Raw genomic sequence first — 57671 nt, 5'->3', positions numbered from 1 at the left:
CGTCAATGTAGCGGAAGTCGCAGTTATAAAGCGTGCAGTCGACCGTGCTCTGAAATCGCGTCGGGCTTGGCGGCGCGGTGCTCCCGAGCACCCGCTTGGAAAAACTCGGATAGCGGAAGTTGCAGTTTTTGACGGTGATGCCTTCCGAATTCACAAAACTGAAGGTGGTGCCGAAAAAATCGAACCCATCGATCACAATATGTTTCGATGTGCCCGTGCCGGAAAAGAAATAGTCCTGGTTGCGCGCGCGCACCACGCGGCCGGACGGCGACAGGCCGTCCTCCGTTTTTAAATAGAGCACCCCGCTCGTTTCATCGAAGGCCCATTCATTCGGCTGGTCGAGCATCACCAGCTCGGCATCCCCCACACCGCCTTCCATAAAATAGGCCGCGCGTGTGCTTTTGTAGGCGGGGGCCGGAACATAGGTGAAGGTGTTTGAGCCGGCGACATGGTTTTCGACCAACCGGGCATAGGTGTTCCAGTTGCGCAAATTCATGACCGCCACGCAGTCGTTGAACGACACACCGGCTTCCGCAAGCGAAACATCCGCGCCGACATCCGGATCATCCACCATGGTTCCGTTGACTCCGGTTGCTCCTTCGTAACGCCGGGCGGCATACCGGTCCCACATGTGCTCCGACCAGACCTCCGTGTTCGGAAAACGCGCCACGGTCATCGGGGCATCATCCACCCACAGCTGCCAGACCTCCTCGCCCATCGTCGTTTTATAGATGCCGTTGGTATGCAGGTCCCAGGCATTGGAAACCGCGACCGAGCCGTCAAGCGTGACCGCCTCGTTCGACCAGGCCGCAATCGTAATGCTTTCAATGTCGGACAGACTGACCTCTTCATGGTAGATGCCGGCCCGCACAAAGCAGGTATCGCCGGTTGCCGCGGTCGACACCGCATGCTGGATCGTTGCAAACGGAGCGCCGATCGTCCCGGCGGCGGCATCGCTGCCGTTTGTTGCCACAAACCAGTCGGCCCCAAGCACCGTGGAAGCGGCTAGAACTCCCACCGAAAATAGAATGCAATGTTTATTCATATCATCCTCTTTAAAAAGCCCCGTCTCCGAAAATCAGAGCGGGGCTTCTTTATATACGATGAGCTGGTCTGACGATCTACTCTACAATCACCCTGTAAAAAAGTTTTGGAGCTGCTGTATCGTTTGTAACGGACATCTGTCCATCCTCACCCGGAATCACATTGGTCGTCCACAGCCCTTCCACCAGGTCGTCCGTCTTCAGCATAAGATAGTCCGTGCCGGCCTCACCCGTCCACCCCATCACGATGTTCGTGCCATCGATCTCGACCGAGATGTTGCCGATGTCCGGGATTGAGGTGCCCGCCGAATTGGCCAGCGCAAAATGCAGATCCGCGTTTTCCACCCGATTGCTGCTCATGCTCATCGGGAAGGCTGCATCCATAGAGGTCACATCGACCTCTTCATGCAATCCACCGGCAATGATATTGGTTGCTCCGCACCAGAACTGGATTACGTTGTCCGGATCGTCGGTCGTAAACCACAGTTGGATAGCATAGGCTTCATTACTTGCCAGGTTGGTCGGTTCAAAATCGACCGCATCGCTGAATGAGAACTGATAATATCTATTTTTCGTGAATGACTTTCCAACGCAGTCAAACGTTTCAATGGCCAGCGTTTCATTCGTTCCGCCGGTGGTTTCATTAATCTTTCCAAACCACATCTGCAACTGGTTGGCACCGGATGCATTTTCAAAACTCTGTCCCTGCCGCATTTTGAGGTAAATGCTGTCAAATTCCGAGTTCCCTGCAGACAGAGCCGACCCCTTGATTTCCTGTCCGACCTTAGAGTAGCCACTGGCATCATAGACGCCATGACGACGCACCGTAATACCTTTATTTCCCAGCGGAGGTCTGGATTCGAAAACAATATTGTTGGTCGGGAAAGTGGTTCCTTTATTGGCAATGGCACCGGATCCCGGAGTCAGATCATAATAGGCGGCATGAATCGGAAGCAGGCTTTGATACTGCGTTGCATCCCCTACTTCATTCCAAGTCACCACCACGTTTCCTGTAGCGGTATCGCCGCTAACCATGCCACTGACATCGAATGCAATGCTGATCGTGTCTGTCTCAGGAGATGGATTCATAATCGTCAACGGCAGATTGGTTGAAGCCCCGGAAAAGACCGAAGCGGTCGTATTGGTAAACGAGATTCCGGTGATGACGACATTGGTTTTCAGTGCCGTACTTTCGGTATACGCCACCGTTACCGTTCCCGTGGCCGCCGTGTTCGGCGCAGCCGCCACCAGACTAACAGTCGTCTGGCCAAAAACAAAGGTTGCAGGCGTATCGTTGTAGGTCGCCGCCACGGAAAGTGCGGTTGAATTGGTAACACCACTGCCGATTTCCGTCCAATGAACATCGATGGTTCCGGTAGCTGTTTCTGCGTGAGAAAGCCCGGCCACCGCGTTATCAAACTGAATACCCAACGACTCGAAGGCCGGTGATGGGCTGGTCAGGGAGACCGGAAATCCGTTCGTGCAGGCAAACGATCCAGCACCGTGAGAAAGCGCACTGAATGAAACTGAAGTGATATCAACATCATTGGATCCCGGCCCATAAAAGAAGGATGCATCGACGGTTTCAACAGCTGTGCTGTTCGGCGCGTCCAGTGAAATATTGAGTTGAGTAGAAGGATCGAGCACCACACTGGCCGAGGCAGCAGGCACGCTCTCTACCTGAATATTATCAATCCACATCCCGCCCTGGCTGTAGGATCGGTTGGAAAGGCTTTTAAAGCGCAGCGCAGCCACCTCATTAAAGGTTCCGGCCAGGTTGGTCTGTACCGTACCGCCAACCGACACTTGCAGACCATCCGCAGCCATCACCAGCTCCATGGCTAACGGATTCCAGTTATTGGTACTCAAAACCGTGGACGGCGTACCAAGCAACTCTCTCTTGAAGACACCAAGATTGACTCCGTCCACCGTTAATGCGCCGCCGTCCTGCCACACCACCGCGGTCACAACAGCATCAGCAGCGTCAAGCAATTGAATGATAGCCTGGCCACTGCCTCCGCCCCCTTCATCCGTATGCATCCAGTCCCAGCCAACAACCAACTCATTTCCGGCAAGACTGACGCTGGATGAAAAATCGGCATCGGCCACATTGGGAGTATTATCAACGGAAGAAAACACCATCACTTTATTGGTCGTTTCATCTGCCGCAATTTCATAGAGCATGTTTACGCTCGAATCGTTGTCGTCCCACGAACCCACGGAGGTTCCGTTGTCGAGGATAGCATTCCGATCCACCACCGTCGCGTTGAGCAGGTTCGATGCCCCTGCTGCCGAACCTTGGAAATCCGCCTCAAAAACCACGGTTGCATTCGCCACGAGGGCGCTTCCGACTAGCATTACCGCCAACGCGGCCATTAACTTCATTTGTTTCATCATTGTCCGTTCTCCCGTTGTTGTTTTATTTCCTACAAACTCATGATTCGCCGCACCCAAAACATACCCGCGCCCATGGCGCAAAACAGACCCAGTGTGGCCGGTTCGGGGATGACCGAGACATCCGCATGGATATCGTCGATCCACATGCCGCCCTGCGAATAAGTTCGATTTGATGAGCTTCTGAAGCGGAGGCCTGCCACTTCCGTAAACGATCCCGCCAGCGTCGTCTGAACGGTTCCATCCGTTACGACTTCAAGACTGGTGCTGGTCATCGTCAGTTGCAGCGCCAGCGGATCCCAATTGGCCGTGCTCAAATCGGTGGAGGACTTGCCGAGTAGCTCCTTTTTAAAATTGCCAATCGATGTTCCGGCCACCGTGAGCGCTCCTCCATCCTCCCAAAGCACCGTTGCCACGACCGCATCGGCAGAATCCAACAGATCTATGAATGCCCGCCCGCTGCCCCCGCCGCCTTCATCGGTATGCATCCAGTCCCAACTTAAGGTAAGAGCATTACCTGCAAGACTGGCCACCGAACTAAAATTTGCATTGGCCACGGTCGGGGAATTATTCACCGAAGAAAACACCATCACGTTGTTTCCTGCCTCATCATCCGCAATTTCATACAGGGTGTTTACATTGGAATCGTTATCAGCCCACGAACCAACGGAGGTGCCATTATCCAAAATAGCATTCCGCCCGAGCACCGTTGCATTGAACAGATTCGAAGAACCAGCCGAAGAGCCTTGAAAATCGGCGTCGAACACCACCGTTGCCCCCGCCAAACAGGCGCTTCCGGCCAAAAGTATCATTATCGCTAAAAATCGCATCCCGGTCCTATCTCCTTTTTTGTATACGCATGAAAACCAATGAATAATCCAACCTTCATAGACTACATACAGAGGGAAAATCGGAATCCTGCACGAAATTGGAAAAAAATTGCGGGGCGGAATCGAAATTCCATCCCACGCCTATTCCGGAAGCGGAAGCTCGGTCACGGAAACATGGGCGGAGAGCTTGGCTTTTTCTGCAGGAGTTAAACGCCCCGGCTCGACAATGAGTTCATGCAACATACCCATTTTCTGCGTCAGCTTGATGTCGTTCACGGTGGTTCCGCGGATATCAAGGGTGGATACGGAGAGGCCTGCCAGCTGGAGCAGATCGAATTCGTCGGCAAATCGTAATTCCAGGGTAATGGGTCGAACCAGGCGCAAAATACACTCGCCGGAAGTCTGGGTCTGCGGCGGTTTAATGATCAAGCGGTTCAATCCCCGCCCGCCCAGAACCAGATGGCGTTTTTTCCCGTCAAATCGAAAATTGCGGTCTTCCCAATCGGGATTCCATGTTTGCAACATGGCCTCCATGGGCGTTCCAAGTTGCCGCAGGTTTGCCCGACGGCCCGCATTATGCGACATCAGTTTTTCAATCAGCGACAGGCGGGTTTCCCCTTTAAGGCTCTTGATATCGAAAAGTAACTGCGCCATTTCAGCAGGCGGGAGCATATCGGCATCTGCTTTATTCCCATATGTCCGGCACAGCTCAATCATGTAACGGTGGCTTCCCGGCGAAACCTCGAGGCAGGCCTGCGCTTCGTTGAAGCGCTGCATAATAAACAGCAGGAATCCTTTGTGCGCCAAGGCCGTTTCGTTGCCCGGATAGCGCTCCAGCACCTTGTCGAGATGGGCAATCGCCTGGCCGTGCCCATAAACGGTACGTGGCTCGAAATAGAGCCCGCGGCGGATAAACTCGAACGTGCTGTCGATCACGTTTTCGGTATACACCCGATCCAGCTCGTTGCGGCGTTCACGCTCTTCCAGATAGAGTTGCAGTTTTTCCTCGGCATCTAGCCGCGCGTCGTCGGCCAGCAGCTTTTGCGAAACCGCCCTACCCTCACTTTGCTGGAGCTGACGAACAAAAACCGTTGTCCCCGAAACCACCACGGCCAAGCCAGTGCCTATGCTCCAGCTTGCCGTGCGATTACGGCGATAGAGCAGGCGCAGCAGCTTTCGGAAACCGGCATTTTCCGCACTGGTGGCATAACCCGCCAGATAACGCTGCACCTCTTGCTGCAATTCCTCTACCGAAGCATATCGACCGGCCGGATACTGCGCCATCGCCTTCATCACGACCGCATCCAGACTCTCGGGTACGTGGAGCTTAGGAAAGGCATGCATCGGCGAACGAACCTCTCCCTCCTGGGTTTTTTGCATGACCTCTTCAACCGAACCGGTAAGTGGTTCCTGGAAAGTCAGTAGCGAAAAAAGAATGCACCCGAGCGAATAGATATCCGTTTGTCGCGTGGGCTGCTGCTGAAGCACCTGCTCGGGTGCCATGAACCCCGGCGTACCTTTGATCCGGCCATCCATGGTGTCGTTGGGCTGAAGCTCGGAAGGTTCGGATATGCGCGATTCCATTTCGGGCGGCGTGCCCAGCACCTTGGCCAGCCCCCAATCGCACAGCTGCACCCCGCCGAAGCGGCCGATCTGCACATTCGCGGGTTTGAGATCGAGATGAAGCACCTTTTCGGAATGGGCATAGGCCACGGCATCGCACAGGCGCACGAAAATCCCCAGCAACGTTTCGCGACTGTAGCGAATGCGGTAGTCGGGATCGCCCTCCCCCAGCTTGCGAATGATCGTCGAGAGCGAATCGCCCCGTTTCAACTCCATCGTGAAATAGGGGCGCTGCTTTTCATCGATCCCTATATCATGGACGGTGATGATGTTCGGATGGTTCAGCATGGCCGTCAACCGGGCTTCACGCAGGAAGGTTTCGAAAACCCTTTCCGGCTGGTCATCCCGCGGCCGCGCCATGACCACATGGGCGTTCGTTTTGCGATCCAGCACACGATCGATTTTCTTCACGCCGCCCACCGCGATCTCTTCATTGAACTCGTAGCGCTCCGACAGTGTGCGCAACTGGGACTGAATGGAGCTTTCTGCTTCGTGGTCCTCGCTGGTCAGCAATGCATCGTAGAACTGGTTTAACCGGTAATCCACGGAATCGACCCTCAAGCCCTCTGTTTCGCGGGGTTCCATTCTACAATTCCAGCTCTTCGCGCAAATTGCGGACTTCAAGAATCAGTCGGTCTCGCACACGGTTTTTCAGGCGGGTCACGGTGGCTGTATGCAAATCAAGCTGTTCGGCAATTTCGGCGGTCGAACTATTATTCAGCGCCATTTCGAACACCTGCATGGCGTTGTCCTTGAACTCGCCTCGGACATTCTTCATCGCGAGATTGGTGATATAGGCTTCCCACTCCTTCTGGTAGATCACATCGAATTCGGGAGACGACGGCAAGCCCGGCGGCGGTTCGGTCTGCACCTCGCCATATTTTTCCTCGCGCCGCCAGCGGCGCGTCTGCACATCCCAGTGATTAATGACCGTATTACGAATCAGGGTTGAAAGCCAGGTGCGGAATTTGGCCCGCTCCCGATCGAACATGGCCAGCTTTTTCCAGACTTTCACCAGCACCGCTTGCGTCAGGTCGTCGCAATCCTGCTGAGGAACATTCATCTGGCGCAGAAGGATAAAAATAAACGTTTCATAATACGAAACAAACTCCGACCAGGCACGTTCATCCTTAGGATCCTTCGCCCTTTGTAAAAGTGTATTCCGGGTTAAAAATTCTTCGCCCATAACCTCTCCATAAAGTGGTTTACCGCAAACGGCCGACCTGAAAACCAACCAGCCGACTCCTTCTGTATACCACGTTGCAGTCCCGTGCGCCGCCCATGCTTTACGATTTTTTCAGGCTTTGACTAAAAAAACAGGGAGGCGTGAAAGTTAAAGCCGCTGAATGGTCTAACCATCATGGGTTTTAAGGAACCGAATTCTCAAACGGTCCGGTCCACAGTGAACACGCTGTTCTCTTCACAGGACGCATCACGGAACTATTAATTCTCTTTTTGCAGGATTGGATAGCGCAACCTGTATAAAGAATAGAACCGTGTATTTGCAATAAAGAGGATATGGATGAATTCGTTTACGCGCTTGACCTTCTATCTGCTGATCGGAACGGCATTGCCGCTCCGGGCCGCGAAATATTACACATCCACCAACGGAAACGATGGTGCGTTTGGTAGTATGGAATATCCTTTCCGAACCATACAGCGCGGCATTGATGAACTGTCTGCCGGCGATACCCTCCTCATCCGCGGCGGAACTTATCACGAATATGTCTCCATCACTGGGTTGAATGCCGCGTCCAATGCCCCGACCCTCATCGCCGCCTACAGCAATGAAGCCGTGACGCTTGCGGCCACCGAACCCATTTCATCCACTGGCTGGACCTCCTGGAACCAGCATTCCAATGTCTGGAAAACGACCCTTTCGACAAATATCTGGCAGTTGTTTGTTAATGGCGAGGCGATGATTGAAGCGCGCTGGCCGAATATTACTTCGAATCATTATAATGATCCTGACGACAGCAGCGGTTTTGCACCGACCCCGGGAAGCTATTGGGATAAAAAAACGGAACAGAGCCCTACATTCAAAATCGCAGCGGGAGGAATCTACGGAGGACAACTCACAGCCGATGCCACCTGGAGCAACGCGCCCGCCGCAACCGGTCTGAGTTTCGAAGGCGCCATTCTTTCCATGTATGATTCGACCCTGGGAAAAACTCCAAAGGGCGAAGTGATCACGAACCATACGGCCGGAAGTAATGTCTTTAGAACAACCGCCCAGGTGCTGCCCGACAGCGTTGGAAAAGATCTCGGTACAAACGGCCGCTTCTGGATAAGCTGCCACACGAATTGCCTGGATGCCCCCAGGGAATGGCACTTCGATCCTGACACCAAAGAATTACTGGTCTATTTTCCAGACGGCGGAACACCGGATGGACGCTACATTGAAGGCAAAACAGGTGATCAGGTTTTACATATCGGGACTTCGTCCCACCTGACCATTCACGGCATCAACATGAGGGGTGGTATTTTTCAGTCCTGGAATTCGGATCATGTGGAAATCGACGACTGTCGCATACTGTATCCCGCCTGGCCCAAATATATGCTCGGCGACACCTCCAAAAACTTCGGCATCTGTAAATCCGACGGCAGCGGATCACTTACAGTAAGAAATTGTGAATTTGCCTATTCGCCCACCAGCCTGCTTTGGATCGGCACCGACGGCCCCAACACCGTTGAAAACAACTGGTTCCACAACTGCCAGTTTTTGGCCAATGCTAAAGCGGTTATAACCGACTACTGGGGCAGCAACACCGATTACCGCCGAAACACGATCCACACGGTGGACTGGGCCAGCGGAACGAGAAATGGATCCAATGCGCTGATTGAATACAATCACACCTATAACTTTTTCGGTTCCGCCGATTTTTCCGGACACCAGGCTCCGGCCTATACCCAGAAATCAACCGTTTTGCGCTACAACTGGATGCGGCATCTACCCAACCGAAACGGCATCCGTTTCGATGGCGACCCAGCCGGCATTCAGGCGCAGGTTAACCATTGCGTCTCCATGCATACCCAGCGCGGATTTCGCCTGAAGGGCGATCAGCATAAAATCTTTAATAATACCGGGCTGGATAATACACCCAAAACCGACCTCAACGTGCCCCACCACAAGTTCTATGGCTATGTGCATCCCGACCATAAAGACGACGAACCGATCGACCCGCAATATGTCACGAACAACCCCTCGCTGGGCTGGCCGATTGCCTATGGTCGGCGCGGCAATCTGCCCTACCATGGAAACGAGAACTCGGTTGTTAAAAACAATGCCGGCCAGCGTGTTGATGCCTGGCCCTTTCCCATACTCAATCCGGCCGACGCCCTCGCAAACCTGAACGCCTCCGATGCCGGCATGACGCTCCAAACCATGTTGCGCGATCCAGACAATCTGGATTTCCGTCCTGAGGCTGGAAGTTTATTGGAGGATGGCGGCGTCACTGTCCCCAACATAACCGATGGATTTTCAGGTTCTGCACCGGATATGGGCGCCTACGAATCCGATGCCGACTATTACTGGATTCCCGGTTGCCGATTCAGGGAAGCCTCCACCCCGATCCCCCCGGACAGATCAACCACAGTCAAGACTGACGCTGATCTAATGTGGCTGGAAGGCCGAGACTGGCTTTCGCACAACGTTTACCTTGGCTCCACTCCATCCAACCTTCTGAGTCAAGGCAACTTTACCAATAACATCTGTACTCCAGGCACTCTCGAAACCGGAAGCAACTATTTCTGGCGTGTAGACGTGGTGAAAGAAGGCGGAATCGTGGTAACGGGTAACGTCTGGACATTCACTCCCGCCGCGACCGTCATTCCTACCGCCACCATCCAAATCCCCGTGCTCGAAGATGCATGGACGGATGCCAGCACCAACAACCATGGCGCAGAACAGGAGCTCAAGTTCAGCGCAGGCAATACCACCTGGCTAAAGTTCGATGTCGATGTCCATACGCAAGTCGAGATCCTGAGTGCGCAGCTCGAATTCAAAACCGCGAACCCGCCCAACCGCATGCCCGACCAAATCCTGCTCTATTCCGTTGCCGACTCCAACTGGAATGAATGGACCATCCATGGTCAAAACGCCCCGTCCCTGGATCCGGCAGATATCATCGGAACCAACAATGGCCCGTTTGCCATCTGGAGCTCCTATTTTATTGATGTATCCGCCCATGTTACCAACCGGGGCATCCATGCCTTCGCCATCAACGATCCGGTCAATGGCGGAAACTCCTACATCAAGGCAAAAGAATTGGGTGTGGGTACGGTACTGCACCTCACCACTACCGCGCCACCGCCCAACTTACCGCCCTACTTCCAGCAGGTCACTTTCGATATCCCATCCGCAACGACAGACATTCCCTACACCTATTCAATCATCGACCAAGCCATCGACCCGGAGGACGACCATTTGACCATCACCAAGATTGAAGGCCCCGCCTGGATCTCCGTCTCGGACTTCGGCATCGTATCCGGAACTCCGAGCATAACCGATTTGGGACACCATACCGTTTCACTATTGGTCACCGATGACATAGGGCGTGCGGACACGTCGACCATGGCGATCCACGTAAATGAGAATTCGGACGCGAGCTTCACCATTGCGAATGGAACAACCATCAACACCAATGCCATTGACCTTGATCGCCTTGGAAATATCGACTGGGTTTTATTCAATATTCCTTCTGACACCAACAGCATTGAGGCAACCGCACAGTTTTTCGGGAGCGGTGTGATCCAGTCCAACGTACTCAAATCGACCATCAACTTAAGCGAACCGTCGAACAACCGGAACTTTCTCTCAGCGGCAACCGAAAGCGCAACCAATGCGGTTGGAATTTCCTGTGTCAAGAATACCGGCATGCTGAAGGACACCGACTACCATTTCGAGTTTTCGCTTGCACTGCCGGCTTCCTCGGAGGATTACCGGCTAACCATCGCCGGAAAGGATTTAAAATCGACAGCCACCCTCGAATACTATAGCGGCGGCGACTGGATGGCCGTTCCCGGCGCAACGGATCCGGCGACCTCCAGCAGTTGGCTGTTGCAAGCCGATATCCAAGGTGTGGCATCCGGTGTTGTAGTTCCCTTCCGCCTGAAGATGGTCAGTTCTTCGAACAATCGCTGGATCGGTATCGGAGCCATTACGGTTGGAACCCTTGGTTCCGCCCCCTTCGCTGCCTGGCTTGATTCATATGAATTGACGGGGACGGATGCTGCGTGGAACGCGGATCCCGACGCCGACGGTCTCGACAACCTGACGGAATACGGGCTGGGGGGAATCCCAAACGTGAGCAACGATGCGGTGGAACCAACCCTGAGCAACACCGGGGTTTCGATGGAATATGTCTATCGACGCAGAACCGACGCCGCTATCCGAGGCCTGACCTATTGGTTGGAATCGAACACCAACCTGCTCACCGGAAACTGGAACAGCAACAGCTATTTTACCTCCGGCACAGGATCATCCGCTCCCGGGTTCGAAACCGTCACCAATGAAATACCCACCACGGAAACCAACCGGTTCATCCGGCTCCGCATAGAGCTGAAGGAATAGCAGGCCTACTTCTTTTTCTTCCCGGCCTTCTTTTCTTTTTTCTTACCCGATGCGGGAATTTCCCAGGACATATTTTTCATAGCTTTCCATTTTCCGGGGTTGTAGCCGAAATCTCGCAGATAATCCTTGCCGGCGTAGCTTTGTTCGCACGAGGCAATAAATTCCAGCGCCGCCTTCCGCATTGCCGTAGCTTTTTCGCCTGAACCGCGGCCGTAACCGCGGCCGACGTTCCGCCATAGACCACCACATCGGCCTTCATCGCGCTCGCCGAAAGCGCGGTCAGCGCCATCACCGAGAGCAACCCGTTGATCTTTTTAATGCAATTCACCGTCGCTCCTGTTCCGCGAACCACGCGTCCGCTGTCTGCTCGCCTTCGAGATAATCCAACGAGACGAGGAACCGGTCCGTCGCGATAATCGTTTTGATAAAATAGTCCTTCCCGCCTTTGCCGAGGTTGAAGAAACCGTGCTTCTGGCCCTCGTAAATGATGGTATCGCAGCGATTCCCGTTGGCCTTCATCCGGCGATCATACTCTTCAGTGATTTTGACCGGCGTATGTTTATCGCGGCTGCCCATCAGGACCAGGGTCGGCGGTTGAGTTCCATCCAGATTATGCAGGGGTGAGAAATCCTGCCAATATTCAGAAACCCGCCTGTCCTTTGCATTATTCCCATACCCACCCGGCCCGTTATTGAAAACCGGATTAAAAAGAATCAGGGCATTCGCCACTGCCGAGACCGTCCTATCATCTTCAGGATGATCCCACCGTTTAACCGTGGCGGTAGCCGCGGCAATATGCCCGCCCGCTGAGCCGCCGCCAGCCGCCAGTTTATTCGGATCAACACCCAGTTCCACCGAGTGTTTACGCACATATTGAATGGCCGACTTCGCGTCCGCGACGCAGTCGTAGGGTTCCGTTTTATATTTACTGGTCGTGCGATACGTCGCGCAAATCGTCACCATGCCGCGTGATGCAAAATATGCTGACTGCGGATAAAACTGCTTCGGATTACTGCCCGACCAACCGCCGCCGAAAAAGAACACGATGACGGGCCGACGATCCGTAGACTTAAATCCGGACGGATGAAAAATGTGCAGTTGAAGGGGTTGCTTCGGATGATCCCTGTAGTCCACCACCCGGTCAGGATCAAATCCGCCGCCTTCCGAATAAATCGCTGATTTATCTTTTGCGGACGCCGTACAGATAGTCGCCACCACGAGGAAAACAGGTAGGGCGTGCTGTCCCAGCGCGCCGCACGCACGAAAAGCACCCCGGCCGAGCATCCAAACCATTCCACCGTGCGGACGGCTCGGAGAGCCTTCCCTACCTGGTAACCCTTTCTCCCTGCAACCCTTCATCTCTAAAGCTCCTTCATCCATCCAATCTGTTTCCATCCCTTTTTCGCGGGGGCATTGAGCTGAGGCGCGCCCGGTGTGCTACGCCCGTCGTTGATGTTTTTCGCGAGCACGACTTTCATGGACTGGACGGTTTCGGGATGATCGGCTTGGATATTAACGGTTTCCGTTGGATCGGCATCGAGGTCGAACAATTGAATATCCGCGGGATTTTTGACGGGCGGCATATCACCGGTGTCCTTCGTTTTTTTCATGCCGTTTCCGGGATGAAGAACGAGTTTCCACTTTCCACGACGAATCGCAAAATGACCATCCGATGAATGATGAACCACACCCTCGCGCAGGGACGCATCGACTGGCTTCCCGCGAAAGGCGGAATAAAACGAAACGCTGTCCTCACCTTCGGTATCGGCCAACGTCTTCCCATGCATCTCGGCCACGGTCGCGAGCAGATCGGTGGTGCAGATGGTGTCGTCGCTGACGGATCCCGCTTGAATGGTCGCGGGCCATTTCGCGAGATGCGCAACGCGGTGCCCGCCTTCATAGAGCGTGCCCTTTAATCCCCTGTAAATGCCTCCCGGGCGGTGCCCTGCTTCTGCCAGCGTGTCGAATCCCGCGGTCTGCGAGCAACCATTATCCGCCGTAAAAATCACCAGTGTATTTTCCGCGATCCCGGCTTTTTCCAGCGCCGCGTAGATTTCTCCGACGCTCCAGTCGGTTTCCATCATGAAGTCGGCGTAGGGACTGATACCGCTCTTTCCCATCCATTCGGTGCCGGGCGCCACGGGCGAATGCGGCGAGTTGAGCGAAAAGTAGAGAAAGAAGGGTTCCTGCTTTTTCGCGGCTTCGGCGACGTAGCCCACCGCGCGTTCCGTGATTCGGCGCAAAACCTCGTGAACGCTAAAGCCCTTCACGCTTTGGCCGGGACGGCACTGGAACAAGGGACTTTCCCGATCCTTGCCTTTGCCTTTCGCGAATTCTCCGAGCTCGCCCGTCAGACGGCGATTTTCGATGAAGCCGTGCGGCGGCATGCCGAGCGACCCCGCGAGTCCGTACCAATAGTCGAATCCGACATCCAGCGGGCCGCCGGTAATTTCCTTGGAGTAGTCGACATTGGGCCCCGTGGCGCGGCTTTTCACGGGTTTGCCATCGGTCGTCGGCCAATCGACGCCCATATGCCACTTGCCGATGCAGGCGGTTTGATATCCCTGTTCCTTCAGAAACGACGCAACCGTGGTCCGCTCCGTATCAATCATCAATTCACTGTATCCACTCAACACGCCGCTCTTCAGCGGTGTACGCCACGCGTAGCGCCCGGTCAGGATCCCATAGCGCGTCGGCGTGCAGCACGAGGAGCTCGTATGCGCATCGGTAAAGATCATGCCCTCGCCCGCCATGCGGTCGAGGTTTGGTGTTGGAAATTTGCACTCCGGGTTCAGCGCACCCACATCGCCATAACCCATATCATCGGCAAGGATATAAACGATATTCGGCTTCGCTCCATACGCGGCACCGACGAGCAAAATCAGAGTAATGGTTCTTCTAATCATTATTATCTTTATCCACTGTGGTGTAGCGAACGTTTACCTGACCAACGGGACGGAAACGTTGCCTGATCCGCCCGGCACCGCTTCCTTCGTTTCACTTCAGGTAAGCGGTCTCTACACATTCAACACTTGATCAATGTGGTTTACCTATCTCTCGTTTTCTCGAATGAGTGCGATACTTTTCTCAGCATATCGCTTTGCCAGCACATCATATCCTTCCACCGAATAATGCAGGGCGTTGGGACGAATGCGGCCTTTTCCATCCGCACCATCATTCAGATCATCAGTATCCACCCAGGTATAACGCGGGTGTGCTTCGGCCATCCTCACCTGTGCATCACGGATCATGGTCCAGTGCGGACATTTTTTATTGTCCATGCCGAAATCGCTGAGTCTTCCGATAATCACATTAATATGTTGAAAACCGAGGTCTGTGCGAAGTTGATCAACAACGCCTTCGAGGCTGGCGGCATAGATTTCGCCATTACTGGCCTTTGCATCCGCTTCGCCCTGCATCCATATAAACGTCACAGAGGTAAGTTTATCGTCTTGAACTGCAGCCAGAACCTTTTTCATCATCGAATCATAAAGATCACCGGTGGATTCCGACTTTTCATCCACGGCGGATTTCCAATCCTTGTACCAGCGACTGATCGGCTGCCCGCCCTGGGCTTCCTTTACGACAATGATATTGTCCTTTCCGAACTCCGCCTCCACCGCAGGCTGAAAAACCTTTTCAGGCTTCAGGCGTGCCATATTCGACTGCCCGGACAGGATAAATAGATTTTTCGCTGTGGCCGCTGAGTTCAGCAGCATGCTGAACCCCAGCAGGATAACTATAAAATTGCGCATTTCGCTCCTTTCTACCAACTACTCTAAGAAGGAGACGAAATCCGGATGCGCAATTTACTATTCTTCGTCGTAAAACTTGTAGTCTTTATGATTGAAGAGGTGTTTTTCGACCGCCTGCGGGTTGGTGTAGGCCTTGTGGAATTTCCGGCCGGACTTCGTTTCCCAGAAGGGGTCTGTTTCGGTAACCACCGGATAGTGTTCCAGGAATTGGAAAAACTGTTTTTTTGCCTGGGCATGTTCCGGGTTTTTATCCACCCGTTTGTAGCCTTTCCAGAATCGATTCTCCCCGGTGTAGAAAAATCGGCCTTCGGGCATACCCAGCATTGGATTATAAACTTCCAGCAAATGATCCTTGGAACGCACGATCTGGGAGGTGGAGATATAACCTAGAATCAGCGGTTTAGTGGAATCGGTCTTCCCTTCGAAAAACGGCTTGAGGCTTTTGCCGTCAAACGGCACGTCCTGCTGCGGATTAACACCGGCATAATCGGCCAAGGTCGGCGCTATATCCGTAAAATCCATCAACTCGTCGGTCAGTCCTCGTTGCTTGATTCCGCCGCCTGCCGCCATGAAGACCACGTGGCATCCGCGTTCAACTCCGCGTGTTTTTGCGGTGACGGCAGTGCCGTTATCGGAACAGAACATGATGATGGTTTCGTCCTCAATTCCGAGTTCGGTCACTTTATCCATGATTCGTCCAATGGTTGAATCGAGGTGCTCATTCAATGAGCGGAAGCGATCGCGATCATCCTTCTGCCCTTTGGTGCCTAGATCGCCGGGTTTTCCATAGTTTGGATTAGACGGCTGTCCGGTACGGGTGCCGTGCGGCGAAACCGTCGGCCAGTAGGCCAGAAACGGTTTCCCCGCTTTGGTCTGACGCTCCATAAAATCGAGCAGAAAGTCACAACAGAGATCTGGACCGAAATCGTCGTCTTTTACATCCAGGAGCTCCCCATTCTGAACCAGGCAGGGTTTCCAATATCTGGAAGGCGTGGTCGGATCTTCCCACAGGCAGTCTTCCTTCTGAAGCTCCTTGCCGGTGGCGTGCAGCACTTCTTTCGCCCCTTCCCAGAGACAGTATTCCTGAAAACCAACTTCCGGTTCATAGGGCATCTGGGAACCGGCGTGCCATTTTCCGGCAATGGCCGTGGCATAGCCGGCCTCGGACAGCATTTTTCCGAAGGCCAAATGATCCATGTATACCGTATCGCGGCAGTTATTCAGCCACATGGCATTCTGCAGCGCCCCGGTAGTGGCGCCATATTTTCCGGTCATGATCAGCGCCCGACTCGGCCCGCACATGGCCGAGGCATAGGCGGTTTTAAACGCCACGCCGGTTTCGGCCAGCTTATCGATGTTCGGTGTTGTGGCCGAAAGCTTCATGCCATGCGGCGTCAGCGGTGCATAGCAGGAAAACATATCCGGACTCACATCGTCCGCCATCACCAACACAATGTTTTTCCCCGCAGTTACGCGAAGACCCATGGTCAGTAAGATAAAGAACAGCAGTGTCTTACCATATTTCATTATTCAGGAATCCTTGTTTTTGGTGAGTATGAACAAACAGTAAACACTGCTGAAGCATCCTTTTTGACGAACTTTATTCATTTAACCCTGATTATTCACTCTAACGCCCTGAGCGAATACGGAAAAAACCAACTGGCGAGGCCGCCTCATTAGTGACGACCCATGAATTATCAGGATCTGTCGGAGGATTGAGCGTATGCAGCACCGTCCAGTCGTTGGACCACAGGTTCGAGGCATGTTCCAAATGCTGAACCGCCTCCCGCCCCCCCTGCCACTGGATATTAAAATTCCCGTTGATCACCTGCACAGCGGAAATCATCAGGCAGGAGCCGGCGTTCGTCGGGTTCGTATCCGCCTGGAATTCCTCGAGGTTTGTCAAGCCGTCGCCATCTGCATTACCGTCTGCATCCAACGGATCGGAAGGAGAAAGACCGTGCGCCAACTCCCAGGCATCCGGGATGCCGTCGCCGTCTGAATCAGGATTGGAATTGACCACGATTTCGTAAGCACCGATATCAATACTGCTCCCCTGCTCTCGACCGTTTCCATTGCTGTCCGTGGCGGGCGTAACGCGGGTATGAGCTCCCGAACCATCATGATTATAATAGTCGCCACCATCCGTATAAGCAACGGCTCCGACATCGGTCCCACTGTTTGCAACAGAACCGTCAAACACTTCAGAAGCATAGGCCGCACCGGTCAGGTTTCCGCCTCCATCAACAATATCACCGCCAAAGCCCACGTCGTCGGAGATCAGGCAGTTGTAGAGCGTTGCCGGGCCCATCACATTGGTTGCGCCAACCGTGCTGCTTCCCACCAGATTGCCGGCAATCACAGAGCTGATCACCTTTGCCGAAGCATTGACCGAAACAAACAGCCCGGGGGTATCGGTCACTTCAACGGTTGAATTGCCGTATACACTGGAGTTCAGCATAACCAGAGAAGAGCTGTCGTCCATCCAGACGCCCGGTTTGTCGCTGCGCGTCCCGCCTGCAGTGGTGTTATTGGCCACCACCGAATTGATGATGCGTACGGTTCCGCTGTCGTAGGAATAGACCCCTATACCCACCGAACGGTTGAGCATACTGAAGTTGTCAACCACCTGACAGTGCTCCAGCTGCAACACACCGTCTTCGTTGCTGATTCCGATCCCTTTGGCCCAGTTTGCAGCCGCACCGATGGTCGAATTTCCACGCACGATACAGTGACTCATCGTCAGTTTTTCCTTATTGAAAACACCGGCGCCATCAATACGTCCCGTTGCCTTGTCGATCCGCCCGTTCTGGATCGTCAGTTTTTTAAGCAGCACGTCCAGATCAGCACCGGCCGCCCCCCCATCCACTTCAAATACGCGGAAGGTCTGAGCACCGGCATCCACCGTCACGCCACTACCGCCATCAATCTCAAGGCTCGAAGAAATCAGGAGCTGCGTCGAAAGCAGGATCGTATCGCTCTGCCAGGTCGCCGCCTGCTGATCAAACTTAATCGTATCCGGCCCAGCAACGGCTTCGGCCAGCCAGATGGCCTCTCGCAGCGAAAATCCGTCTGCATCTTCCAGCGCAGCGATGGCCCCGGGCATACCGCCGGCACCGTCAAGCTCGGCCTGAGCTGCCGCCGTATCATCGTCATCCATGTTCGTATCAACCATCAGCACGCCGTCCATGGCGACCGATATGGTCAATGCAAGCACGTGCTGAACCAACCCGCCCGACGAAAGCAGGATGTAAAAACGGTTACTGCCGATATCCTGATCCAACGGCGTACCGGACAGGCTGCCGTCTGTGCCCACCGTCAGCCAGGCAGGCCCATCGCCCAGCGCATAGTCAAAGGTGCCGGTTACATACGTTGAGAGATCATCCGAAAAGGACACATCCACCGTGGCCGAAAGATCGACCGGATCCGTAAAATACGGAACCACGTCAATTTCCAGATCCACCTCTACGAATAGGCCACCGGGATCCGTCGCTTTTATCATGAAACTATTTACTCCAGCGTTGGTGTAGCCCGGCGTCCCGTGGAGCAGCCCATTCGTCGCCACCGTCAACCAGGCGGGCCCTTCGAGTTTCAAGAACGTCAGTTCTTCATTCGTTGGATCGGTAATCTCAGTAATCAGATTACTGTAAGCCACCGTCGCATTCACCGGACCACGCAGGATCGGATCGGCGCTGGTCGCAGGCACGCCCGTGACCTCAACGGTTCCCGAATGAATCATCGAAAGATTCTGAATGGTTGCGGTACCGGGGTCGCCAACACCTGAAGCGGCCTGCGAGGCAAAGGTCAGAACCGCCTGATTCTTTTGGAACCAGTCCGACGGGGAAAGCATCAGGGTATGAAACACATCGTTTGTTGCATTGTGATGATCGTCAGCATTAAAGCGCAAACGAATGGTTCGTTCATCGTCCAGACGGTCTACATATTCCAGATTCTTGTCATTCTCTACGGTGAGATGCTTCCCGAAGACCAGGTCGACTTCGTCTTCCCACGCATTGATACGGATATCCAAACTGCTGGTGTTGATGGACTGATTGACTTTACTGTTCCACCCTCCGCTGTCCCAGAGCGCGGACTGATTGGGCCAGTCAGTAAACTCACCGGTACAGACCGTAATATCACGCATCGTCGGATCCGAATGATTCGGCTGCACTAGACGCAGACTATACGTCTCTGAGCTTCCATCATGCGAGAGCGACAATATCAGTCCTGCGCGGTCATTGGCCGCATAGCCGCTTGTCGGCAATGCATCCGTCGGAGCGAAAGGTTTACTCCAGATACCGATGTCGATCTTCTGATTCAGCACACCACCCGCATTATTATTCGGCTTATACTGCAAGCGGATTTCCGCACCATATGGATCGCACCAGTTAAACTGGTTGGCAGTTTGCGCGGCGGCCGTGGCCGAAGCGTTCGGTGTCAGCGTTAGCGTCTGTCCGGACTCAACGGCTGAAGCCCCGGAAGCACTCAAATCAGCGGTAGACGCATCGAACGCCGCCCGCGGATGCTCCAGGAAATCAATCCCGGCCTTAAAGTCCATCGTGGTGCGACCGTTGGCATGTCCCCCTTCGGCGGTATAGAGTCGGTTAATAAAGCCATTGCGTTCCAACCCAAAGTGATAGACGTTCATGTTATCGCCCTGACGCCAGTCGCCATACCCCGTATTACAGAAATAGCGAAAGCCGACGTCGCGCGGATAATATTTCTGGGCCGAGTTACTGAAATGGCTGATATAGCCCACTTCATAATGACTGTTATCCGATGAAGTTTCATAGCAGTTGGGCAAATATTCCGGGTAGCCCGAACCCACGACACCGAAGGCCCCGGTAAAGAGCTCCGGATGGTAGAAGCTCAATGAATGCAAGGTGCGCGATCCGCCGGAATTACCGGTCAGATAGATACGATCCGTATCAATATTAAACAGCTCCATGGCCCGCAGCAGCCCCATCAGCCCCATGCCGATTCGCTGGGAAGTGCCGGTTCCATTTCCATTAGACAGCGCGCCGATATGAATCAGCTTCCTTTCTTCCAGCAACGGTATGAGTGTGCTTGAAGGACTGCCGGAGTCATTGGATGAATAAAAGAGGATGATACCATGCGGGTCACTATGGTCGGTGCCATAACTCTCCGGCACGTAGATGGTGTACTCGGTATCATCATGATCCAGATCAATCCCGTAATTGATATTTCCTGACCACTTTTCCGTGAATGTGATGGGATCCCCCGCATTGTGCGTCTGGCCGTTCTTGGGATCGGTCACCGTCGTGGCATAGGTTCCGAAAGTGATCGGCTGCCCGCTATGCGCATTAATCCCCGTTCGATCGCCCAGCGTAACCTTTTTATATACCCCCGGAATCGAATAACTGAAATCGCCGCCGCCCTGCACAGCCCCGTATCCGTCCATTATGCCGAAACCAACGAGAAAGACTGAAATTCCCCATCCTGCATTCAATCGTTTCATTTACCGCTCCTTTTTTCGTCTTATTTAATCGATTGACAAGCTAATAGACGAAATCCACCCTGCGACTTTCTCTTCTGCCAAACTGAACCGGAATTTTTCCACATTTTTTAGTGAATTTCGAGGAAATCCCCGCCTTGCCATCGTCAAATACAGGTAGGACATTGAACGGATTTACCAAGGAGCACATGTGCGGAACAAACCACATTTTTTAAAAGGACTCGCGGGGGGGCTCATCCTCATCGCTTTTCAGAGCGTGACCGCGGCCCGGCAGCCCAACGTGGTGCTGATTTTGACCGACGACCAGGGCTACGGCGAAATCGGCGCACACGGCAACCAACGGATCAAGACACCGGAACTAGATCGGCTGCATGATGAAAGTGCTCGGTTGGTGAATTTCCATGTAAACAATGTCTGCTCGCCGTCGCGGGCGGCGATTATGACCGGAAAATATTCCACACACGTGGGTGTCTGGCACACGCTGGGCGGGCGCGACATGGTCTATCCCGACGAAACGATGATGCCGCAGCTATTTGCTGATAACGGCTACGCAACACAGATGGTCGGAAAATGGCATATCGGCGACTCCTTCCCCTACCGCCCGGAAGACCGCGGCTTTCAAGAAGTCTACCGCATTGGCGGTGGCAGCCCCGGCCAGGTGGCCGACTATTGGGAAAACAGCCTGTTCGACATGCACTACTGGAACGGAAAAACCTGGGAGCAGTCCAAAGGCTTCTGCACCGACACGCAGTTTGACGCCGCCATCGACTTTATCGGCCGCAATAAGAACCAACCGTTTTTCACCTACATCTCCTGCACCGCCGTGCATTCTCCCATCGGTGCGCCGGATGAATATCTGGCGATGTATGAAGGACAGTCTAAAGAAATCCAAACCTTCTACGGTATGGTCAGCAACCTCGACTGGAATGTCGGCCGCCTCCGCACTTTCCTGAAGGAAAACGGACTGGATGAAAATACGATCCTTGTTTTCATGACCGATAACGGTTCAGCCTGCGACAAAAAGAATGCATACGATTCCTTCAACGGCGGTATGCGGGGCAAAAAAGGCTCCGACTATGACGGTGGCCACCGCGTGCCCTGCTTCATCTACTGGCCGAAGGGCGGCTTTCCGAAGGGCGCCGATATAGAGCCGGTCACGGCGCACATCGACCTGTTGCCCACCTTTGTGGATGCCTGCAACCTGAAATCTGACGTGGATTCCGATGGTACCAGCCTGTTGCCGCTGCTGAAGAAACCCACGGCGAAGCTCGACCGCATGCTGGTGACCGAGGGCAAGGTGGGCGACCGATCCGAAATGTATGCCTCCTCCTGCGTGATACAGGGTGACTGGCGATTGGTGAAGGGAAAAGAACTGTTCAACATCTCGGCCGATCCGGGCCAGGAAAACGACGTGGCCCAGGCCAACCCGGAAATCGTTGAGCGCCTGCGCGGTGGTTATGAAACGTGGTACGCTGAAATGGCCAAAGGATTCCAAAAAGAGTCCCGCAGTGTGATTGGCGATCCACGCTGCAACCCGGCCCGGCTCTACTGCATGGACCTGCATCCTTTTCCAAAGGTTGGAAAACAAAAGCAAAAAGGTAAAACCGTCTGGAACCAGAAAGCGGTCAAAAAAGGCGAACCGTATCACGGACTCTGGAAACTCAACGTCGCGCAGGCCGGCACCTATGAAATCGCTCTGCGCCGTTTCCCCGAAGAGTCCGGCCTGAAATTCAGCAATACCCCTCCAAAAGGCGGATCGGTCGAATATATTTCTGCAGAACTGAATATCGGAAAAATCCACGAGAAAAAACAGGTCGATATGGAATCCGGTAAAGTGACCTTTACCGTTGATCTCAAAGCCGGCCCTGTCGAAATGGATGCAACTTTAATGGATAGCAAAGGCAAAAAGACCTCTGCCTATTATGTATATGTATTGAAAAGGTAGGGCCCGCTCTCCGAGCGCGCCGCCCAGCGGAATGGCTCGACAGACGGGCCGTACGACAGAGTGGACGGCTCGGAGAGCCTTCCCTACCACAAGGAAAATTGATGAACAGAAGAAATCTACTCCGATCCGGCGCGTTGCTCGCCACCGCAGCAGCGCTCCCCGCTGCCCGGGCCGCTAAGCCCAGGCAGCCCAATATTGTGCTGATTATGCTCGATGACGTCAGCCCCGAAATGTACGGGTGCTATGGAAGCAAGGATGCCAAAACGCCGAATATCGACCGCTGGTCGAAAGAAGGGGTCATGTTCCGCACCGCGTGGGGATCGGCCGTCTGCACACCATCGCGCGCACTGATCATGACGGGACGCTATGCCACCACCACCGGCTTCTGGTACAACGGCTTTGCCGTCCCGCAAAAAGATGGAACCAACGACCTGTTTAAACACCATCACAGCTTTGGAAAACTGATGCAGCAGGAGGGCTATGCCACCGCCGTCGTCGGAAAATGGCACGTGGGTTCCGCCGAAGCCCCGCACCACAAACACGTCGGTTTCGATGAATACTGCCTATGGGAAGGCCCGAAAGAACTCGGCCAACTACCGGATAAACCCGAACACACCGGACTGTGGGAAGACGAAAAAACGCCCTCGCGCTATTGGGATCCGTGTTTCGTCATCAACGGTAACTACCGCCCGCCGAACAAGGGTGACTTCGGCCCCGATATTTCCGTCGATTTCCTCAACGGTTTCATGGAGCGCAAGGTGAAGGAAGATAAACCCTTCCTGGCCTACTGGGCATGCGTCGCCCCGCACGGAACACGTAAGGGTTCGCCCACCTGTCCAATCTATGGAAAACCCGGCACCATGGACAAAGACAAAGCGGATGACCGCAACCGCTTCCGCGCCCTGAACGACTATATCGATATTCTTGTCGGCAAAGTGGAACAGAAGGTCAATGAACTCGGCATTGCCGACAACACGGTCTTCATTATCTGCTCCGACAACGGAACCGCGAGCATCGCAAAATCGCGCGGTGTCGAGCGCGGATGCCATGTCCTGTTCATTGCCAAAGGCGCCGGCGTCAAACAACGCGGAACCACCGATGAGCTGACTGACTTTTCCGACATTCTTCCAACGTTGCTCGACTATGCAGGTGGAACACCGCCGGAAAATTATGAACTGCACGGACAGAGCCTGAAACCCTTCCTGTCGGGTGCGAGCGATGCCCATCGCGATTATATCTTCGCGTGCACTGGAACCTCACAGCTGATGCGAACCAAAACCCACATGCTCGAAGTGGTCAACCCCATCCTCGATGTACCGGACGGCCGCTTTTACTATTGCGGCAATCACCGCTTCGGCAAGGGATACAAACGCGTCGACAACGATCCTGAACACGCCAGCCAGCGCGCCTACTTTGAAAAGACCATGGCAAAATATCCGAACATTACCAACGAACACCCGTATTTCCAGGATCAGAGGGCCGCAGATTGGCTGACCGGATGGAAAGATCCGCGAGCGGCCGGCAAACATTTACATAACCACAAGGACTTTCAGTTCTACGACGAAGCTCTGGACCGGGATTAAGGATCATCATTATGAAACAACAGTACATTCTTGCATTCGCTCTGATTGCGGGCGCGGTATGCATCAATACCCAGGCCCGACAACCCAACATCCTGTTCATCATGTCCGACGACCACGATGCCAACACCATCGGTTGCTACAACAGTTTTATAAAAGACCATTGCCCCACACCGCGCCTCGACCAGATGGCAAAGGACGGCGCTTTGTTTAAAAACTGCTTTGCCATCAACTCGCTCTGTGCGCCCAGCCGCTCGACCATCATCACGGGACAGTACAGTCATGAACACGGAGTCTATACCCTCCGTGAGCACCTGAACGTAGCAGACTTCCCTTCACTGCCGAAGGTCCTGCAACAGGGCGGCTACCAGACCTGCGTCTACGGCAAGTGGCATCTGCATGGCAACAACCTGCTTGGTTTTGATGATTATGCGGTATCGCTCTCGCAGGGATCCTACTTCAATCCCGGCTACGGAGCGCCCGAAGGCAAACGTTCGTTCAAAGGCTACGCCGTCGATGTTGCCGCCGATGAGACCATTAAGTTTATCGATAAGCGCGATCCTTCCCGTCCGTTTTTTGCGATGTGCCACTTTAAGGCGGCTCACGGCCCCTGGCAGTATGCTGAACGGCACAAGGATCTGTTCAAGGGTATAACCCTGCCGGAACCGCCCACCCTGCACGATGACTATCAAAACCGTTTTGCCGAAGGCGTCGCGAAAAACCGGGCCAAGATCCATAACCCCGAAGACCTCGCCATGAGCCAATCCCTTTGGCAGCAAAAAGGCAAGAAGGGTAAAGGCGGCAACCCAAATGGAAATAAAGATTATTCCCACCTTTCTGATCCAAAGGAAATCCGCTCAGCGGCCTATCAGGATCTCGCCAAAGATTACCTGCGCTGTATCGCGGCCGTGGATGAAAATGTCGGAAAACTGATCGATCATCTGGCCAAAATCGGGGAACTGGAAAATACCGTAATCATCTATACCGGCGATCAGGGTTTCTTTATGGGAGAGCACGGCTTTTTCGACAAACGCCTCGGCCTGGATGAAGCCATGCGCATGCCGCTGATCATCCAATATCCGAAAGAGATTAAACCCGGAACCGTGGTCGACGAAGTCGTCAACAACGTCGATTTTGCGGAAAGCATGATCGATTACGCAAACCTTCCAATCCCTGAAGAAATGTCCGGATACAGCTTCCGCAAACTGCTGCAGGACGATAAAGCCTCCTGGAAACGGGAAGCCACCATCTATTATTTCTACAGTTCCTCCACACCGCGGCATTACGGCGTCCGCACCAAGGACTACAAGCTGTTGCACTATGTCGGAAAGAAAGCCTCCGATGTCATCGGCTCCGACCTGTTCGACCTGAAAAAAGCCCCGAACGAAATGGTCAGCGTTTTCGACGACCCCGAATATGCCGAGGTTCGTAAACAGATGGAAAAGAAACTGGTCGACGAAATGAAATCGATCAAACTCTCCTCCAACCAACTGCCCGGCGGCTCCGCCGTCAAGACGGGTGCGCCGCCCCCAGCCGAGGGCGAAAGGAAAAAGAAAAAATCGGAGGAAAAGAAAAGGTAGGGCCCGCTCTCCGAGCGCGCCACCCGCTGGAACAGTCCGGCGGGCAGGCTCGGCAACAGAGCGGACGGCTCGAGAGCCATCCCTACCCTAAAACCCAGGAACCATATTATGAAAAAGACACTGCTAGCATCCATCCTCCTGTCCGGCTTCGTTACAATCTCGATGGCGACCCAACCGAATATCGTACTCATCTTGGCCGACGATGTCAGCGCCGATATGTTTTCGTGCTATGGTCAGCCCGGAACGGCACAGACCCCGAACATCGATCGCATCGCGAAGGAAGGCGTGCAGTTTAAGACCGCCTTTGCTCCGGCCATTTGCGGACCTTCGCGCGCCCTGCTGATGACCGGCGTTTATGCCAACCACAGCGGAGCCTACCGCAATAACATCTGGCTGGACGGTTCGAAGCGCAACCTGTTTGAAAAGTTTCCCAGCTGGGCCAAACTGATGCAGGGAGGCGGCTACAAAACCGCTGTGGCCGGGAAATGGCATGTCTCCAGCGAACCCTGGGAGGAAGTCTCCGGCTTCGATGAATACTGCATGTATTACGGGCCCTCCAAAATCAAGGATCATTTCGGAATCGACGTGATTGCCGACGGGCGGCGCGAGGATATCAAGCTCGACGATGAACGCTACTGGTATTCATCGATGATCCAGAACGGGGACTATGTCGACGTCACCAAAAATGACTTCGGCCCGGATCAGCGCTGTGACTTCCTGATCGACTTTATGGAGCGCAACGCGAAGGCAGGAAATCCGTTTGTGGCCTATTGGCCCACCGCCATTCCGCATGGGCCCTATTCCACCACACCGGACGCCGGCGCGCCGATGGACATCGAACTGAAGAAGCCCAACATTAAAGGGATGTCCAAAGAAGAAAAAAACCAGGTCATTGGTGCGTATGAAAAAGCGCAGGCCGAGCGTTTCATCAACCTGATCGAATATATGGATAAACTCATCGGCAAGATGGTGGCCACAACCAAAGAACTGGGCATCTATGATAACACCTACTTTATCTTCTGCGCTGACAACGGAACCGCATCCACCGCCAAGGACCGCGGCGTGGAGCGCGGCGTGCATGTGCCTTTTGTCGTCTGTGGCCCCGGCGTTAAAAAAATCGGCATCACCGCCGAACTGACGGACTTTTCCGATATCGCGCCGACCCTGCTCGACATGGGCGGCGTGAAAAGCGATGTAGAATTTGATGGACAAAGCCAGCTGCCCTTCCTGACGGGGAAGAGCAAAACGCACCGGGACTGGATCTATGCCTACACCGGCCCCGTTCAGGTGCTGCGCACCAAACACCACCTGCTCGAAGCACGTGCGCCGTTCTACGATAAACCCGACGGGCGCTTCTACTATTGCGGCGAAGGGCGATTCCGCGAAAACTATGTCCGCGCCGACAAGGATCCGGAACACGCAGCAGCAAAAAAGAAACTGTTCGATGTGATCGACAGCCTGCCGCCGCATCTGCCGAAAGACCATCCATTCTGGAGTTCCAAGGATGGAAAAAAGTGGATCGAAATCGAGCTGAACAAATTCAACATCAAAGAAAAGCAACTCTACAACCACGCCGACTACAAGGTGTACGACGAAACCGATTAGGTAGGGCCCGCTCTCCGAGCGCGCCGCCCGGCGGAATGGCTCGGCGGGCGGGCAATGCGACAGGGCGGACGGCTCGGAGAGCCTTCCCTACCACCTGAAACTGCCCTGATTTAACCTTGCGCTAACAAGTCCACAAACACATCATCCTATCCATGCTTCCCGAACGAAAAATCCTGCCGCACGGAATTCCTTCGTGGGTTACGGACGGTTCGGAATACTTCATTACCATCTGCACCACGCCCCGGGGAACCAACCAACTCTGCCAACCGGAAACTGCCACCGTTCTCAAAGATTCGCTGCTGTTCTACCAAACACGCGGGGATCTATGGGTTCACCTCTTAGTTTTAATGCCCGACCACCTACATGCAATCCTTTCCTTTTCCCCAACCATTGGAATGCAAAAATCCATCTCAACATGGAAGCGGTATAATGCCCGGATGAAAGGAATCCAGTGGCAGCGCGATTTCTTTGACCACCGATTACGGAAAGACGAAAGTTTCGTGGAAAAAGCACACTACATCCGCATGAATCCCGTTCGGGCCAGCTTGGTTGATGCTCCCGAAAAGTGGCCGTACGCATGGACATTTCGCGACGAGTAAAAATGGAAATATCGGTAGGGCCCGCTCTCCGAGCGCGCCGCCCGGCGGAATGGCTCGGCGGGCGGGCAATGCGACAGGGCGGACGGCTCGGAGAGCCTTCCCTACCCCATGCCTTTTTTTCGGGCTTTCTTCTGCGCCTTCTTCTCGTTCACTTTTTTGCCGGCACCGTTCCGCGCAGCTTCATCAATGGCCCCCATGGTTTCAACGAGTTCGGGGTCGGCGGATGACCAGTCAAAAGTACGGTCAGCGAGTCTAATGTATTTCCGGTAGCCGTTGTTCGGCACGCCTTCCTGGGCCCAGACACCGAGCCAGGCATCGTATTGCTTTCTCAGCGCATCGAGTGTGCGGCGTTGCTCGGGGCTGGTGGCGAGGTTGCGATTTTCCAGGCGGTCGTGCTGCATGGAATACAGCTCTTCGGTCGGCGCATACCCATCGGCGCCGTAGAACCAGTTCACATATTTCCAATCCCTGGAAACGACGGCGAGCGAATGCGCTGGCCGCGCCCCCCAGACATTGATCAACGGAAGCGTCTGGTGGTTGACATGCCCTGGATTTCCAAGCATGGGAAGCATGCTCTTGCCTTGCATACCGAATGGGACCTTGACGCCTGCCAGATCCAGCAGCGTCGGGGCGATGTCGATATTCCCGGTTAACTGATCCACCCGCTGCTTTTTCCCTGCACTCGGATGGCGCGGATCAAAAACAACCAGCGGTGCACGGGAGGCCTCTTCATACGCATAAATCTTTCCGGCAAATCCCTTCGATCCGTTGAAATAGCCGTTGTCCGACGTAAAGATAATGACCGTATTATCGGCCACGCCCTGTTTTTCCAATTCGTCCATCACCATCCCGACGGCCTGATCCATGCCATAGACCATCTGGTGATACTGGCGCGACGTCCCGTCAAAATCCTTCACCCAGCCCTTGCCCTTGGTCGGCGGTCGTCCCGCGAAGGGTTGCTTCGGCAGATGCGCGGCGGCCTCCGGGCCAAAGTTTTCCGGTTTGGCAAAGGTAGCCCCGTTATAGACCTCGTCATAGCGCGGATCGGTCGCATAGGGCGTGTGCGGAGCCTTAAAACTGATGGAGAGACAGAAGGGTTTCCCCGAATCGTTGGCTTGCTGAATAAAATCCTGCCCGAGCACACCGAGCGCCCGCGTGGTATGTTCTTTTTCACCGGCGTGTTTTTCGTGCCAGGCCACAGCATCCTTATTGGCACTCACCTCATAGCTGCCCTGGCCCATCCAGCCGCCCCACCAGTCAAAACACGGCCGCACCACATGGGCCCCCTTGGCCTTGCCCTGCGGTTCAACATCGAAACCGAATTTTCCGGCAAAGCCCGTGAAGTAGCCGCTCTTACGCAGCAGCATGGGATAGGACTCCTCCCAGATCGGCATCGACATATGGCCATGTTCAAAATTGCATCCCGTGCTGAACTCAAGTTTCCCGGTCATCAGCTGGGCGCGGCTCGCCATGCAGATGGCGGTGGTGTCGTAGGCCCGATCAAAGACCACGCCCCGATCGGCAAGCCGGTCAAGGTTCGGTGTTTTCACATCCTTATTTCCCATGAAGCCGCAGGCATCAAACCGCATGTCGTCGGCCAGCAGAAAAACCAGATTCGGGCGCTTGGCCGAACCACGAGCAAAAGCCATCGCTCCGCTGCCCACCGTAACCGTACTCAGGAAATCTCTTCGTTTCATTTATTCACTCAATTCATTGTCATCCCATAGATATTGAAAAAAAAGGCTGGCATGTGCCGTTGAAATCCTCCACTCGGAGGGTATGAAAAAACAACATAAACACAAGCCAGCCGGACATAGGTATACAACCTTGAAACAATTGTGCAATCTGATTCCCGGACACATGGTGTCGAGCCTTGCGCAGAAGCATGGCGTGGACATTCAAAGCCGGACGTACACGCCGTGGAGCCATGTGGTTTCTTTGCTGTACGCCCACTTCTCCCATGCACTCGGACTCAACGATGTGTGCGACGCGCTCCAGATGAACGCGGCGGCGCTCTCTACCATCCGCGGCGCGGTTCCTCCGTCGCGTAACAACCTGAGCCACGCGAACAAGATCCGCAACGCGGACATGGCCGAAGAGCTCTACTGGTGCATGATGAAGCATCTGATGGATACAGTCCCGGGCTTCGCGAAGGGCAAGGTTCGGCGCGGATACCTCCGGCGCTTCAGCAAGACGATCCATGCGCTGGACTCGACCACGATCCAGCTCGTCGCCAACTGCATGGACTGGGCGAAGCATCGCCGCCGCAAGGCTGCGGCCAAGTGCCACCTGCGCCTCGACCTGCAAAGCTTCCTGCCCCGGTGCGCCATCATCGACACGGCGAAGCACCATGACAGCACGATGACCCAAAGCCTGTGCGCCGAGCTCAAACCCGGTGAAATCGCCGTGTTCGACAAGGCCTACAACAAGTTCAAGCATCTTTTCGAGCTGACGGTGCGCGGTGTCTGGTGGGTTGGCCGGGCGAAGGACAACATGCAGTACAAGGTGGTGCGCACCCTCGAAACCACCGGGCACAAGCGCATCCTGCGCGACGAGGTCATCGAGATGGTGGTCGAAGCATCGAAGAAAGCCTATCCGTGCGAGTTGCGCCGGGTCGTGGCGCTGGTCGAGATTAACGGCAAGGATGTCGAAATCGCCTTCATCACCAATCACCTGGAGTGGAGCGCGTGGACGGTCGCCGAACTCTACCGTTGCCGCTGGGACATCGAGGTGTTCTTCAAGGAGATCAAGCAGACGCTCCAACTCTCCGACTTCCTGGGCTACAGCGCCAACGCCGTGCGCTGGCAGATCTGGATGGGGCTGCTGGTCCACCTGCTGATGCGCTGCCTCGCGTTCATGCACGGATGGGAGCACAGCTTCAAGCGGCAGTTCACTGTTGTGCGCGCGGTGCTTTGGCGCCGGTGGAACCTGCCCGCCTTGCTGGATTCCTATGGGACAGCCAAACCGCCCGGCCGCATACGGGGTGCGCCGGAACAGGCGTATCTGCCGGGGTTTGTCTAAGAGCTGTGGGACAGCCATATGCACAAAGCGCGGAACCATGGTTAACCTTCAACAAAAAATCGGAATTGACTAAATGAATCGGACATCAGAAACCTTAACAAAAACGGGGTTTTACTCTCCGTCAGCACCACCTATGGGATGAATGTGCACTCAATTCTATTTTCAACCGCACAAAGCGATTCGTTGTTCCAATCATTGGAATCGCGTTCGTGACCATGATAAAGCCCGGTTCCGCAGGCCCGCTTGCCACCTCGCTGATTCCATGGGTCGTCCAACGATTGGAAACCAGATTATCGCACCGTTCCAGTTCGTAGGTAAGACCGCGCGAGGCTGCATCGGTTCGCCGACGGTAGGCGTAGAGGTAGACTTCACCTTGGAATTGTTGGTCTGGCCTTTCGGCCACCGCATATTCAAACAGGTTATCCAGCCCATTCGCATCGGGATCATCCTTCGGGTTCCACTCCAACGCGTTGGACACCGTGCCGGACACCCATTCCAGATAGGAGTTTGCCGGAATGGCCTCCAGCTCCAAAGCGAGATAGGCCGACGTTCCGTTTTCTTTGCTTTTGACACTGCGATTGGAAATCTTCGGCCCGCGCACCAGCCCGAACGTATAGGTCCCGTTCGAAACAACATGGCTGGTGACATCGGTCCAGAACCAGTTCCCGTCCAGTACCGCGCTTCCCAATAGATTTGATGTCAGCGCCGGGCGATTACTCCAGGTGATTGAATCCTCGGACCACGCATGGTTCTCGACCTCATAAATATTCAATCCGCCACTGAGCACGTTGGTCCCTTTATAAATCCACAGCTTGGCGGAAATGAGCGGAGTCGGCACGGCCACCTCGAATTTCATATAGCCCACCCGCGTCGCGCCATTGGTTTCCAGGTTCGGCGTGCGGAGCTCAATCTCCGCGCTGGCCCCATAGTTAGCGGTTGGATACGCATCGTCCACATAGGCGTCATCCATCACATCAAAGTTCAGGATGAGCCGTTGGATGACACCGATCGACAGGAAGCCCGTATCCGTCGCGCCGTTGCCATCGGACACTTCCACCGTCCAGGTGTTAACGCCGGCATCCATCGCACCGGGGGTTCCGGAGAGCACGCCGTTGGTTTCAATGTTCAGCCAATCGGGGCCCGCTGATTTAGTGTAGGTGATGGCGTCTCCGTCGGGATCGACCGCCTGCCCCGCGATGGAATCCGCGTAGGGCGCATCCGCAATGGCGGCGGGGGCACCGAAAGTTACCGAGGTAAAATAGGGTGCATGGTTGATCGGGGTCGGGTTGGCGGGATCGGCCACTGTAAAGTGCCACACCTCGCCGGTTGTGGTGCCGGTGCCTGTAACGGTATCGATGCGCCAATAGTAGGTCTGGTTGGTTTGCAGTGCCCCGGGAATAAAGATGTTGTTCACCTGATTGGTCTGAAACACAAGCAGATCGGCTTCCGTTCCAAAATAGACCTCGTGCGACAGCGCCTCCTGCCCCGGTTGCCAGATCAGGTCGGCATCGGGACGGGCGTTCAGCGTTTCATCCAGCGGAATCGGCACGGAAGCCTGCGGAAAAATGCGGCCGGGAATCCAATAGTTGGTGCAGCCCGTTTCGTAGGCACCCAGATCGGGCGCGGTGCCGGCATAACCTTCGGTGAACCCCGGAACATCGATGCCCGCATCTTCCAAGTCGGAACCGGCCTTGGGGCGGAAGTCCCAATTGAGCGGATCGCGCAGTTCTTCGAACAGGGTTTTGCCGAGCAGATTGCCGTGCCAGACGCCGACAACATTGGTGGGGATGAGCGGCCAGTTGTCAATCACATCGCCGGCAATGTTGCGAACGATGGAGTTTTCGTTGCCGTGGTAAGGGAAGTCGCCGCGGCGGCCTTCGATGATATTGCCGTCTTCGTCGTAGCCGTAAAATTTTTCAAGGGCAATATTGATGTCGCTCTTGGGACCATTACCGAGGCCGGTAATGTTGTAGACGCGGTGCTGGTCACCCTTGATGCGGAAACCACGGTTATTGTTCATGGAAACGGTGTGGTGGACCAGGCAGTTGGTATTGGCATAATCACCATCGAACCGGACGCCGTTGCGCCCTGCCCCATTCAACGCCCAGTTATACCGGACTTCGGTTGTCGGCTGTGTCGGCATAGGAATCTGATAAACGGAAAAGTCGCCCTCAAACATAAAGTTGTAGGCCAGATTATATTCAATGACTCCATGCGGACCGTTCTTGGTGGCGTTGCCGAGGCCGAGCGTATGAAAAGTATTTCGGCGAAGCGTAGTGCCGGCTCCCTTCTTATCGGAGACCGCACCGAAGAGTGTGCGGCCGAACTGGCCGTTATGGAACCAGCAATTTTCAACCAGGTTACTTCCAAAGGTGCGGATATAGAGACCGATGCCCTCGTAGCCAAAAAACGCACAGTTGCGCCAGATCAGGTTTGCCGGTTCGCGTCCGCCCAGCGTGTGATTGAACGGTGCGGAGTAACTATCCTGTACGCCGCCGCCCTGATAGATGCCGAGCATTTTCTTGAGATAGGAACTATAGCGAAAGTTGCAGTTTTCAAACGTGGTGTCGTAGGTTTCGTCGAGCTTGAACGCCGCGCCGAATAGGTTGATGCCGTTGAATTCCAGAAATTCGCAATTGGTGAGCGTTAGCGCAAAGTTCTGGTTCTTGGCTTCGATATAGCGGCCGACCGGTGATCCGCTGTCACGGAACCAAACATAGAGTTCGCCGGTACCTTTATCGAAGAACCATTCGCCCGGTGCATCCAGGCAGTTGATGTGCCCCTCAATGAAATAACGCGCGCCGTCGGCCGGTTGCGATTCATTAGGCGATTCCCCATACGGATCTTTGGTGTGATGCAGATCTGCAGTGCCTGCCACATGATTCGTGATGAGGGCATTGAAAATATCGTTCCCGGTCGCGAGGCAGCGGAAGCCGACAAAAATGCCGCCTTCATAACTTTTGTTCTGGCCGCTGAGATCAAATTTCAGATCATCGTTCACCATATGTCCCCACGATGAATCGTCTGTGATTTTCGCCCAGGTGGTTTCCTGATCCCAATAGCTGAACGGAGTTGGGTTGTGGCCGTCGCCGCTGTCCGGCTCCATCCAGTCCTTCTGCACGTTCGGCCAGCGCGCACCGGTCATGGCCTTGCCGTCCACGAATAGCTGCCACACATCTTCGGAAACCGTTGTTTTCCAGACCTTGGAATTCTGGCTCCACTGCGTCCAACCGTTCGTGACGGGAAGGGTTCCGGCAATGACGACCTCTTCTTCAGCGTGGTTCTGGAAAACAATGCGGTTGGTTGAATTGCCTACGAGACCGTCCAGGGTGATAGATTCATGGTATTTTCCGCCGCAAATAGAAACCGCATCCCCCGGATTCGCAGCATCGGCTGCTTCCTGGATGCTGTCGAAAGGATCGGTAAGCGATCCGGTCGCTCCGGCATTCCCATTGGTCGCCACGTAGATATTGGAAGCGAATGCCTGCGCAATGCATCCAAACCATATACATAAGGATAGTGTGTATTTAATCATCAATGCTTCCTCATTTACTCATAAGACGAGAATTGAAGTTGCCGATTCTCTTCTACGGGTAAAAGCTTTGCTTTCGGAATCTCGGTGCGACGGGCGCAGCGGTAGGGCTCGCCGTCCCGGCGCGCCGCTCGGCGGCATGGCTCGGCGGGCGGAGCGGTAGGGCTTGCCGTCCCGGCGCGCCGCTCGGCGGAATGGCTCGGCGGGCGAGCTCGGCGGGCGGGCGGTGCGACAGGGCGGACGGCTCGGCGCGCCGCTCGGCGGCATGGCTCGGCGGGCGAGCTCGGCGGGCGGGCGGTGCGACAGGGCGGACGGCTCGGAGAGCCTTCCCTACCATTTAAAGATCATCAATATCATTCTGCACATCGGCCGCCCAGGCAGTCCAGTCGGCGATCATGGAATTGAGCAGGGTTGGATCGGTTGTAGAGAGATCGGTTTCCTCGAACTCGTCGTTGACCATGTTGTATAGTTCCCACTGATAGGCACCACCGGGAAGATCCGTCCAGTCGGTGCGAACGAGCTTGTGAGTGTGTGTCATCCAAGCGTCGTCCTTGGAATCCTTAAACCCCATCGGCTTGCGCTCATCGGCGGGATTGACCAGTGTACCATTGGGATTTTCGGCAATTTGGTTGCGCAAGAGCTTGAGCAGCTTGGTGCCGTCGCCATCCATCGGCATCTCGGGTTCGATGCCGAGCAGCTCCAGCATGGCCGGAACAAAATCGTAGGTAACGACGGGGTATTTGGTACTACGCGGTGTGGTGATGACAGCAGGCCATTCAATGATGCCGGGAACGCGCAGGCCGCCTTCGTGTTCGTCACGCTTGTAGCCTCGGTAGCCGCCGGGCGAACCAATGTGAGTGTAGTAGAATCGACCGCCCTGAAGACCGGGCACATAGGTTTTCGGCGCGTCCTTTTTATTGGGTCCGTTATCGCTTGAAAAAACGACGATGGTGTTGTCGGCAATGCCCAACGTTCGAAGCTCGTCACGAATTCGACCAATCTCAAAATCCATGGCGGTGAGGCTGGTAAAATATTTTTTACAGGCCTCATAGATCGTCTGATCGATATCAGCGTAATCGTCTTTATATTCCAGGATTTCAGAGAGCGGCGTATGGACGCTGTGGAAACAGGAATAGATAAAGAACGGCTTGTTTTGCCGGTTTGCCTCGCGAATGAAGTCGATGGTTTTCTGCCCCGTCGTGGCCGCATCGTTTCCACTGCGTAAAAACGCATCGTCCTTGGCAATTTCTATAGGTATGTTCCACGCGCCGCCAAGAGCCTCTGCCTCTTTTCCTGCGGGCGGCGGATAGACCCAGTAGAGGTCATGCCGGACCGTGTCCTCGATATAGTCCATATCATGCACGATATTGTTCTTATCGACATTCGGCGTTCCAGCCTGCGCGGCGTTGTAGTCATCAACCAGTGCGGCATAGGGATCACCGGTGTTAACCACGTTGTAGGTGGAGTGGCAATGATCGAATCCACACGTCCATGGAGGGCGATAATACGCCCCCGCAGTGGCCTGTTCAAATCCCCCAATATGCCATTTGCCGACGTGTGCAGTGTAGTAGTTTAGCGGCTGAAGATATTCCGCCAGCGTCTTGTTACTGTACGGGATGGCGGCCTCGCCGGGATTGAGGGGCGAGGTAATGTTCATGCGCCAGTTGCTGCGCCCGGTCAGCACCGTTGCGCGCGTGGGACTGCAAACCGAAGCAGCGGCATAGAAGCGGTCGCAACGCAGCGACTCTGCCGCCATGTCATCCAGTTCGGGCGTCTTGAGTGTCGGGTGGCCATAGTAGGCAACATCGCCCCACCCCTGGTCATCAGAAATGATGTAGATTATATTCGGCCGTTCCGGCGGCTTTTTGCCCACCACGGTCAGCTTATAGGCGCTGGCCACCCCGGCCGCGCCTACTGCAGCCGATACGCATTTCATGAAATTACGACGCTTCATACGAATCCCTCTAGGTTTCCAATCGCTGAAAGTTATCGAATAGACGATTCCAAAGCCCGGAAATTCCCACCGAACGTCCAATCATTGAAAATGAAAAAGGCCACCTGCGGCTGCCTTTTCAACATTGTATCTCCGTGGGGGCTAGATCGTGAACCTGCGCCGAACCCAAAGTATGCCAATGCCCATCGAAGTAATCATACCGAGTGTCGCCGGTTCCGGGATGACATCCAAGGTGATCGACGTTATACCGGTTCTGGTAGCACTCCCCGTATCCCGCCATCCCCAACCAAAACGGTCGCCGTTTTCCAAGGAATAGGCCGTGGCATAATTGGTGGATACCATGCCGACATGCTGCAATACAATCGTGCTGCTATCCCCCACATAGAAATCCACGCGGTTGGCATTATTATCCAACTGGGTAAACCCAGACAGCTCCATGGTTTGCCCGTCACCCAACCCGCTGACTTCGAACCATAAGATTTCATTCAGATTAAATTTTTCGCTGTCACCACGAGGATTCAGGCCCTGGATCGTCCCTTTGTTCTGCGACATGACCAGCGTATTGTTCCCGCCTAGCGTCCCATAGTCGGTATTATCCCAGCTCGCATTGGTCGATGTAAAACCGAATCCCGCTGTTGCAGTCAGCACAACCGAACCGGCACCGGTGGAGGAACCGGTAATACCCAACGCATTGGTGAACGACAGGTTATCGGGTATGACACTCGGCGAGCCCATACTGAGGTTGAATGCCAAGGTACGGTCATTGGAGTCGCCATAGTAGTCGGACGCATCGTTATCGAACGACAAAGTTACACCCGCCATCGCTACAGCCCCCATTCCCAACGCCACGAAAACAACTAATGTTCCAGCATGCTTTTTCATTTCTCTTCCTTTTTTACGGATTCCCCCTGCTCTTCATCATAAACGGCCTATTTTGTGCAGGTTTTTATACTATGCAGACGAAACAAAATTCATCGTTTTCTCACCCGTTTCTTTTTTTAACCAATAAATTATTCGTCCTACCCAATGCAAAAAAGCCCCGGCAAACCGGGGCTTTTCATATTTCCCATACAGGCGGGATCTATAGTTCTTCGAGCTCAAGGCGGAGGAACTTAACACTGCCCTCTGCCGGGATCAGGTTGGTGACCGTTTCGTAGCTCTCGTCGTAGTCGCCCATGTATTGCGCGGCGATTTCCGTTTCGTTCGTGATCGGGATATAAACAAGGTTGTAGGTATCCTTGATCGAGTAATCAACGCCTAGATTATCGCCAATCCGCTGGAGATGGACATACTGCATATAGTTTGTTCCCCCCACGTTCACAACATCCAACTCTGGATCAACACCGGTGTCGGCAGGGTTATTCGGATCACCGTTCAACCCGAACTCCAGCAGATTAAGCGCGCCATCGCCATCCGGGTCGGAAGCCATGTCGTCATCGAGCAGCAGGTGTTCAGCTCCCCACCATTTATATTCCGAGATAGCCGAAGCATTCTGAGCGGAAACACTTAGCGTGAGCACCTGCACCACCTTACCGTTTTCAATGTACCAGCCGATGGCGTCGACATGATCCAGAGTCGGGTTCACGACCGGCTGGCCCAGCGCAGTCCAGAATGTGTCGACCGGGGTGATATCCAGCGTCAGCCAGTTTGTGGCGGCATTTCCAATATCCGCGATCGACAGCACGGAAGCATCTTCCATGTAGGCTTCGCTGACGTACCAGGTCGAATCCTGACGAACCAAGGCGCGGGCGTATTTGCCGGTGGTCGCGTTGTCCATCAAACTGAAGTTATTCATGGAGAGCGCGTATTCGTATGCGGCCGCCGTCAGATCCACCTCGCCTGCGGCAACGACGTCCGGGTCGTCCATTTCCGACGCGAGAACGTAGGTCAAAATCGCGCTGTTGGTGGCGGTTCCACCACTCAGTTCATATTTGACTAACTGCGGATCGATTCGGTTGAACACGCGGGAACGATTATAATCCGTTTCATGCGTCTGGATATAGCCCCGAAGGGTGTTGTCCAAGGTGCCCATACTTTGCAGGGTCGCCGGATTTCCGTTTTCGATGAATATTCCCGACCGAACCGTAATGTTGCTTAGGGTTGTCCCCGAGTCCGTATTATCCAGCTTCGGCTTGTTCTGGGTTTCCAAATTAGCATAGGTGCTTCCGGTTCCTCCCAGTTTCAAGATACTGGAAACCGGGATGATGGTTCCGCTTTCCTGCGACGAGTTGGCACTGTGGAATGCACCTTGGTAGGAACGGAGCACATAGTAATAGGTCCAAACATCGTTGACGTCTGTATCCACATACGAGGTTGCATTGGAAACCACCGCATTCGTTGCATAGGGGCCTCCATCGTAGAGCGAGCGGAGAACGACATAGCCTTCGGTCGCCGACATACCGCTTTGCCAAGTCAGTTCGTTGGCGGTTGACGAAGATGCAACCGGTGTGGCTTCCGACCAGCTCGGCGGAAACAGCAGCGGTGCCGCGCCGTTGGAATGGGTCAGGCTGACGGAATCGATCTTGACGTCCAGCTCGCTGCTGACTGCAACATCCCCGGGATTTTGCGTTCCGTCCGCGAGCTTGGATTTTCCCATGGCAAAACGAAGCAACGGAGCAGCATAGGCTCCGGGCTTTTCATATTCCCACCAATCAGCAACTTTTGAAGGGTTCGTACCGTCGTTAGAAGATACTGCACCGGTCACCAGATTCGACAACGTAGCGAATGCCACGTAAAAGTCCTGCCCCGCTGTTTTCTGGATGGTATAGGTCAAACGGATCCTATCGGATTCAAAATCCGGACCGTCGGCCAGCAGATTGGTCGGATTGCTCCAAGCGGGATCCCATCCAAGCTTTTCAGGCTCCATGGCCGTGTTCAGCGCACGATTGTTGCCCGCGGAGTTGAAGGCCGTCCTTAACCCAAAAGCAGAACGGGACTGTACACAAAGGTTGACCTGATTCGTGTCGTTTACGTCCAGAGGATCCGCATCCGACAGGGTCAGTGCCAGATCAAGAGCAATAAAGTTCTGATTCTGTGCCGTTCCGATATTACGAACCACTTCATTGGTAGCAATGCTGTTCGTGATGCCTTCCACGATATCGTACTCGTACCACGCGTTGGTTTTATAGGCTCCCGGAAAGGCAACGGCTGAGAGCTGGAAGTCCACCGTGCCGCTCCAGGTGGCATTCACCCCGTTCGACATGGCCGAAGACCAGTATACCGTGTTTCCATTGGTCGTGTTCCAGGTTGCACCGTTGGGCGCGGTATCGGCATAGCCGTCGCCTGCGGCATCCACCTCGAATGCATTTGCGCCGGTTCCAGACAGTGCAACCCAATTTTTCTGGTTCGCCAAGTCACCACCGACATACCCTTCGGACGCTTTAAACGAAGTTGCAAATATGGGGCCGGTAACCACGGAAAGCGGTTTAGCGATCACAACCTCGGAAAGCGCCTCCGCGGCCCCATAAAATGCCGTGACTCTATAATAGTAGACCTGATTGTTTACGAGATCGGTGTCGGTATACTCAGCAACCGTATTTGACAGGCCATTGGTTGCTTCAGCCCAGGGCCCGGTCGAAAAATCGGATACCTCAACCTTGTAGCTGTCCACATCGTATAGGAATCCCCAGGAGAGGGTTGCCTGCTGATCCCCCGAAAGAACGGAAACCGCCGGCGGCACCGGCATCGGTGCAACATTCGATACCTTTTCGAAACTCAGCTTATCGACAATTACGCTATGAACATTGGTGCCGCCATTAAAGTCGGCATTTTCAACACGACCCATGAGAAAGTACGGAGCCGTATTGGTGTACACATCGATACGCGAATGGTGGAGCGTCGCAGCGCTGGTATAATTCGATCCTGTACCAAGGTTCTCGATGGATGCCCATGCACCATAAACCCCTTCATTTGCGGTTTTACGCATCGTCCAGGAAAGGCGCAGATCGTCCGTGACAAAGTCGGCACCTCCGCCAAGGCCGTCTTCGGGATCCCATCCGGTATCTTCAACCGGCAGAACCACCATATTATCACTTCCGTTAAACTGGAACTGCAAGGATCCATCATTGTCGGTTTTTACCGTCACAAATGCATCTTCCAGATGAACATCCCGCAGGTTATTGCTATTCACCGTCGATAAACCGATGTTGAAGATTTTCGTACGGGTCAGCGTGACCGGAGCCCCGGCAAAAGCATCATTCAGCTCAAGCTTAAAATCCATAATGCCCGACCACTCATCATCCACCTCGTTACCGGCCGATGTGGCATCGAGATAGACATATTGCCCGAGGTTATTGGTACCAAAATCATCAATCGTCAAGGTTTGATCAGCATATCCATCGCCTGCCGAATCAGTAATTTCAAATGCATTCGGTGCCGTATTCTCAACATGCTCCCATTTCGGAGAGGCTGTAGGTTTTCCGACAATGGTTCCATCGGAATATCCTTCAATCGCCTTAAAGTCGGTATTGATGATACTGCTGGTTTGTGCCGATGCTGCGGTGATCATGCCCGCGCCCATAAGCAAGGCTATCAATGATTTTTTCACGGTTCCTCCTCAGTTGTATTTCCTGTATCATGGATGCTTCCCCGATACGCTGTTACACCGGCGTTGCATCCTCCTATTTTCCCTACTACGGATTTTTGGTCCGACAGCCCATATTCAGGTCATATGATCGGTCGCGATTCATTGAACCTCCCGGTCAGATTTCCTTGCGCTCTCCTATAAGACGGGAGTGATCAACGACGATTCTCTCCAAGCTGAAATTTATACGCTTCATTACTGAATGTAATACCACCACAGGATGGTGCTTTGATGGTTTATGGGTGAAAAAAGAAACGAATTTAACCTGAGCTAGAGCACATCCACCTGGACGCGTATGAATCCGTTGGTTTTTCCAACCGTTGGAATATAATTGGTAACCGAATCATAATTTCCATCTTTGGTGGCGGAACCCACTTCGAGAACGTCATTGCTACTCCAGCTTCCGGAGAACAGGTTGGTGCCAACCACAACTGCATAATTCAGGTTGGTATCGTTGCGGCGCAGGTAGACATATTCAATCTGGTCGCCATTCAGCCCGTAGGTCGGATCGGCACCGTTATCGTCCGCATTGGTGGGGTTGCCGCCGAAGGCGTATTCGTAGAGGTTGTTGTATCCAGAGCCATCTGGATCAGCAATCAGCAAAGCATTCGTTCCGCTCAGGAGAAAGTCGCCCGTCCATCCAGCGTATCCGCCCTCTTCCGGAGGCGGAAGCAACGAACCCACCAAGATCAGTTCCATGCCACCGAGTACCACCGGGAATCCGCTGCCCGTGCGCTCGCCGGCAAGTTGCAACGGCAGGGTTGCGTTGGCTGTTACGTTCGAAATGATGATTTCATGGATGCGCAAATCCGCAGCATCGTTATCCGTTTCCGATGTAGCAACCACATGGGAACGGCTGTCAACATCCCAGTATTTGACGGATGAGTTGTTCCGCTTGTCGGTCGAATAGATCTTCAGCCTGTAGTAGCTTCCGGCGGTGACGGGCTGAAGACCGATCGAAAAGTCCACCGCGGTGTATGGCACGTCCTGCCCCACATCAGTCATGGCGAGCCCACTGAAGTTGGTTGCGGCGGGAACCACCGTTCCATCTTCCCACGCGGTGAAGATTCGGTTGCCAGTGCCTATTGACCACGATTGGATGGAGCTGAAGCCCGTAAAGGCCATTCCACCGTTCTTACGTTCGGCTGGCGTGATGGATGCGCCGTTCCAAACCACCCAGTCCACCGTTTCTGAGGCAGAGAAATGGTTTGTTACACCACCGCTTGGATTGCTCAGTGCGCCATCGGTAATTTTCGATGTGGTTCCCGTAACAACCAGATCCGCACTAATCACAACATCGTCATCCACGATGGTTGCGGAACCATGCGCATCGACGATCAGCGCGTTGACCAGGTTGCTGACTTCCAGGAAAAAATCGAGATCCGATTCCTCTTCGGTATCGCCGAAGATTTCCACATCAACCACGGCCTGCAAAACGCCTGCGGGAATAACGAGTATTCCGGATTTTGCGATATAGTCCGTTCCCGCAACGGCGGTTCCATCGGAAGTGGCATAATCGAACCTCACAGGGACAGAACTGGTGCTGGAGAGCGAAATAGTGAAGCTGGCGAATGTGGTCCCCCTGTCGCCTTCAGCCACAGCTCCGGCATCGGCCACGGTGATGGAAACATACGGCGCGTCTTCTGAAACGACGAGATCGTCAACAAACGCATCACCTTCGAGCGCAATGCCGACGAACGGGAAAGTTCCAATCATTGGAAACCACACACCGCCTGCGCCCGATCCGTTCGGTGTGGTGCGACCAACGGCGTGTTCAAGCATAACGCCGTTGAGCAGGATGGAATAATAGTGCGTGCGGTAGTCGAGCTGGAGGGCCACGCGGTTCCAATCATTAGAAGAAATGGCCACGGCATCGAAAACACTCCAGATCAGGTTGGACGAGCCATATTCGGTGTGCCCGGCCACCAAGTTGCCGTTGGCGTTTACGTAAACACAGGCGTTGGCGTTGGTGTCCACTTCGGGATGCCCCGGCTCCGACCAAAAAGCTTCGGCGTTGATGATGGAATCAACCCAAACAACCGATGAAGACGCCCCATCAATCGCGTTGGTTGCGCCGCCTGCGACGTCGAGCACCTTGGTGTGGGTTCCAACCACTGGAAAGCCCTTATTTGCACCATCGTAGATGTAGGCCAGATTAGTGACCACCGCACTTCCGCTCCAGCCATTGGTATTATTCAGCATGGTGCCTGATGAATAGTCTTCGAATGACTCTACGAATGGAACACTGTTTGTATCCACCGCAGCGACCGACCCCGCAACTGCGAGAATTGATAAAGCGAAAGCATGTTTGTGAAACGGCATATAGTTCCCTCTGATTAAATGGATATCAATGAGACGCAACCTTGGCCGTTGCTTTCTCATATCCGGAGAATTTGAATTTTTTCATCCAAAACATTCAACCCACGGCATTCTATATGTATAAAGGGCAACCTATGAATCAGGAAGAACGAGAAACCTACCGCACCCGGATCACCCTGCTTGAAAAGGTGCAAAACCAATACGACAATCAGGCATGGGACGAGTTTGCCGCGTCGTATCAGGACTATATCTATGGCGTGCTGCGCCACTTGAACATTCCCTACGAGGATGCCGGCGACCTGCTCCAACAGGTGCTGCTCAAGCTCTGGAAAAAGCTGCCGGAGATCGAAATTCACAAGCTCAAGCGCTTCCGCAGCTATCTCGCCGTCACCACCCGCAACTGTGCCCACGACTATGTTCGCAAAAAAATCAGCGACCGCAACAAGCACGAAAAACTACGCGAGTCTAACGAGCTGGAATATTTCGATTCCATTACCATGCCCGATATCAACCGCATTGCTGAGCAGGAGTGGAACAACTACATTGCCGGCCTTGCCCTCAAGAATATCTCGCAGGATTTTTCGGACGAAGCGATCGACCTTTTCAAGGGACTCATGGCGGAGCAGGACATCAAAGAATTGGCCGAGAAACTGGGCATGGGACTCAGCACCGCCTACCGACTGAAAAGCCGCATGAAGGAACGCCTGATCGCCCAGATCAAGAGCCTTAATGATTATCTGGGGTAGCGCAACTCCTCACGGACGGGGGGCACGCCCTAACTGGCGGGAACCACATCCACATCCAGGGCCTTGCGCAGCTTCTTCAGGTTTTTCTCCGACAGCATCCCCTCCGAAATAATCAACTTGCGAATGTCCAGGTTGCTCAGGCGATAAACGGCATCTTTTTGATCATAAATTTCCACATTACGTGCAATCAGTGTTTCGAGATTGCGAAGACGACGGAATTCAGAAAAATCGCGGACCTCGGTATTGCTGATATCGATCGTTTTCAGGTTTAAAGGCCGAAGGATGCTAACAAACCCTTCTCCCGTGTACTGAGGCGGACTGAACATCATATAGGGCGCACCGCTGAGATTCAGGTGATAGCCCCCGCCCTCCAACGGCTTCAGTTTCAGCTTACCGCCCCATCCCGGAGTGTCGTTGATGAGGTTCAGCATGGCGATCGCCACAGGCAGATGCTCCTCCGGATTAATCGTTGAAGGACGGTTCTTACGTTCGTAATAGGCGTAATAAAGAATCTGCTTGCGGAACTTGGCTTTGGTTACGGGCATTTCCAGCATCTGCGCAAACTGAGCATCACTGAGCAGGACCGAGTCATCGGCCTTGAGTTCGATGCCCAGCCGTGCCTGCTTACGAAATACACTGTTTAAAGCAGTTCCCGATTCTTCAAAATGGCCTTCGGCGGTGTTGTATTCCTCGCGAATAAAGGCAATGACCCCCAGCATCCAATGCAACTCCTTGCGGTAGTCCCCGCTGACAGTTTTACCCATTTCAGCCAGCACCAGTTCTTCCATCAGACCGACATCCCAGAAATCGCCGGATGAAGCCGAACGCAGCATGAAGGCCTTCATATCTTCATAGAGCTTACCCGAGCGTTCGGCCTCGGCGCGATACAACGAAAAATTGGTTTCGGCCGCGCGCCGCTGAACACTCACCTTGACCAGCGAAAAGCCAACCACAGCCGCCAACACAATGAAAAAGAGCAGCGCCACGGTCAGCATCTTGTTATGACGGCGACCATAGAGCTGCAGTTGCTTGAAGAGCCCCGCCCGTTCGGCTCGGGTGGCATACCCACGCAGATAACGTGTAACCTCGTCCGCCAGTTCTTTAGCCGTTCCATAGCGGTTGGAGGGATCGAGCGATAACGCCTTGAGGGAAACGGCGGCAAGGCTTGTGGACACCTTGGAGGCCGGCAGGCGCACCCGCGGGTTCAGAATGCGGCCCTCCCGCGTGTTTCGGACAATTTCCTGGACCGTGTCACCTTTCACTGGAACCCGACCGGTGAGGATAAAATAGAGCAATGCGCCAAGCGCATAGACATCCGCCCGCGTGCTGACAAAGCCCTTGGCCACCGTTTGCTCCGGTGCCATATAGCCCGGGGTGCCCTTCATCATGCCCGACAGGGTCATGTCGTTCAGCACGTCCGAATCGAATTCCTCGGCGTCATCGTCCAGCTGCGTTTCATCGCCACCCACCACCTTGGCCAAACCCCAGTCGTAAAGAATGGTCTGCCCGTGACGCCCGACGCGCACGTTGGACGGCTTAATGTCAAGATGCAGCACCCCGCGCGAATGGGCATAGGTGACGGCATCGCATACATCGAGAAAAATCGAGAGCAGGCGATCCATCGGATATTTCTCACGATAGTCGTCTTCGTTGTCCTTTTGCCGGTGGACAATCTGCCGGAGCCCCTCGCCCGTGAGCAGGCGCATCACAAAATACGGAATGCCTTCGCCGTCGAGTCCAATCTCGTAGACCGGCAGAATATTTGGATGCTGCAGTTTGGCGGTGAGGCGCGCCTCCCGCAGGAACTGCTCCATATCCGAACGTGTCTCCCGCTTTCGAGGACGGGCGATCGCCACATAGCGGTCGGCCTGCGAATCGTAGACCTTGGAAATGGTTTTTTCACCGCCGGCCACCATGAAGTTTTCGTTGGTAAAGTGGTAGCGGGATTCGTCCAGCGAATTCAGGATCGGCGACGTCGCTGCCAGCTCCTCCTCAGTCAGTACATCATTGCCGGAATCAAGGAACTGGGATACCAGTGTCCCGGCATCCTTCAGGGACTCGGCTTCCCGCTGATTGAATTCATTCATAAGAGAACTTATACCTTCCATGGCCTCCCTTTCCAAGCTTTGGAAAAGCAGAGGCCGCACAATGGCAGCCCTGGTTAGAACGATTCCAGTGGGCGGCACGCTCGGAGAGCAAGTCCTCCCCGGTGTTCAATCATCGCTAGCCAATCCCTTGTAGTCGCCACTGGCAGTGAACGGAGCATCATAGTCCGCGCCGTGGTAGCTGTTGCTGCACGAAAGGTTCCAAAGGTCATACTCCGTCGTAAGAGAGAAAAGGACGGTCGCATTGCCAGCGGAAATGTTCTCGCGCTCGATCAAATATTGATTGGTGAGCGTCATGTCGAACAACAGCCATTCATCAATAGGAAACCCTTGCCTTTCGGTAAACCCGTCGGAATAGGCCCCCGGGCGCACCTTCATGGCCTTGAAGGCCTGACTCATAATGACCGAGGTGTCGTGCGACTGGAACGCAATCGAGTTAGCGCGCGCGGACATGGCCCCCTCGATGCAAGGCACGAGGCTGATCCCGTCGCGCGGATGCGGATCAACATAGTCGATCCCTGCCGCATCGAGATGCGTCAGGAAATAGTCGCTCGTGCTGGCCAGGAAACCGGTGGTGCGATTAGCCGGAACCTTCGCCGGCCACTCGAGAACGGTGGGTACGCGAATCCCGCCATCGAACAAATGCCGCTTCGAAGCGAGATAGGGGCCCGACGAGCCGGTGGTCTGGCCGTTGTCGGTGGTGAACCACAGAATCGTGTTGTTCTCGATGCCCTTTGCTCGGAGCCACGTGCGCAGGCGACCGATCTGCCGATCCATCGCCGTGATGGAGCCATAGTATTTTTTCTCGCCATCGCTTCCGCTGGGATAGAGCGCCTGGTCGGCGGCGCTGGCATCCAGATCCTTGTGCGGCGTATGGAACCAGATGCAAGCCATGAACGGCTTACCCTGGCTGACCGCGCGGTCCATGAAAGGAATCGCCCGATCCATAATGATTTCGGAAGTATCGCCAAACAAAGGATCGGTGTATTCGACGCCGTTGTGGTAATAGGGATTATAGTCGGAATCCATTTCGGGCGGATCATCGACCCCGGCTGGGCCGTAGGGATCGTAGGTCTTTACGGAATGCGTCACCGAAAACCATTCATCGAAACCGGCCATGCCCGGCGTGTAGTGATCCATCCGCGTGGCCTGCCCCCAGTCCTGGTGCGGCACCATTCGACCCAGGTGCCATTTTCCAAAATGCCCGGTGGTATAGCCCGCATGTTTCTTCAGCACATCGGGCAGCGTAATTTCCTCCACGCGTCCGCCGCCCTGGTTGGCCTCCCAGATGCCATAGCGAAAGGCGTGGCGGCCGGAAATGCAACTGCCGCGCGTTGGCGAGCAGACCGGCGACTGCGCGTAGAAACGGTCGAAACGCAGGCCGGACGAGGCCATCGCATCAAGATGCGGCGTCAAGACGGGATCCTCCATCTTATCATTCCATCCATAATAGCCCACATCGCCCGGCCCCATATCGTCGGCCATCATCATGATGATGTTCGGTGCCGTCGAAGCGTTCGGTTTGCGCCCCAGGATCTTGATAATTTGTGCGTTCGAGATGCCGGCAATGACCACCAGTCCCAAAATAAACAATGGTTTCTTCATCGACTTCTACCAGCTTCCGATGGTGACTTGATTGGTGTATCCCACCGGATAATTCGGTGTATTTTCGCTGTGCACGATGTAGTCGGCTGTGGCCTTGGGGCTCATCACGGCTTTCACGTCCGCCTCGACCAACGTGCTCATATTCAGCCCGCGCTCCATCAGCTCCGGATAATCGGCATAGCGATCCCGAGTTGTGGCATCGGACGTCCACTGTGCCAGCCATGCATCATATTTGGAATAGAGATCCGTCATCACGACCGGGTTGGCCGCCTTCACATTGCTGTTTTCGAAGGTATCATCCTTGTGGTAGAGTTCCTCAGACTGGCTGAAGCCATTGGCGCTGTAGAACCAGTGGATATATTTCCATTCGCGCGTAATCAGTGCCAAATGCTGCTCGGCACGCGAATTCCAAATGTCCATGACCAACATCGAGTCGTGGATGTCCAATGCCGGATTTTCCAGCAGCGGCAGTATGCTGCGGCCATGGTAGCCACGGTTGCCGATGGTGCCGTCGGGATCGTAGGCCACTTTATAATCCACACCCGCAAGATCAAGCATGGTAGGCACCACATCGATGTTTCCCACCACCGCACCGCAGCTCTGTCCGTGCGAGACCGGTTTGCGCGGATCATAAACAATCATGGGCGTACGGGAACCTTCTTCATAGGCATAGACCTTGTCACCAAAGCCCTTTGAATTCCGAAAATAGCCGTTGTCCGACATGAAGATGACAATGGTGTTGTCGGCCACGCCCTGTGCCTCCAGCTCAGCGCGCACCATACCAACGCAGGCATCAATTCCATAGATCAACGTGTTGTATTGATCGGCACTGGTGTCACTCCACCCGCCCTTGAATGCCGTGCGCCCGCAAAATGCCTGCGGTGGCAAATGCAACGCGCTGGCCAATCCATCGTTGGGTGATCGATCAATTTCCGTGCCGTCGTAGACGGAAGCATAGCGCGGATCAAACTCACTCAGCGGACTGTGAGGTGCTTTAAAATTCAGCGAAAGCATGAAGGGTTGTTCAGAATGCTGCTGCACGCATTCTTTGATAAACGCCTGCCCCAACAGCGCCTGAGCATAGGTTTCGTGCTCGTTGCGCACGCCGTCGCCCAACGATGCCCAATGGTCATTTTCGAACCACCAGCTTGCATTCGGATTACTGTCCATCCAATAGTTTCCGTCGCCGGAACCATTGGAAAAACCGAACCAACGGTCAAAATCCTGTTTTTTCCCACCGGTATAATTATACACCTGGCAGTGCTCTTTGCCCCCGAACGCCGTGCGGTACCCCGCTGCTCTCAGCCGAACCGCATACCCGCCCTGCCAATCATCGATCGTTATCTTTTTTTCGTTTTCGCGGTTAAAGTTACAGCCCGTGGAAAATTCGTAGAGTCCGGTAAAGACCTGCCCGCGGCTGGCGGAACAAATCGGCGTGGTATCGTAAGCACGGGTAAAGTTCATGCCATCAGAGACCAGCTGATCCAGATGAGGCGTTTGAAGATCGGCATCCCAGCTGTTCAATGCGGCGATGCGGTCGTAGCGCATATCATCGCATAACATAAACACGATATTCGGCCGCTCGGTCTGAACCTGCGTTTTCCTGCCTAAAACTTTGAGAACCTGCCCTTGCGCCCCTATTTCAAGACATAAAGCCAATACAAATACATACCCCGAAAATCTCATATAGAATAACCTCCAGCTATAAGACGCAAGGGGAGCTTCCATTTTTCCATTCCTTGGAAAAATTAAGCAATCGAAGCGGAGATTCTCTTACTCTGCCATACGTTTCCCTTCCATTAGATCCCAAATAGAGATCCCTTCCTCTCGGAAACGGACAACGGCCGGTTTTTCAAGCAAGCCGATCGACTCAAACGGAATCTGCAGAAACCCGCGCTTCAAGGCGGGCGAACCTTGCTTCAGAGTGAAGTCAAAGTTTTCCACCCCCTGGAACATGGGAGCTGCGGCCACACTGTTGGCATCCTGCCCCGCCGTCTGGCGTTGCTTGAGCCATGCCGCTGATCCGGCTGGATCACCGGCGGCATAAAAGACATTCCCGTCGCCATAGTGTACATCGATCTTTCCGATAAACTGGGTATTGGCTTTCGGGTGCCAGAAAATATTTCGGCTGACCCGCGTCCCGGGGCTGCCGACCTCATGCTCCTTGTCGAGCGAGGTCACCTTGCCGATGGCATCCTGTCCCCAGTTGAGAATCATATTATTCTCAAACGCGTTTTCGTGTTTCAGATTCGCGCCGCTCAGGCGGGGCTGATCAAGGCCGATCAGGATGTTGCCGTAAAAATCCGATTCATACTGTTCGTCATCATTACGGAACATACCGGGAGGCGTTGGGCTGGCATAAACCATGTTGTATCGGAATGTGTTGCCGTAGGTGCCGGAAAGATAGAGCGCATTCCCGTCGCCGCCTTCCACCATGGCGGCGCCGATTTCATTATATTCAATCATATTGCCGCGGCTGTGCGCATAATCCAGGCAACCTTTAAACGTTGCCGGCTTTCCCCCGATCTCTTTCCAGCGCATGATGCGCATGATTTCACGCAGGTCGGGATAAGCGGTTGGAAAATCAGGAAAATCCTTAAAGCGGTACCCAAAGAAACGCGGTCGTACCCCCGATACCACGATGGCATCGTAGAGCGTGTCGTGAATATAGTTATGGCTGATCGTATTGTATCCGCTTTGGAAGACAAAGATCCCCAAGCCATGGAACCACAGTTGACCGATGCGCGAAATCTCGTTGTTTGTGATCAGGTTGTTTTTATTCACGTCCTTCGTACCCGGTCCATACCCGCAAAGCAGGATGCCGGTGTAACCTATATTTTCAATAAGGTTCCCTTCCACCCGGTTGTTCTGACAATAGAGATCCAGCCGGATTCCACTGTTTGCCCCATTGATTAGACGGTTACCGCTGATTTCGCAGTTCTCCGCACCGCGCATGCGGATATAGGCATTCCCCTCATCAAACAGCTCCCAGTCATGCTGAATGCCCCGTGTCTCCTTTTTGAAAACAAACCGTTTACCATGCTTAAAGGTCAGGCCCTTGATGGAGATGCCCTGTACCGGAACATCAGAATCGCCCCACTCATCATTTTCACCATCAATGCGGATATATTCTTCGAGCGACGGCGCAACGATACGTTGCTTCAACTGCGCCTCGTTTGCAGGCCAGAGATACACCTTGCGTTCCTGGGTGTTAACGATCCAGGTGCCCGGCCGACTCAACCCCTCCGGCACATTGCAGAGCTCACCGCCTTCCACCAATTCGGTTTCAATGTTATGGCTCTTTTTCTTTCTCGGAATATGTCCACTGAGTTTATACGTGCCCTCCACCTGGGTACGCGCGACATTTTCATTCAGATCGACCGACTTAAGACCCAGATAGTTGCAGACCCAGTTGCGGGTCGGCTTCAGGTAAATCTCGATGTCTTCCACATTGTTCCAGTTGCGGAAAGGCCCCGGTTTAAAATGCAACAGGTCCAGCTCCTCCCAGCGCGTGCGCGTTCCGTCAATCGCCATCGGCAGGGTCGGTGCGCTTTCATACGGAATGCGCGCGCGATCGATAAAACCCTCTTCATCAAAGAGCGAATAAAACCGCTCCAACCCATCTGGCATGTCGGCCATATAGACATTACCGGTCGCTTCAGCAGGTGCACCCTCCGGTAAAGTCGAAGCTTTTTTCCATCCGACAAGCTCTACACCGGAATCCAGAATGGGTGTTTCATTCGGAAAAGCTTCATAGCTGACCCGCAACCCCAACGGCGCTCCGTCCTGCACATTCAGCACAAAGGGCTGTTCGATGGTATAGGTTCCACCGCGCAGAAATACGCGGATGTTCTGCCGTCGCTCTTCAGGCGATAATCCGCGAATCGTATCCCGCGCTTTTTCCAAGGTTTGGAAAGGCGCTTCAAGCGATCCGTCCGCCGCATCCGATCCATCCGGAGCAACATAAAGTTTAAGTTCTGCAACCGATGCAAGTGCCAGTGCAAAAATAGCCGTCAAACATACCGTTTGTTTCATCATCAGATATCCCATCGATTACTTCTTGTTCTTTTTTCCACTGCCGAATGCATTCCACTCGTCGACGGGTTTAAACGCCGGATCATTATAATCACCACCCGCGTGGCTCGCCTCCATGGACTTGAGATAGTCCATCAATTCTTTCGTCATGATCTCCACCCGTTCAGGATGCGCAGAGGCCACGTTGTTTTCCTCGCTCCAGTCTTTGGAGAGGTCGTAGAGCTCACCTTTCGGCAGTACGAGTTTGTAGCGATCCTTCACGAGCGTGGCCCCACTCTTGGCGCGGAAAGGCATGGCCTTGTCGCGCTTATCCGTTTCCCCGGAGAGAATAGGCAGAATGTCCTGTCCATCGATCGGGCGGGCATCGGGCATGTCATATCCGACCAACTGCATCGCCGTCGGAAAATAGTCCAATGTGGAGAGCGGCGTCTCAATCGTTGTACCGGCCTTAAGCTTGCCCGGCCACTCCACAAGGGCCGGCACCCGCACCCCGCCATCATAAAGACTGCGTTTACGTCCCCGCAATCCGGCCGTTGTTCCGGCTTTTTTCCCTTTGGCCGCTTTGCCTTCGGGACCGTTATCCGAACAGAAAAAGATCAAGGTATTTTCCGCCACCCCCCATTCACGCACCTTGGAACGAACGCGGCCCACCTGCTCATCCAGCTCAGTGATGCAGCCATAGTAGTGGGCGGCTTCGTCATGACTTTCATACATCTTCAGATAATCCGGCCCCGCCTTGATGGGCTCATGCGGGGCATTAAACCAGATCACCGAAAGAAACGGGGTTTCCGCCTGAACCGCTTGCTCCATGAAGGGAATCGCCCGATCCACCACCACACGCGCCGCACCGCCCAGCAGGCTTTCGTCGGATGCGGGCAAAGGTGTGCCATCGTCATAAAATGGATTTTTATCGCTGGCCGGATCCCAGGTGGACACCGAAGATTCCACAACGAACGAGCGATCATAATCGCGTTCCCACGGCGGCGCATAGTTTTCAGCCGGCTTGCGTTTTTCGCCCTTGGTTGAATGCGTCTTGCTGAGTGTACCGAGGTGCCATTTTCCAAAATGCCCCGTGGTATAGCCCTGCTCTTTCAACATGCGGGCCAACGTAATTTCCTGTTTGGGCAGATGCCCGATATTTGCGGAAAAGATCCCATAGCGATAATAGTGCCGCCCGGTCAAACACGTGCCGCGCGTCGGTGAGCAGACGGGGCCGGCAGCATAGAAATGGCTTAACTTCACGCCGTCCTTTGCCATCTGATCGAGCTCCGGCGTTTGGATGATTTCGTTGCCGTTAAACCCGGCATCTCCATAGCCAAGGTCATCCGCCATCATCAGAATGATGTTCGGCCTTTCCGCCAGCGCGGCTGCGGCAATCAGCAAGGCTCCTACAAACAAACCCGTTTTTATCTTAATCATGTTTCAACTCCAGAAGTAAGGGATAATGGTCAGATATCGTATCCAGCACAGCCGCCCGAGGATAAATTATCGAGCCTCCAGCCAATGCGGAACTCGTGAAAATATAATCAATGCGCTGACCCAGTCCCTCAAATTCCTCAGCGGACATATCGGGAAAATGAAGCCGAGTCGGAAACGTGGCAGGCGGGTTAACCGATAAATCCACAAGTCCCGCATCCAGAAACAGCTGCACAACAGAAAAATCGAGATTCCCCGCATCATCAAACGCACGATGCGACCCGCCCTCCTTGGCCAGCCATTTTTCCAACAGGCCGGCTTGCTTCGCCAACTGTGACTTATCGCTCAGGGCATGTGCATTAAAATCCCCCAGTACAACAACCTTTTCACCGGCCTCAACAAGCGGTGCAACCCGTTCCACCACGGCCCGCGCCTCCTTCTGCCGCCGGAGATAGTTTCGCGGATCAAAGTGAACCACAAAAAAGTGCATTCCAGCCGTTTTGCAATGAAGCGTCCCGCGCAGCTTAGGATTATTTTCAGGCTGGATCTGCTCCACTTTTTCTATCGGGGTTTTCGAGGTCAGCCCCTGCGGGAAACCGCCTTGACGATCAAAGATCATCGCATAGCAGTGGCCCCAGGATTTTGCCGCAGTTTCCAAACGTTCCTGATTGAATCCCTTCAGTTCCTGCAGAGCCAGCACATCGACATGCTGTGCTGCAATCCATTCCGCACCGGCTTCCAGGTGTTGTTTCTTATTAAATCCCAGCCAGACGTTGTAGGTCATCACCTTCAACGGTTCTGCGACAACTGCACTGACCAACAGACCAGCCAGGATACCTATAGAGATTCGTAAGCTCATTTCTTTTTCTTCGCTGCGACCGGGTTCTGCACTACCTGATTAGAAATCTGAACGGTTTCATCTTCGCCGCCGTCCCAATGTTTGTCGATAATCGACTGCAGATAAGGGTTTCCTGCATCCGAATCTTTCACTTCGGCACGAACCGCCTTGAGCTCGTCCTTGAGCATTTCAACAATTTCACAGTATTCCGGATTATCGTAGAGATTGTTCATTTCCTTCGAATCATTCTTCATGCTGTACAACTCCCATCCCGGCGGCGTACGCCCGTTGCCCTGTTCCCCTTTTTCATCCGCTCCATAGAAAAAGATCAGTTTCCACTCCTTGGTGCGGATGCCGAAATGGGCAGGGTTGTAATGATGTTTCATATGCATCCAGTAGCGGTAATACGTGGCGGTTCGCCAGCCCGACGGTTCCTTACCGGTTTCCATGGTGGAGCGGAAGCTGCGACCCTGCATAGTTCCAGGGGTTGGAACTCCGGCATAATCCAACAACATCGGGGCAAAATCGGTATTATTGACCAGCGCATCGGAACGGGAGCCCGCTTTGATCGATTTCGGGTATCGAACGATAAACGGCATGCGCATGCCCTCCTCATACATCCAGCGCTTGTCCACATAATCATGTTCACCCAGAAACATGCCCTGATCCGAGGTATAGATGATCAATGTGTTATCCAGTTCGCCCTCTGCCTCCAGATACTCAACCAGACGTTTAATATTGTCATCCACCCCGCGCACGCAGCGCAGGTATTTTTTTGCATAATCCTGATAGCAAAGATGCTTCACCTCGTCATCGTTCAAACCGTCGAAGGTATTTTTGATCGACCGATCAACACTCTTGATATGTGAGCGGTATCGATTCCGCCGTCCTACCGAGGACCCGATGTTAAAAAGCAGTTCGTCATTATGCCCGCGCGTCGCGATAGAACCGTTGTTTTGATTATCATACAGGCTCGCCGGTTCCGGAATATCGACATCCGCATACAGCGATTCATAGCGCTCGTGATAATCCCAGGGGCCATGCGGCGCTTTGAACTGCGTCATCAAGAGAAAGGGCTTTGTTTTATCCCGATTCTTTAACCAGCTCAGTGATGAATCCACGATCAGATCCGAACAGTAGCCCTCTTCGGTAAACGTTGTTTCTTCGGCATCCGGTGCAGCTCGCTCGAAAAATTCCGGATTATGATATTTTCCCTGACTGTGCAGAACTTTGTAATAGTCAAAAGCCAGCGGCTGAACCCCCAGATGCCATTTACCAATGACCGCGGTCTGATAGCCCGCTTCATGCATCTTAAGGGGAAGGGTCTGGTTTTCTTTTTCCACCTTGCCCCCCAGGCTTTTTGCTCCGTTAACATGACTGTATTGCCCGGTCAGGATCGATGCCCGGCTCGGACTGCAGACCGCATTGTTGCAAAACGTATTTTCCATTACCACGCCCTCGGCCGCCAAACGGTCCAGCGTCGGCGTCGGATTGACCGATGCCAACCGCCCTCCATACGCACCGATGGCATGCGCCGCATGATCATCCGACATAATATAGAGAATATTCGGCCTGGCCTGGACCAAACCAAGATGAAGTAACAGAATCCCCATCACCACCTGTATCTTTTTCATAAACCCTTTTGATAAAGCAAATATATGAGCCCAGCCGACCTTCATGGCATCAAACTCATACCACATCACAAAGTAAACGCCGCATTATCGGGGATGTTTGACCGGTTTCAGAAAGAAAGGTGTATTTGGCAAGGACAGGCCGTCGGGCTGCACGGACGATCGAACGTTGCAATGGCTCGGTTCGTTAATGCGGCGCGCTCAGCGATCGCGCCCTACCTTAGGTCTGCTTCGGCAACTTCATTTTTGAACCGTCAACATCCGGCTTACTCTTGTCCAGTTCGCCATCGACATTGATCTTAAAGGAGAGCGCCCATTCGTTCGGCAGTTCCGCCGGAAGCGTGATGCTCAGTGCATCTTCCGACCGGCTCCACTTCACCGGCCCATGCCCCAGCAGCTCAATGGATTTTATCTTGTTAGACTCAGAAACAGAGGTTCCATTCCCAAGCGATTGGATAACCGCAGTTCCAGAGGTTGGAACCCCTAGCACGGTGGCATACAGGCTCTCGCCGTTGCGGGTAAAACGTACGTCTTCATGCGTCAGCTGCTTCGGATCAGGCTGGACACCACGGGATTTCGTTCCATCGGCTTTATACTGATAATATTTTAAATGGCCGGTATTGCCTTCCGCGAAAATTTTCCATGGCACCGTTGCGTAAATGGCCTCGCCGTTCCCATCAAGCCAGGAACCGATGCCTTCCAGCAGATCGATCTGTCCCTGGTCGAGTTTTCCATCGGGCCGAGGATTCATGGAAAGCAGCAACCCGCCGTTGCGCGCCACGAGATCGCAGAGGCGCACGACAATATCGCGGGGCTTTTTATATTCGATATCCTTGAACCAGGGCCAGTCACACCAGCCGGTGGCCGATGGTGTATCATCTTCCCACGGCCATTCGATGTAGAGCGGACGGGCATGGCCGTTTTCATAGGAATAGACGCCGAATTTTTCAGGGAAGTTGCCTTTGTTGTGCACCACCACTTCTTTACCGGCTTTATCGCCCATATTAAAAAAGTCGTTCAACACGACCTCCGTACCGTATTTTCCGCCACCGCCGTCAAACCAGATGCCGTCCGGCTGATATTTGTCGATCACTTCCCTGGTCAGCTTGTAACGGATGTCCGCAAAGTAGTCCTCGTCGCCCGCATACCAATAGTAGTTCCGCAGATTCGGATCGAGCAGATCGACCTGGGCATAGTCTGGATCGGCCGCAAGCTTTTTACGAAGACCCTGAAAATGTTTATAGGTCCGCGCGTGGTGGAAAGAGGTAAAGGTCTTCATACCGTGTTTTTCGATGGCCTTCATCATGTCACCCAGCAGATCGCGTTTCGGTCCGAGCTTGCCCGCGCAGAGGTCAATCACATCGCTGTCCCACATCGCATAACCATCATGATGAATCGCGCAGATGCCCGCATATTTTGCTCCGGAACGCGCCATCAAGTCAGCCCAGTAGTCGGGATCAAAATCAATGGGTTGGAACTGTTTCGCGAGATCCTTATAGCCGAAGCCTTCCTGAATCGGCCCGACGTTCTTTTCAAACTGAACGCGCATATCCTGCTTCGGGCTGGTGGAATAATAACGCTGGTAGCCACAGATATATCCATTGCCCCAGTTCGGTTCCGCGAAATCCCACTGCCCGGCCACGGAATAGACGCCCCAGTGCGCATAGATTCCAAACTTGGCATCTTTCGCCCACTGCGGAACGCCCCGTTCCATCAGCGGGCCCCAGACGTCCATATCCACCTTTTTAGCGGCTGACGCAACCTGCGCAGCAACCAACAGACATAATGCGATTTTTAAACTCTTCATTTGATCCTTTTGCATGTCTACGCAGTTCATTTATAAAACATGCGTTCATCTACCGATTAAACTCCGCTGTGCTTAGCT

33 protein-coding genes (1 of these 33 cut by a window edge) are annotated in these 57671 nt (G+C 54.0%); 8 read left to right on the top strand and 25 right to left on the bottom strand.

The features are described 5' to 3' along the window. The 5 genes from E9954_RS24175 to E9954_RS24155 form a co-directional block, all read right to left on the bottom strand. Positions 1–1045: the start of a CBM96 family carbohydrate-binding protein gene (locus tag E9954_RS24175; RefSeq protein ID WP_136081845.1), read on the bottom strand. 1916 nt of this gene lie to the left of the window's left edge; the window shows 1045 of its 2961 coding nt (coding positions 1–1045); its start codon is at positions 1043–1045; the stop codon falls past the left edge of the window. A 76-nt stretch (positions 1046–1121) separates the two neighbouring features. Then, complete coding sequence (locus E9954_RS24170) at positions 1122–3497, bottom strand: hypothetical protein (protein WP_168442561.1); 2376 nt, start codon at positions 3495–3497, stop codon at positions 1122–1124. Continuing rightward, positions 3470–4267: a PEP-CTERM sorting domain-containing protein gene (locus tag E9954_RS24165; protein ID WP_136081843.1), complete on the bottom strand. Its 798-nt coding sequence runs from the start codon at positions 4265–4267 to the stop codon at positions 3470–3472. The genes E9954_RS24170 and E9954_RS24165 overlap by 28 nt, the downstream gene beginning before the upstream one ends. A 141-nt stretch (positions 4268–4408) precedes the next feature. Beyond that, positions 4409–6475 carry a serine/threonine-protein kinase gene (locus E9954_RS24160; protein ID WP_136081842.1) on the bottom strand — a complete coding sequence of 689 codons (2067 nt, stop codon included), beginning with the start codon at positions 6473–6475 and terminating at the stop codon, positions 4409–4411. A 1-nt stretch (position 6476) separates the two neighbouring features. Beyond that, positions 6477–7076, bottom strand: coding sequence for an RNA polymerase sigma factor (locus E9954_RS24155; RefSeq protein WP_136081841.1), 600 nt, complete (start codon positions 7074–7076; stop codon positions 6477–6479). A gap of 336 nt (positions 7077–7412) precedes the next feature. On the opposite strand from E9954_RS24155, the gene E9954_RS24150 reads away from it, so the two are divergent. Beyond that, complete coding sequence (locus E9954_RS24150; RefSeq protein ID WP_136081840.1) at positions 7413–11462, top strand: CBM96 family carbohydrate-binding protein; 4050 nt, start codon at positions 7413–7415, stop codon at positions 11460–11462. Positions 11463–11538: 76 nt separating this feature from the next. On the opposite strand, the gene E9954_RS24145 is transcribed toward E9954_RS24150, so the two are convergent. The 6 genes from E9954_RS24145 to E9954_RS24120 form a co-directional block, all read right to left on the bottom strand. Next, positions 11539–11790 carry a hypothetical protein gene (locus E9954_RS24145; protein ID WP_136081839.1) on the bottom strand — a complete coding sequence of 84 codons (252 nt, stop codon included), beginning with the start codon at positions 11788–11790 and terminating at the stop codon, positions 11539–11541. Beyond that, complete coding sequence (locus E9954_RS24140; protein ID WP_168442560.1) at positions 11787–12755, bottom strand: alpha/beta hydrolase; 969 nt, start codon at positions 12753–12755, stop codon at positions 11787–11789. The genes E9954_RS24145 and E9954_RS24140 overlap by 4 nt, the downstream gene beginning before the upstream one ends. Before the next feature lie 68 nt (positions 12756–12823). Then, positions 12824–14368 (bottom strand): sulfatase family protein, encoded by a 1545-nt coding sequence (locus E9954_RS24135; RefSeq protein ID WP_136081837.1) that lies wholly within the window; start codon positions 14366–14368, stop codon positions 12824–12826. Positions 14369–14512: 144 nt separating this feature from the next. After that, positions 14513–15217, bottom strand: coding sequence for a sialate O-acetylesterase (locus E9954_RS24130; RefSeq protein ID WP_136081836.1), 705 nt, complete (start codon positions 15215–15217; stop codon positions 14513–14515). A 57-nt stretch (positions 15218–15274) separates the two neighbouring features. Further along, a complete protein-coding gene (locus E9954_RS24125) occupies positions 15275–16744 on the bottom strand; it encodes a sulfatase-like hydrolase/transferase (protein WP_136081835.1) in 1470 nt (489 codons plus the stop codon). Positions 16745–16844: 100 nt separating this feature from the next. Beyond that, positions 16845–20696 carry a choice-of-anchor Q domain-containing protein gene (locus tag E9954_RS24120; RefSeq protein ID WP_136081834.1) on the bottom strand — a complete coding sequence of 1284 codons (3852 nt, stop codon included), beginning with the start codon at positions 20694–20696 and terminating at the stop codon, positions 16845–16847. 187 nt (positions 20697–20883) lie between these two features. On the opposite strand from E9954_RS24120, the gene E9954_RS24115 reads away from it, so the two are divergent. The 5 genes from E9954_RS24115 (at position 20884) to E9954_RS33940 (ending at position 28002) form a co-directional block, all read left to right on the top strand. Continuing rightward, a complete protein-coding gene (locus tag E9954_RS24115; RefSeq protein WP_168442559.1) occupies positions 20884–22638 on the top strand; it encodes an arylsulfatase in 1755 nt (584 codons plus the stop codon). Positions 22639–22739: 101 nt separating this feature from the next. Next, complete coding sequence (locus E9954_RS24110; RefSeq protein ID WP_136081832.1) at positions 22740–24221, top strand: sulfatase-like hydrolase/transferase; 1482 nt, start codon at positions 22740–22742, stop codon at positions 24219–24221. 11 nt (positions 24222–24232) lie between these two features. Then, the gene (locus tag E9954_RS24105) at positions 24233–25798 is read left to right on the top strand and encodes a sulfatase family protein (protein ID WP_136081831.1); all 1566 of its coding nucleotides are present in this window, start codon (positions 24233–24235) and stop codon (positions 25796–25798) included. Positions 25799–25906: 108 nt separating this feature from the next. After that, entirely contained in the window at positions 25907–27403 is a 1497-nt protein-coding gene (locus E9954_RS24100) for a sulfatase-like hydrolase/transferase (RefSeq protein WP_136081830.1), read from the top strand. A gap of 152 nt (positions 27404–27555) precedes the next feature. Beyond that, positions 27556–28002, top strand: a complete 447-nt coding sequence (locus E9954_RS33940) for an REP-associated tyrosine transposase (RefSeq protein WP_136081829.1) — start codon at positions 27556–27558, stop codon at positions 28000–28002. A gap of 101 nt (positions 28003–28103) precedes the next feature. Here E9954_RS33940 and E9954_RS24090 read toward each other — a convergent pair whose 3' ends face one another. Further along, positions 28104–29699, bottom strand: coding sequence for a sulfatase family protein (locus E9954_RS24090; RefSeq protein ID WP_136081828.1), 1596 nt, complete (start codon positions 29697–29699; stop codon positions 28104–28106). An 82-nt stretch (positions 29700–29781) separates the two neighbouring features. Between E9954_RS24090 and E9954_RS24085 the strand changes: the two genes are divergently transcribed. Further along, a complete protein-coding gene (locus tag E9954_RS24085; RefSeq protein WP_136077916.1) occupies positions 29782–31023 on the top strand; it encodes an IS4 family transposase in 1242 nt (413 codons plus the stop codon). 121 nt (positions 31024–31144) lie between these two features. Here E9954_RS24085 and E9954_RS24080 read toward each other — a convergent pair whose 3' ends face one another. The 5 genes from E9954_RS24080 to E9954_RS24060 all read right to left on the bottom strand — a co-directional run bounded on the left by E9954_RS24080 (position 31145) and on the right by E9954_RS24060 (position 43293). Beyond that, the gene (locus tag E9954_RS24080) at positions 31145–34558 is read right to left on the bottom strand and encodes a CBM96 family carbohydrate-binding protein (protein WP_136081827.1); all 3414 of its coding nucleotides are present in this window, start codon (positions 34556–34558) and stop codon (positions 31145–31147) included. A 334-nt stretch (positions 34559–34892) separates the two neighbouring features. After that, positions 34893–36509: a sulfatase family protein gene (locus tag E9954_RS24075; protein ID WP_136081826.1), complete on the bottom strand. Its 1617-nt coding sequence runs from the start codon at positions 36507–36509 to the stop codon at positions 34893–34895. A 141-nt stretch (positions 36510–36650) separates the two neighbouring features. Then, the gene (locus tag E9954_RS24070; protein ID WP_136081825.1) at positions 36651–37391 is read right to left on the bottom strand and encodes a PEP-CTERM sorting domain-containing protein; all 741 of its coding nucleotides are present in this window, start codon (positions 37389–37391) and stop codon (positions 36651–36653) included. Between the two features lie 199 nt (positions 37392–37590). Continuing rightward, positions 37591–41055 carry a fibronectin type III domain-containing protein gene (locus E9954_RS24065; protein WP_136081824.1) on the bottom strand — a complete coding sequence of 1155 codons (3465 nt, stop codon included), beginning with the start codon at positions 41053–41055 and terminating at the stop codon, positions 37591–37593. Positions 41056–41361: 306 nt separating this feature from the next. Continuing rightward, positions 41362–43293, bottom strand: coding sequence for a Calx-beta domain-containing protein (locus E9954_RS24060; RefSeq protein WP_168442558.1), 1932 nt, complete (start codon positions 43291–43293; stop codon positions 41362–41364). Between the two features lie 251 nt (positions 43294–43544). Between E9954_RS24060 and E9954_RS24055 the strand changes: the two genes are divergently transcribed. Beyond that, positions 43545–44156, top strand: a complete 612-nt coding sequence (locus E9954_RS24055; protein ID WP_168442557.1) for an RNA polymerase sigma factor — start codon at positions 43545–43547, stop codon at positions 44154–44156. A 29-nt stretch (positions 44157–44185) separates the two neighbouring features. Here the strand turns inward: E9954_RS24055 and E9954_RS24050 are convergent, their stop codons facing one another. From E9954_RS24050 to E9954_RS24015, 8 genes are all read right to left on the bottom strand, one after another. After that, positions 44186–46243 carry a serine/threonine protein kinase gene (locus E9954_RS24050; RefSeq protein WP_168442556.1) on the bottom strand — a complete coding sequence of 686 codons (2058 nt, stop codon included), beginning with the start codon at positions 46241–46243 and terminating at the stop codon, positions 44186–44188. Positions 46244–46369: 126 nt separating this feature from the next. Then, a complete protein-coding gene (locus E9954_RS24045) occupies positions 46370–47866 on the bottom strand; it encodes a sulfatase-like hydrolase/transferase (RefSeq protein WP_222847297.1) in 1497 nt (498 codons plus the stop codon). Positions 47867–47872: 6 nt separating this feature from the next. After that, on the bottom strand, positions 47873–49552 hold the full coding sequence (locus E9954_RS24040; protein WP_281281265.1) for a sulfatase-like hydrolase/transferase: 1680 nt from the start codon (positions 49550–49552) through the stop codon (positions 47873–47875). Positions 49553–49639: 87 nt separating this feature from the next. After that, on the bottom strand, positions 49640–51904 hold the full coding sequence (locus E9954_RS24035; RefSeq protein ID WP_168442554.1) for a right-handed parallel beta-helix repeat-containing protein: 2265 nt from the start codon (positions 51902–51904) through the stop codon (positions 49640–49642). Between the two features lie 15 nt (positions 51905–51919). After that, positions 51920–53320, bottom strand: coding sequence for a sulfatase family protein (locus tag E9954_RS24030; protein ID WP_136081818.1), 1401 nt, complete (start codon positions 53318–53320; stop codon positions 51920–51922). Beyond that, positions 53313–54176 carry an endonuclease/exonuclease/phosphatase family protein gene (locus E9954_RS24025; protein WP_136081817.1) on the bottom strand — a complete coding sequence of 288 codons (864 nt, stop codon included), beginning with the start codon at positions 54174–54176 and terminating at the stop codon, positions 53313–53315. The genes E9954_RS24030 and E9954_RS24025 overlap by 8 nt, the downstream gene beginning before the upstream one ends. Beyond that, positions 54173–55789, bottom strand: coding sequence for a sulfatase family protein (locus tag E9954_RS24020; protein ID WP_136081816.1), 1617 nt, complete (start codon positions 55787–55789; stop codon positions 54173–54175). Before E9954_RS24020 ends, E9954_RS24025 begins: the two co-directional genes overlap by 4 nt. 217 nt (positions 55790–56006) lie before the next feature. Then, positions 56007–57593: an alpha-L-fucosidase gene (locus E9954_RS24015; RefSeq protein WP_168442553.1), complete on the bottom strand. Its 1587-nt coding sequence runs from the start codon at positions 57591–57593 to the stop codon at positions 56007–56009. Positions 57594–57671 lie beyond the last annotated feature (78 nt).

This window comes from Pontiella desulfatans (assembly GCF_900890425.1).
Classification (GTDB): Bacteria; Verrucomicrobiota; Kiritimatiellia; order Kiritimatiellales; family Pontiellaceae; genus Pontiella; species Pontiella desulfatans.
This window is presented reverse-complemented; position numbering and strand designations above follow the sequence as displayed.

What these genes read in the sequence shown, in the direction of transcription:
- E9954_RS24165 (WP_136081843.1), bottom strand. Translation starts at nt 4,267, where the DNA reads ATGCGATTTTTAGCGATAATGATACTTTTGGCCGGAAGCGCCTGTTTG.
- E9954_RS24160 (WP_136081842.1), bottom strand. Translation starts at nt 6,475, where the DNA reads ATGGAACCCCGCGAAACAGAGGGCTTGAGGGTCGATTCCGTGGATTAC.
- E9954_RS24155 (WP_136081841.1), bottom strand. Translation starts at nt 7,076, where the DNA reads ATGGGCGAAGAATTTTTAACCCGGAATACACTTTTACAAAGGGCGAAG.
- E9954_RS24150 (WP_136081840.1), top strand. Translation starts at nt 7,413, where the DNA reads ATGAATTCGTTTACGCGCTTGACCTTCTATCTGCTGATCGGAACGGCA.
- E9954_RS24140 (WP_168442560.1), bottom strand. Translation starts at nt 12,755, where the DNA reads ATGGTTTGGATGCTCGGCCGGGGTGCTTTTCGTGCGTGCGGCGCGCTG.
- E9954_RS24135 (WP_136081837.1), bottom strand. Translation starts at nt 14,368, where the DNA reads ATGATTAGAAGAACCATTACTCTGATTTTGCTCGTCGGTGCCGCGTAT.
- E9954_RS24130 (WP_136081836.1), bottom strand. Translation starts at nt 15,217, where the DNA reads ATGCGCAATTTTATAGTTATCCTGCTGGGGTTCAGCATGCTGCTGAAC.
- E9954_RS24125 (WP_136081835.1), bottom strand. Translation starts at nt 16,744, where the DNA reads ATGAAATATGGTAAGACACTGCTGTTCTTTATCTTACTGACCATGGGT.
- E9954_RS24120 (WP_136081834.1), bottom strand. Translation starts at nt 20,696, where the DNA reads ATGAAACGATTGAATGCAGGATGGGGAATTTCAGTCTTTCTCGTTGGT.
- E9954_RS24110 (WP_136081832.1), top strand. Translation starts at nt 22,740, where the DNA reads ATGAACAGAAGAAATCTACTCCGATCCGGCGCGTTGCTCGCCACCGCA.
- E9954_RS24105 (WP_136081831.1), top strand. Translation starts at nt 24,233, where the DNA reads ATGAAACAACAGTACATTCTTGCATTCGCTCTGATTGCGGGCGCGGTA.
- E9954_RS24100 (WP_136081830.1), top strand. Translation starts at nt 25,907, where the DNA reads ATGAAAAAGACACTGCTAGCATCCATCCTCCTGTCCGGCTTCGTTACA.
- E9954_RS33940 (WP_136081829.1), top strand. Translation starts at nt 27,556, where the DNA reads ATGCTTCCCGAACGAAAAATCCTGCCGCACGGAATTCCTTCGTGGGTT.
- E9954_RS24090 (WP_136081828.1), bottom strand. Translation starts at nt 29,699, where the DNA reads ATGAAACGAAGAGATTTCCTGAGTACGGTTACGGTGGGCAGCGGAGCG.
- E9954_RS24085 (WP_136077916.1), top strand. Translation starts at nt 29,782, where the DNA reads ATGAAAAAACAACATAAACACAAGCCAGCCGGACATAGGTATACAACC.
- E9954_RS24080 (WP_136081827.1), bottom strand. Translation starts at nt 34,558, where the DNA reads ATGATTAAATACACACTATCCTTATGTATATGGTTTGGATGCATTGCG.
- E9954_RS24075 (WP_136081826.1), bottom strand. Translation starts at nt 36,509, where the DNA reads ATGAAGCGTCGTAATTTCATGAAATGCGTATCGGCTGCAGTAGGCGCG.
- E9954_RS24070 (WP_136081825.1), bottom strand. Translation starts at nt 37,391, where the DNA reads ATGAAAAAGCATGCTGGAACATTAGTTGTTTTCGTGGCGTTGGGAATG.
- E9954_RS24060 (WP_168442558.1), bottom strand. Translation starts at nt 43,293, where the DNA reads ATGCTGAATAATACCAATGGCTGGAGCGGAAGTGCGGTGGTCACTAAT.
- E9954_RS24055 (WP_168442557.1), top strand. Translation starts at nt 43,545, where the DNA reads ATGAATCAGGAAGAACGAGAAACCTACCGCACCCGGATCACCCTGCTT.
- E9954_RS24050 (WP_168442556.1), bottom strand. Translation starts at nt 46,243, where the DNA reads ATGAATGAATTCAATCAGCGGGAAGCCGAGTCCCTGAAGGATGCCGGG.
- E9954_RS24045 (WP_222847297.1), bottom strand. Translation starts at nt 47,866, where the DNA reads ATGAAGAAACCATTGTTTATTTTGGGACTGGTGGTCATTGCCGGCATC.
- E9954_RS24040 (WP_281281265.1), bottom strand. Translation starts at nt 49,552, where the DNA reads ATGAGATTTTCGGGGTATGTATTTGTATTGGCTTTATGTCTTGAAATA.
- E9954_RS24035 (WP_168442554.1), bottom strand. Translation starts at nt 51,904, where the DNA reads ATGATGAAACAAACGGTATGTTTGACGGCTATTTTTGCACTGGCACTT.
- E9954_RS24030 (WP_136081818.1), bottom strand. Translation starts at nt 53,320, where the DNA reads ATGATTAAGATAAAAACGGGTTTGTTTGTAGGAGCCTTGCTGATTGCC.
- E9954_RS24025 (WP_136081817.1), bottom strand. Translation starts at nt 54,176, where the DNA reads ATGAGCTTACGAATCTCTATAGGTATCCTGGCTGGTCTGTTGGTCAGT.
- E9954_RS24020 (WP_136081816.1), bottom strand. Translation starts at nt 55,789, where the DNA reads ATGAAAAAGATACAGGTGGTGATGGGGATTCTGTTACTTCATCTTGGT.
- E9954_RS24015 (WP_168442553.1), bottom strand. Translation starts at nt 57,593, where the DNA reads ATGAAGAGTTTAAAAATCGCATTATGTCTGTTGGTTGCTGCGCAGGTT.